The organism is Virgibacillus subterraneus, from assembly GCF_900110695.1.
In the GTDB taxonomy this organism is placed as follows: Bacteria; Bacillota; Bacilli; order Bacillales; family Amphibacillaceae; genus Lentibacillus; species Lentibacillus subterraneus.
In genome coordinates this window covers 1-57671 of record NZ_FOEH01000009.1, presented here as the reverse complement: position 1 = coordinate 57671, position 57671 = coordinate 1, and the positions used below count along the sequence as shown (strand labels likewise).

Here is a 57671-nt window from a genome sequence, read left to right as displayed (position 1 = left end):
TCATAGGGAGACTCCTTTCTTTTTTTCATTATTACCTATATTGATGATTTCAAACTTAGCGGGGTGTTTGGATTTGGATGATGTAATATATATGCGTGATGCAATAAATCAAGCGATAAAAGCAAGAGAAATTGGTGAGGTTCCAATAGGAGCTGTAATTGTATTCAAGGGTGAAATTATTGCGGCAGGATACAATTTACGTGAAACTTCACAGGAAACTTTATCCCATGCTGAGCTGATTGCTATAAAAAAAGCGAACGAAAAAATCGGCAGTTGGAGGCTTGAGGACTGTACGTTATATGTGACGCTCGAACCTTGTCCAATGTGTGCTGGTGCAATTGTGCAATCACGAATTAAGCGTGTCGTATTTGGAGCAATTGATCAAAAGGCAGGCTGTGCAGGCACGTTGATGAATTTATTGGATGATGAACGTTTTAATCATCAGGTTGAAGTTACAAGTGGTATTTTGGAAGAGGAATGCGGAAATCTGCTGACTGATTTTTTTAAGGTTTTGCGAAAAAGGAAAAAGGAATAACTTCCAAATAATCTCATCAATTTCTGATTGCATTATTACTGTAAAATCGTTATAATTGTTATTGCCGTGCTAAGTGGGGAGGTAGCGGTGCCCTGTACTCGCAATCCGCTATAGCGAGGCTGAATTCCCATTCGAGGTAAGACGACTTTAGGGTCTGCCTTAAGGGATTGGTGTTGACGCCGAGGTCCTGCGCAACAGAGACCCATGAATTCTGTCAGATCCGGAAGGAAGCAGCAGTAAGTGGTTATCTCAGTGTGCCGCGGGGAAGCCTAGGCCGAGCCATGAACTTGAGTAACGCTTAGGGGCGCCTTATCGACAATGGGTGCACGGTATACATATTTAAAGGCTGTATCAATATCCACTGTGATGTTTGATACAGCCTTTTTTAGTCGTAACATGTTTATCAATGAAGATGAACGATTTAGCACTTTATTATTACCAAATAAAATGAATTATACGTTAAGGTTCACATTCACCCCCATAATCGAGTATAATTTAGATAGAATTCACAAAGGGGAACGTTCATTATGAGCTATCAAGCTTTATATCGTGTATGGCGTCCGAGAAACTTCCAGGATGTTGTGGGACAATCACATATTACTAGAACTTTGCAAAATGCTATAGTACAGGAGAAGTTCTCGCATGCGTATATATTTTCCGGACCACGTGGAACGGGGAAAACAAGTGCTGCTAAGATTTTCGCAAAAACGATAAACTGTGAAAATGCCCCTGTGAAAGAACCATGTAATGAATGTGCTTCATGCCGTGGAATTCAGGATGGTTCCATTTCTGATATAATTGAGATGGATGCTGCATCACATACAAGTGTTGAAGATATTCGTGATATTCGTGATAAGGTTAGATATGCATCAAGCTCGGTGCCTTACAAGGTATACATTATTGATGAGGTTCATATGATCTCGACGAATGCATTTAATGCATTGCTGAAGACATTGGAGGAACCTCCAAAGCATGTTGTCTTTATTTTGGCAACAACCGAACCGCATAAAATACCACTGACAATTGTTTCGAGGTGCCAGCGCTTTGATTTTAAACCGATTTCGAGTCAGTCGATTGTCGAACGAATGCAGTCAATTATTGAGGCAGAGGGGATAACAGTATCACCGGAAGCTTTAGAAACGATTGCGTTAGCTGCAGAGGGTGGCATGCGTGATGCTTTAAGTATTCTCGATCAGGCAATCTCCTATAGTGAGGAAGGGGTTGAGCTGGAAGATGTCCTTGCAGTTACTGGTGGCGTCTCGCAGGAAATATTAACGGATATTGTTAAAGCAATGCATGAAAAAGATGTACAAGGTGCTTTATCATTACTGGATGAGTTAATTCAACACGGAAAAGACCCAGCACGATTTGTATATGACCTCATTTATTTTTCACGCGATTTATTGCTTTACAAAAGTGCGCCAAACTTAGAAGGTATTCTGGAACGGGCGATCATCGATGATAGTTTTAAACAACTTGCCGAGAATGTTTCAATTGAATGGATTCAAGATGCAATCATGCAGCTCAATCAATGTCAGCAGGAAATAAAATGGACAAACAGCCCGAAAGTATTTATCGAAATTGCTTTACTTACGATTACGAATAAAGGCTATAGGGAAAATGAATCAAATAACGCTGCTGATTCCGATGCCATTACAAAACTATTAAGCAGGCTGGAGCATTTAGAAAAAGAACTGACAACATTAAAAGAATCCCCTGCAAATACAGGTCGTCAAGCCCCATCAAACGAGCCAAGGCGATCACAGCCAAGAACAACAAAGAATAGTTTTAAAGTTCCATATGAAAAAATCCGACATGTACTTCAGGAAGCGCAAAAACCAGCGTTAAAAGAAGTGCAATCACAATGGGCTTCATTTTTAAATAAACTGAAGACCACTAGTGCCCCTGCACATGCAACTATACAGGATAGTAAGCCTGCAGCAGCATCAGATCAGGCACTTGTAGTTCAATTTAAGTACGAAATTCATTGTTCTTTATTTATGGATAATCGTGAAACAATTGAATCTGTGCTGACTAGTGCTACGGGTAAAAAATTAACAATTATTCCAATCCCAGCTAATAATTGGCAGGAATTACGCAATGAATATATAAGTAAGCAAGAACAAGCAGCAACCACTGAGGAAGGCCAGCAAGAGGACCCGTTAGTTGAAGAAGCAAGGAAACTTGTTGGTGATGACTTATTGGAAGTTCACGATTAATAAATTTTGAGGAGGCGATTTCCATGAAAGGTGGAAATATGGGTAACATGATGAAGCAAATGCAAAAAATGCAAAAGAAAATGATGGCGGCACAGGAAGAATTACATGAAATGAGTTTTGAGTCATCTGCAGGTGGCGGTATGGTTACTGTAGTTGCAAACGGAAAAAAAGAAATTACTGATGTTCAAATCAAGGAAGATGTGGTCGATCCAGATGATGTGGAAATGTTACAAGACCTGATTCTTACAGCAACAAATGATGTTATAAAGCAAATTGATGATAAAACAAATGAAACTATGGGACAATTCACACAAGGAATGAATATGCCTGGAATGTTCTAGGAGGCACTTTGATGTATTATCCAGAACCGATTTCCAAATTGATTGACAGTTTTACAAAATTGCCAGGTATCGGACCTAAAACAGCTGTTCGTCTGGCGTTTTTTGTGTTAAATATGAAAGATGATGATGTACTGGATTTCGCAAAATCACTAGTTAATGCAAAGCGTGAACTAACACATTGTTCGACTTGTGGTCATATAACGGATCAGGATCCATGTTCCATTTGCCAGGATACTTCAAGAGACCAGTCGATTATTTGTGTTGTTCAAGATCCTAAAGATGTTATTGCAATGGAAAAAATGAAAGAATTTCATGGCAAATATCATGTACTTCATGGTGCAATATCACCGATGGATGGTATCGGGCCAGAAGATATAAATGTGCCTGATTTGATTAATAGGTTAAAGGATGAAGAAGTGGAAGAAATAATTCTCGCAACAAATCCGAACATCGAAGGGGAAGCAACAGCAATGTATATTTCAAGGCTTGTTAAACCATCAGGAATCAAGACAAGCCGAATAGCACACGGGTTGCCTGTCGGTGGAGATTTAGAATATGCTGATGAAGTAACCTTATCAAAAGCATTAGAAGGAAGAAGAGATTTGTAGCACTATCAGCTATAAAATTCCAACAAGCAGAAAGAGAACGAGACTTTCGCCAAACCAGGTGATAAGTCAAGTTTTCTAAAAGTTAGGTGACAACATGGCTAAAAAAAGCAAAAAGCTGAAGCGCACAGTTGATGAGCAATTATTAGGTTCTATTTTCACACTAGAGCGAGAATGGAAACAAATCCAGTCGCTTGTCGAAAAAAGTATTGAGCCAACAGTAGATGGTTATTATAGGGAAAATATTTCACAGGTAAAGTACTTGTTTTTATTACGTGAAGCACGACGAAGAAAAATTAGTGCAATTCGATATAATAAATAGTTTTAAGTTCTTTTTCTTGATTCCTTTTCATATGTAAGTAGAAAGGGACAAGTAAAAGGAGTGTTTTGACTTGGGTTCAACAATAGTTATATCGATTATGGTTGCTTTAATAGTAATCCTATTATTCGTAGGTGCTCCTGTGAAACCAATGCGCTTTATTGGAAGCAGTACCATTAAATTGGGAATTGGCATTTTGTTTTTATTTTTCTTTAATGTATTTGGAGGGGCTATCGGGTTGCATATTCCTATCAATCTATTTACCGTAGTTATATCTGGGTTTTTAGGCTTGTTTGGTGTAACCTCTCTCGCCGCTATTCATCTATTTGTTATATAACCAATAAGCGTTAAATGCATGTGGAATCTATATGAATCCACATGCGTTTTTAATTGTTTAGGAAACTATAAAATTTAAGTGCTGTGTATAACTGGACTCCCGAATCAGCCACGTCCAGCTCCGACGTACAGGACGTACTAGTGCCGGTGACGCCACAGGACGGGCGTTCTCACCGGCCAGTGCCTAGTGGACTTCCCTCCCCGTGTCTACGATAAGAAATAAAGGATGTTCGACTAAAACCACCACATCCTGCGGCAACGTCGACCTACCCGCAGCGCTGAGCACAGTCCATACGGCACTGAACAGGCGCTTGCGCCTTTGTTCTTTGTGGTCTGTATTTTACTAAAGGATTGTTGTTGTTTCAGTATGGGATCTTGTATCATTTCATAACGGCTAAAAAGATATAAACTGCGAATTAAAGGTGAAAGAAAAATGTAAGAAATATTTTCTGAAATGTGGAAACATACAGGCTAACAGCACATATAGTTATGAATAAGAAGTTTCGTTGTTTCAAAGATTTTATGTATATATTTCGTTAGATTAGGAGATACTAAGCTAACGGAGGTGGGGAGATGAAACAAGTAATTTTAAACGAACGCTGTGGCATTTGTGAAGAGGAGAAAGAAAGAGGAATTCATTTATACAAACTATTTATCTGTTGTGAATGCGAAAGAAATATGATTCACACGGAGCCAAGAGAAGAAAAATATCATTATTATCTACAAAAATTAAAAAATATGAATCAACCAACATTATATTCATAAATAGTAAGGTCTTTGCAGTTATACTTGCAGAGGCCTTTTTTGTTAGGATAGAAGAAGATGAAAAAAGAGGATGGAATGTCATATGAAACAAAAAGCAACACCGTTATTTGATGCACTTCAACAGTTTTCTGAGATGAACCCTATTTCCTTCCATGTGCCAGGTCATAAGAACGGAGAAATCTTCCCGGAAAATGTCCAAACCTATTTCAGTTCTATTTTAAAGCTGGACATGACTGAACTTTCAGGCCTTGATGATTTACATTCCCCACATGGCACAATAGCGGAAGCACAGAGTCTTGCCGCTGAATATTTCGGGGCCGATGCCACTTATTTTCTTGTAGGTGGAAGCACTGCTGGAAATCTTGCAATGATTTTAGCAACATGTTCGACTAATGAAAAAGTAATTGTACAGCGCAATAGTCATAAATCAATATTCAATGGATTGGAATTAAGTGGAGCGAGACCCATTTTTATTACACCTGAATTTGATAATTCAGTAGATCGATATACGGCTCCAAACATCAAAACGCTAAAAGGTGCGCTAGAACAGCATCCCGATGCAAAAGCTGTTGTATTGACCTATCCGGATTATTTCGGCAAAACATTTCCGATTAAAGAATCGATTGAACTTGCACATGAATATAATATACCAGTACTTGTTGATGAGGCTCATGGTGTACATTTTTCAATTGATAAAGCTTTTCCGCAGTCAGCACTCGATCTAGGAGCAGATGTAGTAATCCACTCCGCACATAAAATGGCACCAGCAATGACAATGGGTTCTTTTTTACATTTTCGTTCAAGGCTTGTATCAAAAGATAAAATTACGCATTATTTGCAGTTAATTCAATCGAGCAGCCCATCCTATCCGTTAATGGCATCATTGGATATTGCTCGTTCGTTTCTGGCAACAATGAAAGCAGAAGATATAGATAACATTATGGAAAGTGTTGCAATGGTTCGAGATATACTTGAGGTTCCGGAGTTATGGGATATACTTCCAGCGAACGATCCATTAAAAATAACCCTACAGTTGAAAGATGGGGTTTCTGCAAAGGGTGTAGCAAGTCTTCTTGAAAATCAGCATGTTTATCCGGAACTTGTTACGCATAATCAGGTATTATTAATTCATGGTCTCGCACCATTTGAAAACATCAATCATCTAAAAAAAGCAGTAAAACGAATAAAGGAACAATTAAAAATTTGCCCAAATCATGCTACAATAGAGATAGACAATCTATTTACAGATATTCATGAGCTTACTGTTTCCTATCAAACATTACAGCAACGAGATACATTAAAAGTTCCACTTAATAAATCATCCGGATATGTTGCAGCAGAAGCGATTATCCCATATCCACCTGGAATACCGCTTATTTTAAAGGGTGAACGGATTACAGATAAACATATTAATATAATTAGACATCTAACAGAACAAGGCGTTGAGATACAGCATCGTGATAAAATGAATGGAATTAGCGTTCTTAATACAAAGGAGCAAATTACGTGAGCGGATATTTTATAACAGTTGAGGGTGGCGAGGGTGCAGGCAAGTCATCTATTCTCCAAACTCTAGGAAAAAAACTAACAGCTATGGGCTATGATGTTCTAACTACACGTGAACCTGGTGGAATTGATATAGCGGAGAAGATACGAAAAATAATTCTTGATCCAACACATACAACTATGGACGGAAGAACCGAAGCTCTACTCTATGCAGCCGCACGCCGACAACATTTGGCTGAAAAGGTATTACCAGCCTTAGAAAGTGGGAGAATCGTATTATGTGACCGTTTTATTGATAGCAGTTTAGCCTATCAAGGTTACGCAAGGGGTCTTGGGATGGATGAAGTTTTTACGATTAACCAATTTGCCATTCAAGATTGTATGCCCGATATGACAATATTTTTTGATATTGAACCAAAAAAAGGGTTAGAGCGAATTTCGGCGAATAAAGATAGAGAGAGAAACCGTTTGGATTTGGAAAATATTCATTTCCATGAACAAGTTTATCAGGCATATCAAAAGCTTGTGCTTAAATTCCCTGAGCGTATCCAAGTCATAAATGCTAATCAGCCTTTCGAACAAGTTGAAGCAGATGCAATGAATCTTATAGTTTCCCGTTTAACAAATAAAGCGTAAGGGAGGTAAGAATAATGAAGTTAATTATTGCTGTTATTCAGGATAAAGATACTAACCGTCTTACTGATGCTTTAGGCGGGGAAAACTTCAAGACAACAAAGCTTGCAACAACTGGAGGGTTTTTAAAAGAAGGCAATACCACTTTAATGATTGGCTGTGAGGATGAATATGTCGATGAAGCCTTAAATATAATCCGGGATAATTGCTCTCAACGCGAACAGATGGTTGCACCTATTTCTCCAATGGGTGGGAATGCAGATTCGTATATTCCAAAGCCTGTAAAAGTTGAAGTCGGTGGTGCAACAGTATTTATCCTGCCAATTGAATCATTTATGCAGTTCTAACATTTGGCTCTTATAGTAAAGATTGTTGCTTTGAGAGAATAGATATAAACTATGAAGATGAAAAAGCACCAATGCGTACTGAAAACAGCCTGAAATCTATAGTAACTCAATAAACAGAAAGGGGCTGATCCTGTGAAAATTAATCAGGAACTTCCATCACAAATGGACACGACAACTAAAAACCAGAAAGCTGCTGCCGATGGTCGCCCATCCTTTAATGGAATGGTTCAGTCCCAAACACATAAATTAAAGCAGCAAGAAGTTCAGCAATTAATGAAGAACATTACGATTCAAGGAGATAAGCTTGCTCGTTTTCGTTCTTTTAGGGATTTGGTAAAGTTTAAACGGATGGTCAAAGGATTTTTACAAGAAACAGTCTATAATGGACTCGATTTACAGAAGTCACATAGTTTTAGTATGGAAGGTAACAACAGCAAACTGGCAATCGTTAAGGAAGTCGACGATAAGTTAATTGAATTAACCGAAGATATAATGAATCAGGAAAAAAAGACAGTAGATCTGCTTGGCCTTATTGGAGAGATAAAGGGTTTACTGGTTAATTTATATACGTAAAGGATCGATCTAAAGTAAGGGCGGGGAATTATGAAAACGTGGTCTGAAGTAGCAGAAATCCAGCCATTAGCGAGTAAGATAATCACCAATAGCATTAAAAAAGACCGCATATCGCATGCCTACTTAATTCAAGGCGAACGAGGAACAGGAAAAGAATCAATTGGTTTATTATTAGCAAAGGTTCTGTTTTGTACCCATAGGACTGATGTGGAACCTTGCCAGGAATGTAATGAGTGTAAACGAATAGATTCAGGGAATCATCCAGATTTGCATTGGATCGAACCTGACGGACAATCGATTAAAAAAGAACAAATTGAACATCTGCAAAAAGAATTTACGTATTCAGGACTAGAATCCAGTCAGAAAGTATATGTGATCAAAGGTGCTGATACGTTAACAACAAATGCAGCGAATCGTATATTAAAGTTTTTGGAAGAACCCAGCAAGAAGACTACTGCAATTATGATGACTGAGAATAGCCAGTCAATTATTTCCACTATTCGTTCACGCTGTCAGGTAATTGATTTACAGCCGTTAAATCCGCAAGCTTTTCAAAAGCAACTACTAGATTCTGGTATGTCTGAGAGAAATTCAATTCTAATGAGCGCTATGACGAATAATTTGGATGATGCAATCGCCTTGAATGGAGATGAGTGGTTTGCGCAGTCGCGAAAATTAATGGTACAATTAATAGAAATGTTTTCAAAGAATCCAGATGAGGTTTTTTTATTTATTCATAATCACTGGATGCCACATTTTAAGGATAGAAAACAACAAGAACAAGGGCTGGATTTATTAATGCTAGCTTTTAAGGATATTCTTTATTTTCATATCGGTAGAGAAGAAGCGATGGTAGTCTTCGCGAAGGATGATGAAAAAGTAGAAGGGCTTGTGATGTTCTTTTCACAGGAAAAATTACTAGCCATCTTAAATAAGCTTCTTGATGCTAAACGCAAATTGAAGCAGAATGTTAACCCAACACTGGTAATGGAACAACTTACCGTTCAAATACAGAGGTGATTTAATGATTGAAGTTATAGGAGTCCGTTTTAAAAAAGCGGGTAAAATATATTATTTTGACCCAGGAGATAGCAACATAGAAGTAGATAGTTATGTTGTTGTGGAAACGGTTCGCGGAATTGAATTTGGAAAAGTTGTTATCAAGAACAAGCAAGTCGATGAGGAGGATGTTGTTCTCCCTTTGAAGAAAGTTATTCGAATAGCTGATGAGAAAGATAAACGTACCGTTGTTGAAAATCAAGAGCTTGCTGATAAAGCTTTAAAAACTGGTACGGAAAAAATCATCGAGCATAATCTAGATATGAATCTAGTGGAAGTAGAGTTTACGTTTGATCGTAATAAGATAATTTTCTATTTTACGGCTGACGGTCGAGTTGACTTCCGTAACTTAGTAAAAGATCTTGCTGCGCAGTTCAAAACCCGAATTGAACTTAGACAGATTGGTGTGCGTGACGAGGCAAAAATGTTAGGTGGTATTGGACCGTGTGGCAGAATGCTTTGTTGCTCCACGTTTTTAGGGGACTTTGAGCCAGTATCTATTAAAATGGCTAAAGATCAAAACCTTTCATTAAACCCTGCAAAGATTTCTGGGTTATGTGGGCGGCTTATGTGCTGTTTGAAGTATGAAAATGATGATTATGAAACAGCAAAGCGTGATTTACCTGATATTGGGCAGGCTATTACCACACCATATGGTACTGGTAAAGTAGTTGGCCTAAACATCTTAGAACGAATCGTTCACATAGAAATGCCTGAAGCGGAACGTGTCATTGAATATACATTAGATGAACTAATTGATGAAGGAATAATTGCGCAAGCCACAGACTAGTGGGGTGAAGAGGCGTGAAGAAACGGGAAATTTTTGATCAGGTATCTGATATGGAAAAGCAGATAGGTGAGTTATACGAACAGCTAGGAGATTTAAAAGGCAGGTTGAGTGATCTTTTAGAAGAAAATCATCGTCTTGCAATGGAGAATCATCATTTACGTAATCGTTTAGAAAGTACGGATGAAGATTTTAAAGAAGATGAGATAGTCGATCATTCAAAAGATATTCCTGGTGAGGGCTATGATAACCTGGCGAGACTTTATGAAGAGGGTTTTCATATTTGTAACGTTCATTTTGGAAGTCCGCGTCAGGATGAGGATTGTTTGTTCTGTCTGTTATTTCTGAACAAAACGAAATAGGAAATAGTTGGAATAGCTGTCTCTAGCAATTAGGGGCAGCTATTCTAAGCATTTAAGAAAGTATAAATACTTTCTTACTGCATAAATGAAACTAAGGCATGCACTCCTAAGCATAAGGTTCTATGAAATAAGATTATCTTTAACAATAAGTTTCTAACATAGTAAGGATGGAAATCAAAATGGTACCATTATATGACGATGAACGACATGATTATTTATTAGCGAACGAGAAGATGCATATTATTCAGAGTCCTACTGTGTTTTCCTTTTCACTTGATGCTGTTCTACTTGCGCATTTTGCATACGTACCGATTAAGAAAGGAAATATCTTGGATCTGTGTACAGGGAATGGGGTCATTCCTCTTTTGCTGTCCCAGCGAACAAACGCATCAATAATTGGTGTGGAAATTCAGGAAAGAATAATTGATATGGCAATGCGCAATGTTACTCTAAATGAATTAGGTGAACAAATCTCGATGGTTCAAGGTGATTTAAAGGAAATGCAAGCTGAATTCGGTCATAGTAAATTTGATGTGGTGACATGCAATCCGCCATATTTTCGTACACCAGAAAAAACCGAGCACAATAAAAACGAATTCCTTACGATCGCACGACATGAAGTTTATTGTACATTGGAAGATGTAGTCAAGGCTTGCAAGTTACATGTACGCCCTGGCGGGAAAGTCGCAATGGTACATCGGCCAGGAAGGCTAGTGGATATTATTGCTTTATTCCGTAAATACAGGCTGGAGCCAAAACGCATTCAATTTGTTTCTCCTAAACAGGGGCGCGATGCGAATATGCTTTTAATTGAGGGCACACGAGATGGGAAAGCAGACTTAACTATTCTGCCTCCATTATTTATTTATCATGATGACAATACGTATACGAAGGAAGCAGAGGATATTATTTATGGACGTCAATGAACATACAGTTTATATTTTAAAATGTAAAGATAAAACACTATATACTGGCTACACAAATGATTTGGAGCACAGAGTAGCGATGCATGAACAAGGTAAAGGTGCTAAATACACACGTGGTCGCGGACCTTTTCAAGTGGTTTTTGTGGAAAGATTTTCGACAAAAGAGGAAGCTTTACAAAAGGAATATCAGGTTAAACAGCTTTCACGTAAGGAAAAATTTCAACTAATTCGGGACAAGCTGAAAGAAGTGATTCAATATGAAAATACAGAAAAGCTTTAATAACCAGGTTGAAGGTGCTGTTTACGTAGTTCCAACCCCAATTGGAAATTTAGAAGACATTACCTTTCGGGCATTAAAAATATTGAAAAGTGCTGCTGTAATTGCAGCAGAAGATACAAGAAATACGAGAAAATTGCTCAGCCATTTTGAAATATCAACTCCGCTTGTCAGCTATCATGAACATAATAAAGAAAATCGTGAAAAAGAGTTGCTTGATCGTATTGAAAATGGCGAGTTGGTTGCGGTTGTAAGTGACGCTGGTATGCCGGCTATTTCAGATCCAGGATATGAATTGATTCAAGCAGCGATTAAGGCGGATCAATCAGTTATAGTATTACCTGGAGCGAACGCAGCTTTGTGCGCGCTGGTTGGATCAGGATTACCTTCGGCTGAATTTCATTTTTATGGTTTTTTACCACGGAAAAAGAAAGATAAGGCAACTGAGCTGGAACGGTTAAATTCCTTACAGGCAACGTTACTTTTTTATGAATCTCCATATCGATTAAAGGATACCCTGAAAGTAATGCATGAGCAGCTCGGTAACAGGCAAATAGTTGTAGCACGTGAACTTACCAAAAAGTTTGAAGAATATGCACGAGGAACAGTGGAGGAACTCCTGTTATGGGCTGAAGAGAAAGAGCTTAAAGGTGAGTTCTGTCTGGTTGTAGAGGGAACAAGTGAGGTATCTATCGTTGAAAATGAACTTTGGTGGAGTCACCTTTCCATTACTGATCATGTAACACATTATATAGACGAAGAAGGCCTATCAAGTAAGGATGCAATTAAACGAGCAGCGGTAGACAGGAATATGGCAAAACGTGATGTATATCAAGCTTTTCATGTTGATAATAATTAATAAGGCTGCTTTCTAAAAGGATTGTTTCCTTTTCCAAGCAAAGAATCTTAACGTAGTTAAAATAAACTGTGACGTAATGTTGAAAAATAATTTAAGCGCTATGAGACTGCTCCGGAAATACACTTCGCTCTCCGCAGGCTTGCGCTGAACCTCTTTGCAAAGAACGCTGCGTGGTCAGAGAGTCAAACTACTTACTCGAATCGGTTGCCCTTAGTCAGTGTCGCAGTTTATTTATAATTGCAACAAACCTTTAAAAAACAGCATTAAAAAAGTGGCTGACGATTTGATTCGCGTCAGCCACTTTTGTCACATATTATTTATTTAGTCGTGATTGAATTTCATTAATAAGGTCTTGTGCTCCTTCAGGACTAAGAACGACTTTACCATTTGCTAATGATAAATTCTCATCGGAAGTGTCTCCAGTTACTTGGCAAGTCATATTCGGCTTGTATTTTTGTAATACAATTTTGTCGTTGTCAACATAAATTTCCAGAGCGTCTTTTACATGAATATCGAGTGTGCGGCGCAATTCAATAGGAATAACTACTCGTCCTAATTCGTCAACCTTTCGTACAATTCCTGTGGACTTCAAATTCCATTCTCCCCCTCTAACGGATAGAAAAACGTGACACACCACCTATTTATAGGGATGCTGCTTAGCTTTTCTACTACTAACATTAATAAATTTTTTTCGGCATGTTTCGACATGTATATTAAATATATAGTACCAACCATTGCCAGTAGTGTCAACTGATTTTTAGTCTAAATTAAAACAAATGAGAAAATTTCGTTAACTGTGTAATTAGTTAATAATTTAGTCAACTATCGTTTATCGAAAATAATTCAATTGGCAATACTAATTAGATATGAAACGTTTATGTCACGTGAGTGGAAAACTTATGATAAAATCGCTACAATAGAATTAGTGATTGAGGAGGTAAGAGAACAATGCCAAATGAGCAAAATACATTTTATATAACCACACCAATTTATTATCCAAGTGGCAATTTACATATTGGACATGCTTATTCAACTGTGGCGGGAGATGCGATTGCCCGTTATAAACGATTACGCGGCTATGATGTTATGTACTTGACAGGAACTGATGAGCACGGACAAAAAATCCAGCGTAAAGCTAAAGAAAAAAATATGGAGCCACAAGCATACGTGGATGAAATTGTAAGTGGTATTCAGGATCTTTGGAAAAAATTAAAAATAACAAATGATGATTTCATCCGTACTACCGAGGAGCGTCATAAAAAAGTTGTAGCACAAATATTTGATCAGCTTTTAAAACAAGGTGATATTTATTTGGATGAATATGAAGGCTGGTATTGTACATCTTGTGAGTCATTCTTTACTGAGCGTCAATTGGATGATGGTCATTGTCCAGATTGTGGCGGTCCTGTCGAAAAAGTAAAAGAGGAATCATACTTTTTCAAGATGAGTAAGTATGTTGACCGACTTCTTGCATTTTATGAAGAAAATCCGCAATTCATTCAGCCGGAGAGCCGCAAAAATGAAATGCTGAATAACTTTATTAAGCCGGGGTTAGAGGATCTGGCGGTATCCAGAACTACTTTTGATTGGGGCATAAAAGTTCCCGGTGATCCGAAGCACGTTATTTATGTATGGATTGATGCACTTACAAATTATATCACGGCACTTGGCTATGGCACGGATGATGATGGTTTATATCAGAAATTCTGGCCTGCCGATGTTCACCTGATGAGTAAGGAAATTGTTCGTTTCCATACGATCTATTGGCCTATTATGTTAATGGCATTGGATCTGCCATTACCGACAAAAGTTTTTTCCCACGGTTGGATTTTAATGAAAGATGGTAAGATGTCCAAGTCAAAAGGGAACGTTGTTGATCCGATTAAATTAACGGATCGTTATGGCCTCGATGCATTACGTTATTATTTACTTCGTGAAGTTCCATTTGGATCTGATGGTGTGTTTACACCTGAAGGGTTTGTGGATCGCACAAATTATGATTTAGCAAATGATCTTGGTAATTTACTAAATCGCACGGTAGCAATGATTGAGAAATATTTCAATGGGGAAATCCCTGCATACAAGGCATCGGAGACAGATATTGAACAATCACTTGAAGAGTTACAGAAAGACACAATTGAAAAAGTGGAAGATTCAATGGAAAATATGCAGTTCTCAGTTGCGTTAGCTTCCTTGTGGCAGCTTATAAGCCGTACGAATAAATATATTGATGAAACTGAACCATGGATATTAGCTAAAGATCAATCGAAACAAGAACGTTTAGGAAATGTTATGGCCCACCTTACTGAGTCATTACGTAAAGTGGCAATTATGCTTCAGCCATTCTTGACAGAAGCCCCTACAGAAATTTTCAAACAGCTAGGTGTAACAGATGATTCGCTGAAAGAGTGGGACAGTGTTCATTTAAATGGAGAAATTAGAACAGGAACACTTGTCAAAAAAGGGGAACCTATCTTTCCTCGCTTAGAAGTAGAAAAAGAAGTAGAAACGATTAAGGCAATGATGCAAAAACCGGCCCAAGAAGAAAAGAAGGCTGTAAAACAAGCACCAGAGCAAAAAGAGGAAATTGCTTTTGATGAATTTATGAAGCTTGATATGCGTGTTGCTGAAGTTCTTAAAGCGGATACGATAAAAAAGGCCGATAAACTATTAAAGCTACAGCTGGATATAGGAACTGAAAAACGTCAAGTAGTATCTGGAATTGCAGAGCATTATAAACCTGAAGATCTAGTTGGGAAAAAAGTAATCTGTGTAACGAACCTGAAAGCCGTTAAACTGCGTGGAGAAATGTCAGAAGGTATGATTCTCTGTGGTGAAGATAATGCAGGGAAATTAGTACTTGCTTCTGTAGAACAAACGCTGCCGAATGGTTCTGTAGTGAAGTAAAGCTTAGGAAAAGGTCAGCTCAATGAGTATGGCCTTTTCTACTATTTGCAGTTAAGAAATTATAAATCCTTTCTTACTGCTTAAAAGCAACTAAGGCTTGGCGATAAGCCAAGTTTTCTAAATGAAGGAGTGATTAATGTGCTATTTGATACACATGTCCATGTGAATGCAGCACAGTTTTCAGAGGATCGTGATGAAACTATCCAGCGTGCATTTGATGCTGGGGTAAAATATATGGTAGTGGTCGGGTTTGATCGTGAAACAATTCCGCCAGCGATTAAAATAGCTGAACAATACGAAACAATCTATGCAGCAGTCGGCTGGCACCCAGTGGATGCAGTTGATATGACAGATGAAGACTTGGCCTGGATTGAAGAATTATCTGCACATCCAAAAGTAGTTGCTATAGGCGAGATGGGCTTAGACTATCATTGGGACAAGTCTCCGAAAAAAGTTCAAAAAGACGTCTTTCGCAAGCAAATTCAACTAGCTAAAAAATTAAATATGCCGATTATTATTCATAACCGTGAAGCAACCGAAGATATTATCGAAATTTTACAGGAAGAAAATGCAAAAGAGATCGGTGGGATAATGCATTGCTATAATGATTCAGTTGATTATGTACAAGCATGCCTGGATATGAATTTCCATATATCGCTTGGAGGTCCTGTAACATTTAAAAATGCGACAATGCCAAAAGAGGTGGCTGTAGAAGTACCTTCAGACCGGCTATTGATAGAAACAGATGCACCATTCCTCGCTCCGCATCCAAACAGAGGGAAACGAAACGAACCATCATATGTTAAATTGGTGGCGGAGAAAATAGCTGAACTAAGGGAAGTTCCTTTTGATGAACTTAGTCAAATAACGACAGAAAACGCCTTTTCTTTGTTTAAAATTGGAAAAAATACATGAAATTTGATGAAATATAAATGTAATAATTGAATATGAAAATGGATATTCTTTTGAGACTAGCACGAATGTTAGTCTCTTTTTTTTAGTGAAAAAAGCAAGTCATACCAAGGTTTGGGGGTTGATTGTTATACAGTGGTAATTATTTGTAACTTGAATGTAAACAAACCGTAAACGGATTATCGTTGAAATTGCATACAAGTATTAATATAATCAAAGTCGCGGTAGAAGGAGGCAAAAAGCATGAAGATTTTTTCAAAGCTGTTGCCGGCGTCTAAAATGAAGCTGGTTATTTCTGTTGTTGGTGTATTGGCACTGCTTGTATTTTCTGGAGTTACACTATTCGAAGCAACGAAGGCAGAAGTGGTAATAACAGAAAATGGTGAAAAACAAAAGGTCAAGACACACGCAAATACAGTTGATGAACTATTGGCTGAATTAGGGATTACGTTTAGTAAACATGACAAACTATCACATGATATGGATGCAAAAATAGACGATGAAATGAACATTACATACAAAGAAGCTAATAAAATAACGGTAACAATAGATGGCAAAGAACACATATATCATACAACGGTAGATACAGTCGGAGAATTCCTAAAGGAAAATAATATGACATTATCGGAACATGATGAAGTTTCACATGGTAAGTCAGACGCTGTTAGTGAAGGACTTGAGCTTTCCATTGATAAAGCTTTTCAAATCACCATTAATGATGGTGGAAAGAATAAGAAAGTTTGGACTAACGGCGGAACAGTCGATCAAGTATTAGAGGAAAGCGAGATTTCCTACGATAAGTCAGATAAGATTAAAGTAAACACAGATGGTAAGGTCACCGAAAACACCACTATTAAGGTAGTCCGTGTTGATAAAGAAACTGTTGAAGTAAAGGAAAAAATTGATTATAAAACAGAAAAACGCGAAGATAATAACCTTGAAAAAGGGAAAAAACGCGTTATTGAAGAAGGTAATGAAGGCTTACTAGTTAAAACGTTTGAAGTTATTAAAGAAAATGGAGAAGAAGTTGAACGCAAACTTATTAGTGAAGAGATAAAGCAGGAAAGTGAAAACCGTGTTGTTGCTTTTGGAACGAAAGAAGAAAAGGAATTGGTAACAGTTTCAAGCAGTAATGATTCTGGTGGAAAAGTATATTCGATGCGGGTAACTGCATACAGTGCTGATTGTGTCGGATGTTCAGGTTATACTGCTACAGGAATTAATTTAAATGCTAATCCAAACAAAAAGGTCATTTCTGTTGACCCAAGTGTTATTCCGTTAGGGACAAAAGTATGGGTAGAAGGATATGGAAATGCAATCGCTGCAGATACTGGTGGTGGCATTAATGGTAATCATATTGATATCCATTTGCCGACAAGAGCTGATGCATTCGCCTATGGAACAAGAAGTAATGTCAAAGTTAAAGTTTTAGATTAATACATGATATAATGCTCTTACCATGGTAAAGTGGTAGGAGCATTATTTATTATTGAAACGAGGATATTACGTTGAATATTAAGGAAATTATCGTTGTTGAGGGTCGTGATGATACAGCTAAGATCCGTCAAGCTGTTGAGGCAGATACGATCGAGACAAATGGATCAGCTATTGATAACATAATTATAAAACAAATACAGCATGCTAAGGCTAAACGAGGCGTTATAATTTTTACCGATCCGGATTATCCAGGTGAAAGAATTCGTCAAATCATTGATAAGGCTGTTCCCGGCTGTAAACATGCTTTTTTAACACGTGATAAAGCACGTGCAAAACAATCTAATAAAAGTCTTGGAATTGAACATGCATCTATTGCAGCAATCCGACAGTCATTACAAGACGTTTATGAACTAAAGGATTTGGAAGAAAGTGAAATAACGAGAGAGGATCTAATTACATATGGATTAATTGGGAGTCCTCAAGCTAGTTACAGAAGAGACCGTCTTGGTGAATTACTTCAAATTGGACATACGAATGGAAAACAGCTGCTTAAGCGTCTTACCATGTTTCAAATAACGAAAGACCAATTTGAGCAATCGATAAACCAAGTACTGCAGGAGGAAAAGGATGACAACTAAAAAGATTGCTACCCCTAAACGAACACAGGAAATACTGAAAAAATATGGATTTTCCTTTAAAAAGAGCTTGGGACAAAATTTTCTGATTGATGTAAATATCCTTGAAAATATTATTAAAGAGGTTGGTATCGATAAATCCACTCTAGCGATTGAAATAGGCCCAGGCATTGGAGCGTTGACAGAGCAGTTGGCACTTCACGCGGACCAAGTTATTGCATATGAAATTGATCAGCGTTTATTGCCAATTTTGGAAGATACATTAAAGGAATATGAAAATGTCCAGGTTGTTCATCAGGATATATTGGATGCAAATGTTGATGAAATAATTAAGAATCATCTTAAACCAGATCAACCGGTTCATGTTGTAGCAAATTTGCCGTATTATATTACAACTCCCATTTTAACGAAATTGTTACGCGACAAACTACCTGTAACAAGTTTTACAGTAATGATTCAAAAAGAAGTTGCCGAACGAATGGCTGCGAAACCAAACAATAAAAGCTATGGATCATTAACTATTGCTGTTCAATATTATACAAATGCTGAAGTGTTGATGAATGTCCCAAAAAGTGTTTTTATGCCACAGCCAAATGTTGATTCAAGTGTCCTAAGACTGACAACCAGGGATGAGCCTCCTGTCCAAGTAAATGACGAAGATTATTTTTTTTCAATTGTACAGGCTTGTTTTGCGCAAAGGCGGAAAACATTACGGAACAACCTGGTGCGTTATTTTAATGATACATATGACAAAGAAATGATTTCTGTGATACTGGAACGCATTGGTATTGATGGAACAAGGCGTGGAGAATCATTGAATATGCAGGAATTCGCATTACTAGCTAATGCTTTTCATCAAGCTGCAGAAAAATAGTCAAAGCTATTGCTCTTTATTGCAATAGCTTTTTTATGCAGTAAAAAAGAATTTTATTATTGCATAAGATCAATTAAGGATTGCACTCAAAGTATAAGGGGTACTGGTTCAAAGAAAGTAAAATACACTTACATAAGAATTCCTTTAACGAATGAGAAGTTTTCTAAAATGGCACAGAAGAGCCCTTATTTTCATAGTCTATGATAGGAATGCTTTCATCCGAATGAAGGCTGTGAGGTGGCTTTATGAGCTTTTCAATAGGGGAATTAGTAACACGTATATCACATAAACATGATTTGTTATTTCGAATTGCATCGTTGTCAGAGGAAACTGCGGTTGTTCATGGCGAAGATATTCGCCTTATTGCAGATGCTTCTTTGGACGATTTAACGCATGTCCAGGAAAGAGATCTACAAAAAAGGAAGCAGAAAGAAAAGGAACAGGAGGAATTTTCCTACCGACTATTTAGGCAGGACTATCAGTTAATGAAAGAAAAACGTGATTATCAATCAAGTGATGGGTATCAGAACACATCCAGTTTTTTTCAATTACCTGCAAAAGTACTGCATATAGATGGAGATCGAACCTATTTAAGAAAGTGTATCGATTTATATAACCGGATGGGTTTACAGGTTCACGGAGTTTACGTTAATGAAAAAGAGATGCCATTTGAAATTGGGGGATTAGTGGAAAAAATTCAGCCCAATATCATTGTCATTACAGGTCATGATGCCTTTTCCAAGAATAAAGGACTAAAAAACGACCTTCGCGCCTATCGTCATTCAAAATATTTTGCCGAAACGGTTCGTGCGGCACGGCAGAAAACACCACATTTAGATCAGCTTGTTATATTCGCAGGTGCTTGCCAATCCCACTTTGAATCACTGATTAGAGCGGGAGCAAACTTTGCAAGTTCCCCATCACGTATAAATATTCATGCCTTGGATCCAGTCTATATTGCAGCGAAAATTGCTTATACCCCATTTATGGAAAAAGTGAGTGTATGGGATGCGTTGCGCAACACATTAACTGGTGAAAAAGGTATGGGTGGAGTGGAAACTAGAGGACTCCTCAGAACGGGAATGCCTTATATTGCGAACGATGAATCCGAAGAATGAAGCTGATGGAGGAGACCTCAGCTTCATTCTTGGCAGTATGTATAAATACTCTTTCTTGCTCATAAGTACAACTAGGGATTTCATTCTAAAGTATAAGGGTTCGATACGTTTTCATAAGAATTCCGCTACTTCAAGCTATGATATGTAACAAAATTTAATACATAATTTGTTAACATTTTGAAATAATAGGTTAAGAAGCTGAATTTACTTGTTGACATAGAAAATAACATACTGTTATAATGTTATGTTTTATTTGACGATTATACAAGCTTGTGATATTATAACAATAGTGAGGTGGAGTATAGTGGCTAAAACATTAATAGAAATTAAGCAAGGTCTTGAATGCCAAATTGGTAAGCGATTAAAACTCAAAGCCAATGGTGGTAGAAGAAAAACAATTGAACGATGCGGCATTTTGGCGGAAACATATCCTTCTGTTTTCATTGTTGAATTAGACCAAGATGAAAATTCATTCGAACGTGTTTCATACAGCTATGCAGACGTGTTAACAGAAACAGTAGAATTAAACTTTAATGAAGAGAGAGCGTTAATGGTAGAGCAGTAAACCCAAGTTTACTGCTTATATTTTTATCCAAAAAGGGGGAGCATAGATGGAATCATTGGAAAAGTCACCGGTTAAAGAGGTCTGGGACTTGATTGATCAGCTGTTGCAAGCCAACAAAGCTCCTTATGAAGATGTGAATGCAGTTTATCAGTTTCATTTAATAGATGAGGAAGATGGGCATTACCAATTAGAATTTAAAAACGGAGTAGCAATGATTTATTATACAAATGAAAAAGACCCGGACTGTATCTTGAAGATGAAAGTAAAACATTTCAAAAAATTTTTGCTCGGCAATTTAAATAGCACGACAGCTTTCATGACCGGAAAACTTAAAATTGATGGTAATATAAGTTTGGCATTAAAATTAGAAGCTATACTGAAGCAATACCAATTAGAAAGCTAAAATATTTCCTTTTTTGTATACATATAACGGGAGTATGTTGCAGATATATACATAAGCTACAAATGTCGTAGGAAGGAACTCTTATACGAAAGGGGATGTTCTTTCATGGCTAGACGTGGTGGAATGATGTCGGACCAATTGAAAGAAGAAATTGCCAAAGAGTTAGGCTTTTACGACACAGTAAAACAAGAAGGATGGGGCGGCATAAAGTCAAGAGATGCCGGGAATATGGTGAAACGTGCATTGGAAATGGCCGAGCAAAATATGAATCAAAATGGCAGACCCTAAAAGGGGTTTGCCATTTTTGTACACTAGTATTGAACGCATTCCATACCTCACAGTACAGTCTTCTCGTGTTTTTGTATCCAGGCTGGCTCCTTGGGTTCGAGATAGAAGCAAATAGACACTTCGAACGCAAAACCATCTGTTCTACGGTTTTTTTGCTTATGCATGTCACCCAAACCAGTCGCCTTCGCTTTTAATTTTATGATACAATTTGGTTAATTTTATAAAGTGGGTGACGGAGATGGTTTTATTTGAAAGAGCGCCAGCCAAAATAAATTTATCGCTTGACGTCCTTGGCAAACGTGACGATGGTTACCATGAGGTTGAAATGATAATGACAGCTGTAGATTTAGCTGATCGTGTTGAATTATATTCCGTTTACGGGGATATGATTGAGGTATCCGCTGATAATCAGTATGTTCCAAATGATGAGCGGAATCTTGCTTATAAAGCAGCACTTGCTTTTAAAAATAAATACCAGATAAATTACGGCGTTAGAATTGAAATAGAAAAGAATATTCCCGTTTCGGCTGGTCTTGGTGGTGGGAGCAGTGACGCTGCTGCTGTACTGCGTGGACTGAATCGTATGTGGTCTGTTGGTGCATCTTTAGAAGAATTAGCGGAGCTAGGAGCAAGTATCGGGTCTGATGTACCATTTTGTATTTATAGTACTACTGCACTTGGTACCGGTCATGGTGAAAAAATTCGTGAATTAGCCGCACCACCGCCTTGTTTCGTTATACTAGCAAAGCCGAATATTGGAATTTCCACGCGGAGTATCTTTCAAAAAATAAATATAGATGAAATTATGCATCCAGATACAAATGAAATCATTCGTGCTTTGGAAGAAAAAAACTTCTCCAATTTATGTGCGAATATTGGTAATGCATTGGAAACTGTGACATTTTCGTTATGTCCGAATGTACAACATATTAAGGAAAGAATGGTACAGGCCGGAGCATCTGGCGTCTTGATGAGCGGAAGTGGTCCAACTGTTGCTGGGCTTGTCGAGCACTATAGTAAAGCAAAACGTATCTATAACGGCTTAAGGGGATTTTGTGATGAGGTCTATATTGTTCAACTTCTTGATCGTCGTTAAGACTTGATTAAATACGTATAATAATGATATATTTAATAATAATTATTCGGTTTTAGAGGTGTGTTTATGAAAAGAAGTGATCGATTAGTCTCATTAACAAATTATTTTTTTGAAAATCCTAAGAAACATACGTCATTACCCTTTTTTTCTACTAAATATAATGCAGCCAAATCATCAATAAGTGAGGATTTGGTAATTGTTGACCGTGTGATGCGGGAGGAAGGAATAGGTCATTTGCAAACTCTTCCTGGTGCCTCAGGTGGTGTCAGGTATATTCCAAACCTTTCAAGGGAAAACAGCAAGCAATTTATACAGGATCTCTGTAATACGTTGGAGGACCCTGGGAGAATACTTCCTGGTGGCTACTTATATATGAGTGATATTTTAGGTGATCCAAACATGGTTAAGCAAATAGGGCGAGTTCTCGCTTCAGCCTTCTCAGACATGGAAATTAATGTTGTGGTAACAGTTGCAACGAAAGGAATTCCGCTTGCGTATGCAGTAGCATCTTTTCTGAATGTACCTGTTGTAATTGTCAGAAGGGATCCAAAAGTAACAGAAGGGTCTTCTGTAAGCATTAATTATGTTTCCGGATCATCCCGCAAGATTCAGACGATGGTGCTCCCTAAGCGAAGTTTACAGGATAATGCCAATGTTTGTATTATTGACGACTTTATGAAAGCCGGTGGCACAATTACAGGGATGACAAGCCTATTAGATGAATTTAATGCAAATGTAAAAGCTATTGGTGTTCTGGCAGAAGCGGATGATGAAGAAGATGAACGAGTAGTAGAAAATTATACTTCATTAGTTAAAATCACCAATGTAGATATTAAACAGAAAAATATTGAGGTTTTGCCTGGTAATCTGCATGCCTGAATCAAAAAAATCTTTCAATTTATGAAAGATTTTTTTTTGCAGTTTAAAAAGTATAAAAAATTTCCTACTGCATAAGTGCAACTAAGGCATTTTGCCTAAAGGATTGAACTCCAAAGTATAAGGGATTCTGAGAAAGCAACAATACGCTTTCATAAGAATTCCTTTAACGTATGCCAAGTTTTCTTAAGCTTTTTTAAGCTTTTTTAGTCTTTTTAAATTTTTTTTAAAAATAAGCAGGAATTCTCATTGTTTTGTTGAATTATTGATAATAAGTTCAAAAGGGAAAAGGTGGTGAAACATCATGGAAGTAACTGACGTAAGATTACGCCGCGTTAACACAGAGGGAAGAATGCGAGCAATTGCATCGATTACTTTGGATCAGGAGTTTGTTGTCCATGATATCCGTGTCATCGATGGGAATAATGGATTATTTGTAGCTATGCCATCCAAACGTACTCCTGACGGTGAATTCAGGGATATTGCGCATCCCATTAATTCCAATACTCGTGCAAAAATACAGGATGCGGTACTAGAAGAATACCGTCGTGCTGGTGAAGAAGAAGTGCGATATGAAGAAGCTGGCGCTTCCTAATAACATGATCAACGAGAGGTCTAATCTGCAACCAGGTTAGCCTTCTTTTTTTGTAATTAAATATGACGGAGTGTATTTCTAAGGCTCTTTTCGTAAATTTAACCCTTGCAGATGATATAAACTGCTTCACGGTGAAAAATTTCATTAATGTTGTTTTCTCTTATTCTAATGATAGTTGAGTTCTTTGAATCGTTCAGTCAGAATACTTCGTTCTCACCGCTTCGGTATCATTGCGACATCTGTCGCGTATTTTTCCATACCTAGAATAAAAAAGAACTGCGAGTTTCTTGGCAGTTAAGAAAGCATAAATCCTCTCTGAAGATTTAAATGTCTTATTTTAATCCATCACAATATACATTTGTTAACTTCCAGGATATAGTGTACGTAATCCAGCGTAGGAGATACACGGAGACTCCTGTGGGGCACCGGCTAAAAAAGGTCACGTCCTGTGACCAACGCCGGTACTAGAACGTCCTGTTGGTCGCAGCAACAGCTGAAGATCCCGCAGGAAGTGGTTTTTGCTTCCGAGGAAGCTGAAGCGTTGCCCTAAGGTGCGCGAAGTGTATTTCCGAAGCGGTGTCGTAGCACTCAAGTATTTTTTTACAGTGCTTTTTCCAAAAATTATTAATCTCCATCCGCTTGTATCTGTTGAAATCATCTCTTTTTTGAGATATATTCATAATGGATAATTAGAATGGAGGATTCTTCATGGTGAACCGTTATGCTATCATTCTTGCAGCTGGACAAGGCACAAGAATGAAGTCAAAACTATATAAAGTACTTCATCCTGTATTAGGCCGTCCAATGCTGCAGCATGTAATAGGACAATTAAATGCTGTACAGCTGGATGAAATGGTTACGATTGTGGGTCATGGTGCTGAAGAGGTGTCTGATCATATTGGAGACCAAAGCAAGTTTGTCATTCAGGAAGAACAATTAGGAACTGGACATGCAGTATTACAGGCAGAGGAATTATTAAAAGATAAAGAGGGAACAACTATTGTAGTGTGTGGAGATACTCCATTAATTACAAGCACAACATACCGGGCGCTCTTTGATCACCATGAACGAGAAGGTGCTAAGGCGACAATTTTAACAACAAAAGTTCTAAACCCTACAGGTTACGGTAGGGTTATTCGTAATGAAAATAATGAAGTAGAGCGGATTGTTGAACACAAAGATGCAGATGATCAGGAACTGTTAGTTGATGAAATCAATACGGGTACATACTGTTTTGATAACAAGGCACTATTTCAGGCTCTGCAAAAAGTTTCAAATGATAATGTGCAAGGTGAATATTATTTGCCGGATGTAATTGAAATTTTGCGAAGTCAGGACGAGAAGGTTAGTGCTTCAATCACACCAGATTTTGAAGAAACACTTGGTGTTAATGACCGTGTAGCATTAGCTAAGGCCGAAGCAACAATGAAGAAGCGTATCAATGAAAAACATATGCGAAATGGGGTTACAATTTTAGACCCTGATAACACATATATAAGTCCAGATGTTACAATTGAACAGGATGTCTTGATACATCCTGGATCGCTTATAAAGGGTAAATCGATTATAAGAACCGATGCTGAAATAGGTCCGCATAGTGAAATTATCGATTGTTCTGTTGGTGAAGCAAGTATTGTCAAACAAAGCGTTGCCAAAGATAGTAAAATAGGTAGTCGTGTACAAATTGGACCATATGCTCATATCCGACCAGAAGCATCAATCGGTGATGACGCAAAAATCGGGAACTTTGTTGAAGTGAAAAAGACAGTCATCGGAGATAAAAGTAAAGTTTCCCACTTAAGTTACATTGGTGACGCAGAAGTTGGAAGTAATGTAAATATCGGTTGTGGAACGATTACGGTTAACTATGATGGGAAAAATAAATATTTAACCACAATTGAAGATGATTCCTTTATTGGCTGCAATTCCAATCTTATTGCCCCAGTTACAGTAGGGAAAGGTTCTTATGTTGCTGCAGGATCAACGATTACGAAGGATGTGCCTGAAGATTCATTATCTGTTGCACGTGCAAGACAAACGAATAAAGAAGGCTATGCATCAAGGATAAAAAACAGAAATAAAAACTAACGGAGGGTTATCTCATGGCATCTAGCTACAAGGATCGGTCTTTGAAAGTCTTTTCACTGAATTCAAATCGTCAATTAGCTGAGGACATCGCTAGCCATATTGGTACAACATTAGGTGAGTGTACGGTTTCTGCTTTTAGCGATGGTGAAATTCAAATTAATATTGAGGAAAGTATTCGCGGGTGTGATGTGTATGTCGTTCAATCAACTTGTGCTCCAGTTAACACACACATTATGGAGCTATTAATTATGATTGATGCACTAAAACGAGCTTCAGCAAGATCAATTAATATTGTTATGCCATACTACGGTTATGCTAGACAAGACCGTAAAGCAAGGTCAAGAGAACCAATTGCTGCTAAGCTTGTAGCTGATTTGCTTGAGACAGCTGGCGCTAGTCGTGTAATTACACTTGATTTACATGCACCACAAATTCAGGGTTTCTTTAATGTTCCGATCGATCACTTGCAAGGTGTGCCAATTTTATCTAATTACTTTGAAACGAAAAGTTTTGAGGACTTAGTTATCGTCTCACCCGATCATGGTGGTGTAACACGTGCACGAAAAATGGCCGATCGCTTAAAAGCACCAATTGGTATAATCGATAAACGGCGTCCTCGTCCAAATGTTGCAGAAGTTATGAATATCGTTGGTAATATTGAAGGCAAGACAGCTATTCTTATAGATGATATTATCGATACTGCAGGTACAATTACATTGGCAGCAAATGCATTAATTGAAAATGGTGCTAAAGAAGTTTACGCCTGCTGTACACATCCTGTTTTATCAGGCCCAGCGATTGAGCGAATTGATAATTCGAAAATAAAGGAACTGATTATTACGAACTCAATTCCACTTCCTGAAGATAAACAAAGTGAAAAAATTACCGAATTGTCGGTTGCACCGTTAATTGGTGAAGCAATTATTCGTATACATGAATTGCAATCAGTAAGTATTCTATTCGATTAAACGTTTAAGATGATAAAAATACGGGAATAAAAAATGCGTAGAAATTTTGTCTATTACTAAAATTATGTTTTAATAGTAAGAGATGATTAGCAAACTTGGGCTTATCACTACCTAATGGTAAGCTTTAGTTGCTAGGAAAGATTTTTGCCATATAAACTTGGTCAAGTACCAAGTTTTTAAATAATGGAGGGTGATAAACATGGCAGTAAAACTAAAAGCAACAAAACGGGAAGATCATTCAAAATCTGCAACAAAACAAATCCGTGAAAGTGGAGATGTTCCATCTGTTGTATACGGGAAAGATAAGGAAGCTAAAGCGATTGCTGTAAATAGCATTGACTTAGTAAAAACTGTTCGTGACGAAGGCAGAAACGCAATAATTTCACTTGAAATTGAGGGTGATAAAGCCGAAGATGTAATGCTGCACGAATATCAAATGGATTCAATTAAAGATGAATTAATTCATGCTGATTTCTATATCGTGAATATGGCTGAAGAAATGGACGTAGAAGTACCATTAAATCTCGAGGGCGAGGCATATGGCGCTAAAGAAGGCGGTGTCCTGCAGCAGCCATTGTTTGAATTACAGGTAAGAGCGAAACCAGCAGATATTCCAGAGCAAATCTCTGTTGATGTTTCAGAACTTGGAATCGGTGATACGATTGCAATTGCCGATTTACCAAAAGCAAGTAAATATGAATTTCTAGAAGATGCAGATACCACTGTTGCAACGGTAGTACCACCAGATACACTGGATGAAACTGAAGAGGAAGCAGATGAAAATGCTGAACCTGAACTAGTTGGTGCGAAGGACGATGAAGAAGAGTAAATAATTTTGACTATAAGCATATGAACCCTCCTATTCTGTATAGGAGGGTTTTGCTTTATTTTCTGACATAAAGACAGTACAATATAAAAAGTTAGATAAACTAGTCCATAAAGGAAGTAGCAAAATGAAATGTATCGTTGGGTTAGGAAATCCAGGAAGAAAATTTAAAAAAACACGCCATAATATTGGATTTATGGTAATTGATGAATTAGTGGATCGCCACAATTGGAAACTAAAGAAGGACAAGTTCAATGGAAAATCAACGGTTGAGTTTCTTGGAAATGAAAAAGTTATTCTCCTGCAGCCACAAACATATATGAACCTCTCGGGTGGATCTATTCGTCCGTTAATTGACTTTTATAATATTGCTGTTGATGATGTTCTTGTGATTTATGATGACCTCGACCTTCCAACAGGTAAAATCCGGTTACGTCAAAAAGGCAGTCACGGCGGTCATAATGGAATTCGTTCCACTATTGAACATTTAGGTACCAAAGAATTTAAACGGCTTAGAATTGGTATTGGACGTCCTTCAGGTCAAATGCAAGTAGTTGATTATGTACTTGGATCATTTCCAAAAGAAAAACATGAAGCGGTTGATTCCGGTATTCAAAAAGCAGCAGACGCATGTGAAGCATGGTTAGAAAAGTCGTTTTCTGAAGTAATGAATGAATTTAATAATTAAAACCACATATAGTATAAAAAGATGCTTTTCGGATAAACTTTATTGTACCCCATGTTTATTCGAGGAGGTTTTTTGTATGTCTATTGTCTATAAATGCAGACATTGTGGACATGAAATTGGTAAATTAAATCAGCAAGTAATAGATACGTCGATGCTGGGATGGAATAAATTATCAACTGAGGATAAACAAGAAATGATTCACTATCAGAATAATGGTGATGTTCATATTCAAACCATTTGTGAAAACTGTGAAGAATCGCTTGGCAGCCATCCACAGTATCATGAGTTAGACTATTTCATACAATAACATACGCAAGATAGCTTTGGTTATTTCATAAACGTTAGTGATCGCTTAGCAATGTAAGTACAGGAAAGAAATACTACTAGTTGCTATGCGATACAACTCAACGCTAGCCAAGGCATTTTTGCACTTAAGCAGGTGGGGAAAAATGAAAGGGATTAATGATTATCTACGTTCAAAAGAAGATGTTGAATCAATAATTAACGGAATTTCTGGAGGGATGAAAGAACAGCTTGTTGCGGGGTTGTCAGGTTCTGCAAGAAGTTTACTTGTATCTATTATTAATGAATCATTACATAAACCAGTCTTACTTATCACACATCAACTTGTACAAGCGCAGCAGTTGTATGATGATTTGGCAGAGTTTATGGGTGATGAACAAATACATTTGTATCCTGTCAATGAATTGATTGCATCAGAGATTGCTGTTGCCAGTCCTGAATTAAGAAGCCAGCGAATAGATGCGTTGACTGAGTGGTCACAGAAAAAATCAGGTATTTTAATTGCTCCGGTAGCTGCCTTAAAACGTATTTTGCCGCCAGCAAGTTATTGGCGTGATTATCAGTTACGTTTTACCTTTGGCGAGGATATTGATGTTGAAAAATACCTATCATCTTTGGTAGATATGGGATATGAACGGACAACTATGGTCACAGCACCTGGAGAATTCAGTCGCCGAGGCGGTATTATAGATATATATCCTGTAACGGAATTGAACCCAGTCCGTATTGAGTTATTTGACGACGAAATAGACTCCATACGTTTTTTTGATGTGGACTCACAGCGGTCCTTGGAAAAAAAGAAGGAAATAACAATTGGCCCCGCTACTGAGCTTCTGTTAAGTGAACAAGATATGGTAACGGGAGCACAACGTGTAGAAAGGGCGCTATCGGAATCGCTGAAGAAATTAAAAAAACCGGAAGCGAAAGAAACCCTGATTGAAGTAATGGAACACGATATTGAACGATTAAAGAATCTTGAACGATTCCAGGAAATGTATAAATATATTGGCTTTCTGTATAATAATCCTGCTAGTTTGTTAGATTATTTACCTGCAGACGGTATGGTAATTATGGATGAAATGAGCAGAATCCAAGAAACAGCAACACATTTGGATTCAGAGGAAGCAGAATGGTACAGCAACCTATTAGAGACGAACAAAATGGTGCGAGGTAGTAGGTTTTCCTTTGACTGGCATACGGTATGGGAAAACATGACGCAACAGCGTCTTTATATGTCGGTTTTTTTACGGCATATACCGAATACACAACCGCAAAATATTATAAATTTGTCCTCTCGAGCTATGCAGGAGTTTCATGGGCAAATGAATTTGTTTCAGAATGAATTAAAACGTTGGGAAAAAGGTGATTTTTCTGTTGTCGTTTTGGCGCCAAACGAAAAAAGGGCTGAAAAAATTCATTCCATTTTTTTAGACTATGATATTGATTCAGTTGTTTCAAGTAAGCTGGAGCTTCCTGTTACTAAACCAACGATAGCTGTTGGTAATATCAGCAGTGGTATTGAAATGCCGATGCACAAATTGGTGTTAATTACGGAAAATGAATTATTTAAAAAGAAAATGAAACGTACACGTAAGAAGCAAAAGATCTCTAATGCTGAACGTATTAAGGACTATCAGGAGTTGAAAGTTGGAGACTATGTTGTTCATGCTAACCATGGAATTGGAAAGTATTTAGGTATCGAAACACTTGAGGTTAGTGACATGCATAAGGATTATATGCTGATTAAATACTCTGGTGATGATAAACTCTTCGTTCCGATTGATCAGATAGATTTAGTACAGAAATTCGTTGGCTCAGAAGGTAAGGAACCGAGATTATATAAACTAGGTGGAAGTGAATGGACGAAAGTAAAACGTAAAGTACAATCGTCCGTGGAAGATATCGCTGATGACCTAATTAAGCTATATGCTGAACGTGAAGCACGAAAGGGTTATTCATTCAGTGAAGATACAGAAATGCAACGAGAATTTGAAGCTTCCTTTGCATACCAGGAAACCGAAGATCAGATAAGGTGTATTGAAGAAATCAAGCATGATATGGAAAGAGAACGTCCAATGGATCGGCTGCTTTGTGGTGATGTTGGTTATGGGAAAACGGAAGTAGCCATTCGTGCAGCCTTCAAAGCGGTGGCGGATGGAAAACAAGTGGCTATCTTAGTTCCAACGACAATATTGGCGCAGCAACATTTTGAAACCATTAGTGAGCGGTTCTTAGATCATGCGGTAAATATCGGTATATTAAGTAGATTTCGAACGAAAAAACAACAGAAGGAAACAATGGACGGGCTTCGAAAAGGGTTAGTCGACATTGTAATCGGAACACACCGATTACTATCAAAAGATGTACAATTTCGTGAGTTAGGACTGCTCGTTGTTGATGAAGAACAGCGCTTTGGTGTAAAACATAAAGAAAAAATTAAAGAACTTAAAACAAATGTTGATGTACTTACATTAACAGCAACACCGATTCCAAGAACACTTCACATGTCGATGCTTGGAGTCCGTGATTTATCTGTAATTGAAACACCACCGGAAAATCGTTTTCCGATCCAGACGTATGTAATGGAATATAATCCAATTTTCATTCGAGAGGCAATTGAACGGGAAATGTCACGAGGCGGACAAGTATTTTTCCTCTATAATCGTGTCGAAAATATTGATAGTGTAGCGCGTGACCTTGGTATGCTTGTTGATGATGCAAGAATAGCTGTTGCTCATGGCCAAATGAATGAGACAGAGTTGGAAAATGTTATATTTGCTTTTTTGGAAGGCGAGTATGATGTACTTGTTAGTACTACAATTATTGAGACAGGTGTTGATATTCCAAATGTTAATACATTAATTGTTAATGATGCTGATCGAATGGGCTTGAGCCAATTGTATCAGCTTAGAGGACGTGTAGGCAGGTCAAACCGAGTAGCATATGCATATTTCACCTACCAGAAGGATAAGGTACTTACTGAAATTGCTGAAAAACGTTTGCAAGCGATTAAAGAGTTTACGGAGCTTGGTTCTGGATTTAAAATCGCCATGCGTGATTTGTCAATACGTGGTGCTGGGAACTTATTAGGGTCACAACAACACGGCTTTATTGATTCGGTAGGATTTGATATGTATTCCCAAATGCTGAAAGATGCAATTGACGCACGTAAGTATGGAAAAGAACTCGATGATATTAAGGCATTTGAACCAGAATTAACACTTAATCTTGACGCTTATATTCCTGATACCTATATCAAGGATGAAAAACAAAAAATTGAAATGTATAAACAATTTCAAACAATCGATTCATCGGATGACATTGAAGATTTACGAGATGAATTAATCGATCGATTTGGTGATTATCCAGAAGAAGTGGAGCATTTATTCGTAGTATCATCGTTAAAAAGGTTAGCGAAGCAACAACGAGTCGAAACGATAAGTGAAAAGAATAAAAAAATTGAATTGCTTGTAGATGATGACCGCAGTCAGCAGATTGATGGATCGAAATTATTCGAGCTTGCCAATAGTTTCGGTCGCGACGTCCAGCTTGGGACGGAAGGAAGTAAATTAAAGGTGATATTCAAATGGACACGTGATACACATCACCAACGTTATGAATTAGTCGAAAACTTTATCACACAATTATCTGAGGTCAATAGGGAAGATTAGAAAATCCCACTGTATGATGTATAGTTCTTAGAAGTTGATTTATACTATAGGCACAACTGGTGTTTTTTTCACATTGAGGTAAACATTGAAATTACATACACCAGAGACAATCATCATAGGAAAGTGAGGCTTCATAATGAAGGCAACAGGAATTGTACGTCGAATTGATGATTTAGGCAGAGTAGTTATCCCAAAAGAAATCAGACGAACATTGCGTATTCGTGAAGGAGATCCATTAGAAATATTTGTTGATCGTGAAGGTGAAGTAATTTTAAAGAAATATTCACCTATTAATGAACTGGGGAGTTTTGCAAAGGAATACGCAGAAGCATTATTTGACTCATTGCACTATCCTGTTTTAATTTGTGATCGCGATGAAGTTATAGCTGTAGCTGGTGAATCAAAAAAAGATTACTTAAATAAAAGTATAGGGAAACAACTCGAAAAGACGATGGAAGATCGGTTACTCGTATTTGAAACAGAACAAGCTACACTAGAAATCACCCAAGGAAAAGATGAAGAAATTGATTCGTATTGCATTAGCCCTATTATAGCAAATGGTGACCCGATTGGCTGTGTCATGATGTTTTCAAGAGATGGCAAAAAGCTTAGTAATGTCGAACAAAAAAGTACTGAAACGGCTTCAAGCTTTTTGGCCAAGCAAATGGAATAGTTGTAGGTAAGAACAAAGGCCAGTTAGCAAAATTACTGGTTTTTGTTCTTTTTTTACGGCTGTTTTTTGTTGTAATTGTATAAACTGCATCACAGTAGAAATTTTCCCTTGTGCTAATTTCCATTGTTCTAATTATGGTTGAGTGCTCAACAGTCACTCATCAAGCTTATGAGAACGCGAATGCTTTTCAAAAAGCGGGAACCGTGTCTTCATCAGGGTTATGAGAACCGGAATGCTGTTCAAATAGCGTATAATGGTCACTCTCAGGGATGAGATTCACTACTTGGAAATACAACAATGTATTTGAAGCTAATAGGTCCCCTCCACCTACTATCGTTTGTGAATGAACAAAAAGTGGCATTGTTAGATAAAAAATATTTTTTGCAGGTGCCACTTTTCACACGCGAGGCTCGATTGTACTAGTAAGAATGGTAGGATAGCTGGTATGCTATAATAGTTTAAAAATGGTTAGAAAACTTGGCTTATCGCCTAGTCTTTATATAGATAAGCCTTAGTTGTACTTATGCAGTAAGAAAGTATTTATACTTTCTTAACTGCCATAGAAAGGCGTTTTTCATGGACGGGAATGAGACCAACAAATTAGTAAAAGGTGCATTGCTTCTTACATTGGCAGGATTAATAAGTAAGGTACTGAGTGCCGGCTATCGGATTCCACTGCAGAATCTGACAGGGGATATGGGTTTTTATATCTATCAACAAGTTTATCCGTTCCTTGGTATTGCTTTTATTTTGTCATTATACGGATTTCCTTCAGCTATATCGAAAATTACTGTGGATTTAAAAGCACAGGGGATGGGGCCGTCGTTTGCCCGTTTTTATGTACCCATATTTTTGCTTTTATTTTCCATTAGCAGTGGTATTTTTTTATTCCTATTTTTTAATGCACAGGAAATTGCTGTGTGGGTGGGCGATGCAAATTTAAAAGATACATATGAATTAGCTGCTTTTGCCTTCTTGCTCATTCCTTTTTCAGCTCTGTTACGAGGTGTGTTTCAAGGAATGAAGCAAATGAAGCCCACAGCATATTCGCAGGTTGGCGAACAATTCATTCGTGTATTTCTAATTATTTTAGCAGCGGTATTCATTTTTATTAAATCAGGTGATATATATAGCATTGGACAAGCTGCAGCAATTGCTTCATTGTTTGGAGCATTAGCTGCAATTTTCATACTTGGTTTCTTTTTTATAAGAATGAAGCCTACAGTGAATCAGCATTTTGATATTCCATGGAATTACTATATCAGTACATTATTAATCTTTGGCATGATAGCTGCGTTAAACCACATGCTATTAATTATTATTCAATTTGCCGATACGTTTACGCTTGTTCCTGGTCTTATGGAGCATGGATTGTCAGATGTTGATGCAATGGAGGCAAAAGGAGTGTTTGATCGAGGCCAGCCTTTGATACAGCTTGGAACTGTTTTAGGATCTTCATTTGCTCTAGCATTGATACCAACGATTTCCAGGCGTAAGCTTGATAGTGATCCCAAAGCATTTCACGCATATATTGAAAGTGCACTAGTCGTAAGTTTTTACTTAGCTATTGGTGCGACAATTGGGTTAATTATTATTTTTCCAGAAGCGAATACACTGTTATTTCAGAACGGAAAGGGTACGGCAAGTTTACAGATTCTAGTCATTTCTATTTTTTTAAGTTCAATCGCAATTACTGCTGCATCTATTCTTCAAGGATTAGGGTATATTAAAAGGACAGCGGGATTTATACTTGTTGCCTTTTTCATAAAATGGATTACCAATCAGGCTCTTGTGCCATTGTTTGGAATAATGGGCAGTGCCATTGCTACGGTGTTCAGTCTGACAATACTTGCTGTACTTATGCTGTTGGCATTGAAAAGAAAGCTGCCAAATCTGAAGGTAGAAAAGCATATCAATTGGCGTGCATTTACCATAGCTGCAACAGGAATGATTATCTATATATTTTTAATAGATAATCTCTTGCCTGGCAGTTCATCACGTTTTGGTTTACTGCTATATGTATTATTTGTCGTAATAACTGGAGCGCTTCTCTACATTATTTTGTTATTAAGGTTTAGGGCGTTTACTAACCAAGAAATATCGATGCTCCCATTAGTACCGATATTGACCAGAATCCATAGAGGGAGGGAAACTTAGTGGGAAATACAATTGAAATTATCGGCCTTGGGTCAGGAGACCTTGACCAGATGCCGCTTGGAATTTATAAAAAATTATCGAATACAAGCAATTCTATTTTTGCGCGAACTATCAATCACCCGGTGATAAATACCTTGCAGGATGAGGGGGTAAAATTTACATCGTTTGATGAAATCTATCAAACAACGGAACAATTCGATGAAGTATATCGTCGTATTGTGGATTCATTAATTGAAGAGTCCCACCAATCACCCGTTATCTACGCAGTGCCCGGCCATCCTATGCTTGCTGAAAAAACTGTTCAACTGTTGCTGGATCAGGATGAAGTATTGGTGGAAGTCATTGGTGGACAAAGCTATCTGGATGATTTGTTTACATCATTACGAATTGATCCAATCGAAGGATTTCAGTTTATTGATGGAACAGGGTTTAACCGCAGCCAGTTAAATTACCGGCAGCATATCATTTTTTGTCAGGTCTATGATCAGTTTATCGCGTCAAATGTAAAATTGGAGTTGCTTGAGGATTTGCCTGCAAGCTATCAAGTAACGATAGTTGAAGCGGCTGGCAGTAACCAGGAAAAAATTACGAAAGTCCCTTTAGAGGAACTTGATTATTCATTGAAAGTTAATAATTTAACTTCCGTTTATATCCCTCCAGCCCCTGCATATATGCTTAACCATACGTTTTCAAGATTGCGGGAAGTAATTGCTGTATTGCGTGGACCTAATGGATGCCCATGGGATAAAAAACAAACACATGAAACACTACGTGAGTATGCAATCGAGGAAGTATACGAAGTAATAGAAGCAATTGATAATCAGGATGATGAAGGCATTGTGGAAGAGTTAGGTGATCTTCTATTGCAAGTATTGCTTCATAGTCAAATTGGCGAGGATGACGGATATTTTACAGTTGATGACGTTATTCGTTCGATTACGGATAAAATGATTCATCGCCATCCACATATTTTTGCTGACAAAACAGTCGAATCTATTGAGGATGTATACAAGACATGGGATGCAATAAAGCAGGAAGAAAAAGGAGACTATCGTAAATCGGTGCTGGATGGTATTCCCGCTGGTTTACCAGCATTAGCAAGAGCATTCAAACTTCAGAAAAAAGCAGCTAAAACAGGGTTTGATTGGGTTGATATAAAGGATATATGGAAGAAGCTACAGGAAGAGCTGGATGAGGTTGATGAAGCCATTGTAAGCCAAGACAAATCAGAAATAGAAAAAGAACTAGGCGATGTTCTATTTGTACTTGCAAACATATCAAGGTATTATAAAGTAAATCCGGAAATTGCTTTAAATCTAACGAACCAGAAGTTTCATTCACGATTCTCCTACATTGAGGAACAATTGGAGAGCCAGGGGAAAGACCTTTATGAAACAACCTTGGAAGAAATGGACTACTACTGGAACCAAGCAAAAAGAAGAGAGTGATAGAATTGCGTTTAGACAAATTTTTAAAGGTTACAAGACTAATTAAACGCCGTACAATGGCAAAAGAAGTAGCTGATCAAGGCCGGATTACCATTAACGGTAACAAGGCTAAGGCATCATCAATTGTATCTGTTGGCGATGAACTGGTCATTAAGTTCGGGCAAAAGTTGGTAACACTCGAAGTGAATGCCTTAAAAGAGGCTGTGAAAAAAGACGAAGCAGAAATGCTCTATAAAGTAATTAAGGAAGAGAAAGTTAATTAGAATAGTTCTACACTTGTCCTTCTAATCATACAGTAATAATGATAAGGAGGGCGATATGTATGAATTACTATGAAAAAGATAGTGTTACACGTGTCCAGCAGGAACATGTTGTGAAAGTTAATAATCGAAAAGAATTGGAAATAACCGGTGTTAAAGAAGTTGATAGTTTTGATAATGAAGAGTTTTTATTAGAAACTGTTTTGGGGTACTTGATTGTTCGAGGACAGAATTTACAATTGAAAAATCTGGACGTTGGGGAAGGTTTAGTCTCAATCAAAGGTAAAATATATGAGCTTTCCTATGTGGATGAACATCAGCAGGAGAAAGCTAAAGGATTCTTTAGCAAGCTATTCAAATGACACTTAGCGTTCAATTCCTGACCATGCTTTCTATGGTTTTAGGTGGCTTCTATTTGGGTATAATAAACGATACCTATCGCAGGTTTTCAATCCACTGGAAGCAAAATAAAATTCTTTCTTATTTCATGGAAATTAGTTTCTGGCTAACTCAGACTATGTTATTATACTACCTGTTATTCCGAGTAAATAGTGGAGAGCTACGCTTTTATGTGTTTATTGCCTGTTTACTCGGCTTTTCTGTCTACCAGGTGACAACTGCAGGTGCGTATAAGCAACTGCTGGAACATATAATTCGAATTGGGTTGAAGATTTATCAATTTATTGAAAAATTGGTACAAGTACTCTTTATTACGCCAATAAAGTTTATTGTTCACTTGCTGATAGTATCTCTTTTGTTCATCGGAAATGTGCTATTCACCATCATTCGATATACGTTTAAGTTGATTTATATTCCATTATCTTGGGTATTTCAGACTCTTTTCCGTTTGCTGCCAAAAAATATCCAAAATAATTTACACAAAATTGCAGGGTTTTATAGTACAATAGAGAATATATTTAAGAAATGGATGAAAAATATTTTGTTTAAGAGGAGGTAGTTGCCTATGCCTACAAAAAAGAAAACAGTAACAAGATTGGATTCGAATTACGTTGAACAGTACGATGCATACATAGAAAGACAAAAGAGAAAAAAACAGCGTCTTATTCGCCGTCTAGTATTATTTTCTGTTGTCGTATTAGTTGTGATTGGAAGCATGGCAACATACCACTTTAAACAAGTTTCGCTTCAGGAAAAAAAAGAAGAACAATATAATCAAATGGAAGAGAAATTAGCTACTATGGAAAATGAGGAAGAAAACCTTCGTGAAGAAATTAAGTTGCTGAATAATGAAGAGTATATACTAGAGATTGCTCGAACGAACTATTTCCTATCAAAAGAAGGGGAATTAATATTTAAAATTCCTGATGAGGAGCCATCTTATTGACACACTTTTACAAGCTTAGCTATAATATATAAGAACTATATTTTTTAAACTTTTAAGGAGGAGCATTTTTTTTATGTCAATCGAAGTAGGCAGCAAGCTGCAGGGAAAGGTAACTGGTATTACTAATTTTGGGGCTTTTGTTGAACTTGGTGAAGGTAAAACTGGCCTAGTCCATATTAGTGAGGTTGCCGACAACTATGTTAAAGACATTAATGAACATTTAACTGTTGGTGATGAGGTAACAGTGAAGGTTATTAATGTTGAAAAGGATGGTAAAATTGGCTTATCCATTAAGAAAGCAAAGGATAAACCAGTGCGCCCAAAAAATAATCGTGATCGCGGTGAAAACTTTGAATCTAAAATGAATAAATTTCTTAAGGATTCAGAAGACCGTTTAGCCTCTTTGAAAAAGCACACAGAATCCAAACGTGGAGGTCGAGGTGCTAAAAGAGGATAGCAACTGCTGTCTATGATAATGCTCTATGATATAAATGAACTGAACAGGAATCGCTTTTAGAAGCGGTTCCTGTTTTTTTGCAGTTAAGAAAGCATAAATCCTTACAACGGTACGTATTTGATATAACTTCGAACTAACTGTTGGAATAATCTCTATAAACTCTCGCCCGCCGTCCGGGGTCGCTACGGGCGGATGCGCACCTTAGGGCACGGCCTTAGCCTCCGTTGCGAAAACCACTCTGCGGGGTCTTCGGACACGTGCTATTCCCGCAGGAGTCACCGCCCTCCGCTCACCCGGACTAGTGTAGTGCTGTTACACATTTATACTATAGCGATTCATACTCGAGTCAACAGCGGAGGAAATACACGTAGACTCCTGTGGGAGCTGAGGCCTAGATGAGACTACGCAGCGACGTAGGAGCAAGGAGGCTCATCAGCCGCCCTAGGTGCGCGAAGTGTATTTCCGGAGCGGTATAATAGCACTCAAACTTTTTAAAAAGTACTTCGCAGTTTATATTTTTATGTGTACAAACTTTTATCAATGTTGTCAAGGCAACAATTAAAAATGGTCTGGGATTATCAAGATAGCTGTTTGAGCTTATTCTATAGATGTGAAAGAAATTCAACTCAAGTAGTGTATCTTCAGCCTTTCTTATTCCTTCAAGGTTTTTGCGTTCAATTTATGTTGCGAAATTTGAAAGAGTTAATATAAGCTTCATTGCCTGAAAATTCAACAATAATTTACGAAACGAGCCTAACAAATAAAGACCTGCAGTTAAGTGTTTTTAACACTTCTGCAGGTCTTTATTATTAAGGATAGCGGCGGAGGGGATCGAACCCACGACCTCACGGGTATGAACCGTACGCTCTCGCCAGCTGAGCTACGCCGCCAAAATGAATCACAAGTGATATAATACAACAGGGTTATATATGTGTCAATGAGTAATTTTGGAAAAAGGGAGGAGTTTGTCGTTTTTTATTAAGAATTATTAAGTAAATACGTGATAAGGTGATTTTATTGAGAAACGACACGAGATACTGTTAAACCAACTGGAAACATATAGACAAAGGATCTTATATTTTATGGACAGTTAATAAAGTATAAATACTTTCTTCGTGCATATGTGCAACTAAGGCTTGGCGATAAGCTAAGTTTTCTAATCTTTAGACAATAGTAAACAGAATACGGAAGGTTATGTAGAATACCGCTTGTCCATATAGAATACAGTCGAACGATTTTTTAAACTTGCTCTCTTATTTTGACAAAAAAACAATGCATAGTGTGATTTAATGTTTGAAAGAGGGAGTGGTATTCTATGATGGATTCAATTCCAAGGTTGGAATCCGACGCAATCGGCGTAAATAAAAACCTGCTACAAAGGTTTCGTAAGTGGATGTCTTCGCATGCTACATCATTATTATTCGAAAAAGGATGGCTGTTCTATATAGTTGGTTTTTTATTGGGACGAGCTATCATATTATCAGTTGTCTCACCATTTGCTGTTGCTTTTTTGGCAACCATTTGGTTTATACATAAGGACAAGGCAGCGAAAGTAATGCTTGCAGTCCTGGCTGGATCATTAAGCTTTTCACTTGTTCATGGGGTTTTTATTGCGTTAGCAATGATTGTTTTTATTTTTTTGGCAGCATTATTTAAACATGCCAAAAAACAGCAAGTCTATATTCCGCTATTTGTGTTCTTCTCCACTTTAGGTCCAAGGCTTTTTGTGTATTCTGCTACAGATCAGCTTTCATCGTATGAATGGATGCTCATAGTTGTTGAAGGAGTACTTGGAGCTGTCCTTGTACTAATCTTTATGCAGAGTATTCCATTATTATCACCAAATAGATATAAACCTGCGTTAAAAAATGAAGAAATTGTTTGCATGATTATCTTGCTTGCATCGATATTGACAGGAACAATAGGATGGTCATTTTATGACGCCTCAGTTGAGCAAATATTTTCCCGTTACTTTGTATTGTTACTCGCATTTGTTGGAGGTGCGGCAATTGGGTCAACAGTAGGGGTAGTAGCTGGGCTTATCTTGTCGCTGGCAAATGTAGCAAATCTCTACCAAATGAGCTTGCTTGCCTTTTCAGGGTTGTTAGGCGGATTATTGAAAGAAGGAAATAAGATTGGGGTAAGCATTGGACTTTTAGTTGGGACATTTCTAGTGGGCATTTATGTAGATGTTGGGACAATAGTACCTTCTCTTATCGAAACATCCATTGCAATTTTATTCTTTATTTTGACACCGGCAAGCTGGTTTAAGAAACTATCACGTTATATTCCGGGAACTGAAGAACATACAAATGAACAAGAACAATACTTGCAAAAAGTTCGTAATGTTACCGCTAAGCGGGTTGAGCAATTCTCTGATGTATTTGAAGCGCTTTCAAAAAGTTTTACCTCATCTGAGGAATTTAAGGAAGAAGATATTCAAGACAAGCGTGAGACAGATTATTTTTTAAGTCAGGTTACCGAGAAAACGTGTCAGTCCTGCTTTATGAAAGATCGCTGCTGGGAGAAGCAGTTTGATAAGACTTACTCTCTAATGGAAAATCTGAAGGATGATCTTGCAGAAGGTAAAGAACCAAGTCATAAATCAACTCGGGAATTTGAAAACCATTGTGTAAAATCAAAAAAAGTAATTGACGTAATGAAAGAAGAAATATCATCGTTTGAAGCAAATAAAAAATTAAAGAAACAGGTGATTGAAAGCAAGCGCTTTGTCGCTGACCAGCTTCAAGGGGTTTCGGAAGTCATGGAGGATTTTGCTAACGAAATCCTTAAGGAACGTCAGCATCATGAAAAACAGGAAATGCAAATCATCCATACGCTCAAGCATATGGGTATTGATTTAGAGAAGCTGGATATTTATCAGTTGGATAAAGGAAATGTAGATATTGAAATGACGCTATCTTTTTATGATTATCATGGTGAAGGGGCAAAAATAATTGCGCCTGTATTATCCGATATATTAAACGAAATGATTATTGTTAAGCAAGAAGAGGTTTCACCATTCCCAAATGGCTACTGCTATCTGGCATTTGGATCTGCCAAAGAATATGTAATTGATACTGGCATTGCCAATGCTGCCAAAGGTGGAGGGCTTATTTCAGGAGATAGCTATACAACTATAGAACTTGGTGCCGGAAAATATGCAATGGCTATTAGCGATGGTATGGGTAATGGCCAACGTGCAAGTGAAGAAAGTAAAGAAACGTTACGGCTCCTCCAGCAAATTTTACAAACTGGAATTCCGGAAAAAGTTGCGATCAAATCAATCAACTCAATCCTTGCACTGCGAACTACCGATGAGATGTTTGCAACATTAGATTTGGCTGTTATAAATATGCACAATGCATTTGTTCGTTTCTTAAAAATTGGCTCGACTCCAAGTTTTATCAAACGTGGGGAAGAAATGATCAAGGTGGAAGCGAGTAATCTGCCAATGGGGATTATACAGGAATTTGACGTTGATATCGTTGGTGAGCAATTAAAATCTGAAGATATTTTAATTATGATGAGCGACGGTATATTTGATGGGCCAAAACATATTGAAAATACGGATGTTTGGTTGAAGCGGAAAATTCGTGAAATGAAGACGGATGATCCTCAGGAAATAGCAGATTTACTACTTGAGGAGGTTGTCCGAACAAGGTCGGGAGCAATTGAAGATGATATGACGGTGGTTGCTGCTAAAATAGTTAAAAATACACCACAATGGGCTTCGATACCAACTTACACCGAAAAAGCGCAATAACGGATGCTAAAAAAACTGGTACTCTAATGGAGTATCAGTTTTTTAGCAGTTAAGAAGGTAGCATGTTTGCAAAGTGCATTGCGAAATACAAATAAAAGTCAGCAATGTGAATCCTCGTTCCACTAAACGGCAGATTTAGTGTTCTAAGGGGGGTGAAACGGATCCTCATTCCGCTAATAGCGAAAAATCAACGAAATATAAGGTTAAAAAGACAAATAACGGAATGAGGATCCTAAAACATGCCCTAAATGAGGGATTTGTAATGAATAACGGAATGAGGATCCGCCTGGTCAGCAGTATCCCCATTTCAAGGAGTAAACGTATATTTTTAAACGATGTTGGCGATGATGGTAGTGGATTAGCTAGGAGGTATGTTAAGTGAAAAAAGGAACACTAAAACAGATTCTATTGATAACGGATGGTTGCTCTAATAAGGGTGAGGATCCAGCCGCAACTGCTGCACTGGCACATCAGCAAGGTGTGACGGTTAATGTGATTGGTATTTTAGATGATGATCAGACTGAGCAGCCAGAAGGATTGGAGGAAGTTGAAGATATTGCGCTTTCTGGTGGCGGTGTAAGTCAACTCGTCTATAAACAGTCACTATCACAGACAGTACAAATGGTTACAAAACAAGCAATGACACAAACTTTACAAGGATTTGTTAATCAGGAATTAAAGCAAATTTTAGGTCCAAATCAGAATCTCGAGGATATCGAACCGGAAAAACGCGGGGAGATTATGGAGGTTGTGGAGGATATGGGTGAAACGTGTGATTTGGAAGTTCTCGTGTTAGTTGATACAAGTGCGAGCATGCATGATAAGCTTCCAACAGTAAAAGAGGCTCTAATTGACCTTTCGATAAGTTTAAATGCACGAATTGGAAGGAATCGATTCTGTATTTTTAGTTTTCCAGGCAAACGAAAGGATATTCAAAAAGTATTCGACTGGTCGCCAAAGCTTGATTCAATATCGACAGTATTTCCAAAGCTAAGCAGTGGAGGAATTACGCCTACTGGACCTGCTATACGTGAAGCGATGTATCAGTTTGGAAAGAAAGGATTGCTAAGGAGCTTGAGGGATGAAGATGAACCAGGCATGGAAGAAGCATGGAATTGATATTAAGCCAGGAACAATTATAAGTGGAAAGTGGCATAAGCATCGTTATGTAATTAAAAAGAAGCTTGGTCAAGGTGCAGTTGGATCAGTTTATCTCTGTGATAGGAATGGTAAGCAAGTTGCATTGAAAATAAGTGATAAAAGCACATCAATGACAATGGAAGTAAACGTTTTGAAATCGTTGAAGAAGGTCCAAGGGAATCGTCTTGGGCCTTGTTTATTGGATGTGGATGATTGGGAGTTTGCGCAAAATACAAAGTATGCTTTTTATGTTATGGAATATTTACATGGAGAAACCCTGTCAAGCTTTATTAACCGTAATGGCGATGAATGGATCGGTGTGTTTATGCTGCAATTACTAGACGATTTAGAGCGCCTGCATCAGGCAGGATGGGTATTTGGGGATTTTAAAACAGAGAATCTTATTGTCCTATCATCGCCGCCAAAGGTTCGCTGGATTGATGTTGGCGGCACAACACAAATCGGCAGAGCGATTAAGGAATATACAGAGTTTTATGACCGGGGTTACTGGGGGTTTGGTTCAAGACGTGCGGAACCAAGCTATGATTTATTTGCTTTTGTTATGGTATTTTTAAACATATACTATCCCAAAAGATTTGATAAGGGCTCACAGCCAAAATCAACACTTTTTAAAAGGCTAGATGATGTAAAGCAGTTACGTATGTATCGAAATTGTCTTAAAGATGCACTACTTGGCAAATACAAGACAAGCGGACAGATGAAGAACGAAATAACAAAGACATTACAGGCTATAAAAAGCTCAAGAAAATCTAAAAGAAGAGCGGGTAAATCAGTATCTAAAGGCACCTCTTTCGTAGAAGCTGGTGGAATTTTTCTAATTGCATTATTTTATTACCTTTCATCGATACTATTACTTTGAGGTACGTAGTATTGCTCTTTGTTAGGATGCGTTTTTATGGTAGGATAAAAGGGGTATTAAATTAGTTTATTCATGGAGATGGGCAAGCAATGATTAGTAAAGTTAATGCATTTATAAAAAAAAATCAATTGCTTAAAAATAATTCGACCGTCCTGCTTGGTGTTTCCGGTGGCCCTGACTCGATGGCACTTCTACACTATTTTCAGTCAATCCAGGAAAAATGGAATTTGAAACTTATTGTATTGTCTGTTGATCATCAGCTAAGAGGCGACGAATCGAGAGATGACCTTGATTTTGTTAAACATATTTGTGAAAAATGGGGCGTACAATTTATTGGGGCTTCTTTGAATGTTCCGTTGTATAAACTGGAGAAACAGGTTGGAACTCAGGTTGCCGCTCGGGAGGTACGATATGAATTCTTTGCGAAACAAATGAGTGAGTTTAATGCTGATTACTTAGCACTGGGGCACCACGGTGATGATCAAGTTGAAACGATGCTGATGGGATTAGTACGGTCAGCCACTACAAAGTCATTGGCAGGTATTCCGTTAAACCGGTCATTTGTGACAGGTGAGATTATTCGCCCTTTCTTGTGTGTTACGAAAGATGAAATTGAAGACTACTGTAGCAAAAACAGGATTGACCCACGTAGAGATCCATCTAACGAACAAACAGCCTATACTAGGAATTATTTCAGAAAAGAATTGCTCCCAATACTAAAAGAGAAAAACAGTAATATACATACAACAACACAGTACCTAAGTCAGTCACTTCAAGAGGATGAACAATTTCTGGCAGGTGAAGCAGCCAAATTGGTCAATGATCTTGTTGTGTTTACGGATTCGGATAAAGAGGCATCCTTTACTATTGACTCATTTAAAACAAGCCCGCGTTCTTTACAAAGGCGAGCCTTTCATCTAATATTAAACTATCTATATAAAGAATTGCCTAAAAATTTATCATATGTGCACGAGGAACAATTTTTTGCGTTGTTGGAAAGTGATAGTGGTAATGTCCAGATTGATTTTCCCGACAGTTTAAAGCTCAGGAAAATATATCAAAAAGCGGTATTTTGCTTCTCAAATGACCAATCCCATCCTGTTTCTTATCATAAAATTGTAGATATTCCAGGTGAAGTAAAGTTACCAAATGGTATAACGGTAACTGCCAATTATACGGGTTGCCCCGATTCGAATAGCGACACTGAATACATATGTAATAAAGCTAGTGTCGCATTGCCCTTACATATAAGGACACGTCAAAATGGTGATCGAATGAGCTGGAGAGGGTTAGAAGGAAGTAAAAAGGTTAAAGATATTTTTATTGATGCTAAAATCCCGCTTGGTAAACGAGATACATGGCCAGTGTTAACTGATGATGATGGAGAAATATTATGGCTGATTGGCTTAAAAAAAGGACAACCACCAATACAAGCAAAAGAAGGCACATATATTCAATTAAATTACGATACAGGTAATGTGTAGGAGGGGCAACATGCATAACGATATTGAAAAAGTATTGATTACAGAAGAAGAAATCTCGGTAAAATGCGCAGAACTTGGTAAACAGCTTACTGAAGAATATGACGGTAAGTTTCCGTTAGCCATCGGCGTTTTAAAAGGTGCTATGCCATTTATGTCAGATATTCTGCGCCGTACAGAAACACACCTGGAAATGGACTTTATGGATGTATCAAGCTATGGTGGCAAAATGCGTTCATCCGGTGAGGTGAAAATTGAAAAAGATTTAAATACGAAGGTAGAAGGTCGGGATTTATTAATTATAGAAGATATTATCGATAGTGGCCTTACACTAAGTTATTTAGTCGATTTATTTAAATATCGTAAAGCTAAATCAATTAAAATTGTCACTTTACTTGATAAGCCTTCTGGTAGAACCGCACATATTAAAGCAGATATTATTGGATTTGAAGTACCAAATGAATTTGTAGTAGGCTATGGATTGGATTATGAAGAGAAATATCGCAACTTACCGTATATTGGGGTGTTAAAACCGAAAATATATGGAGGAGAAGAATCATAAAAATAATGCCAGGCACAATAGGGATATATTCTTCACAAAAATGTAATAAATTCCGTATATGCTACACGGTATGGAATATGGAAGAAGCAGGCTTAAATTAATATTAAAACGTAAGTGGAATTAGTTGTATTAGCACTTTTTCCTATGGTAATATTGTTTGTAGTTTTTCCCGCTTGGGAGGAGGTAAGTAATGAATCGGATATTTCGTAATGTGATCTTTTATTTACTCATATTCTTAGTCGTTATAGGCGTTATAGGGGTATTTAATGGACAAAATGATGAAGCAACAGAATATGATGTGCAAGAATTTACAAATGTATTAAATAGTGGTGACATCGAAGAAATGACGATGCAGCCATCAAATGGAATAATACGCATTACTGGTGAATTGGGTGGAGGAGAACAGTTTGTCGCTCAAATTCCTGATAATACGGAAATTGTCTCGAATATTACACAACAAGCCACTGAGCAAAGTGTACTTAATGTGAAAGAAGAGGAACAGCCAAGCGGATGGGTAACTTTTCTAACGACGATGATTCCATTTCTAATATTAGGGTTATTTTTCTTCTTTATTCTAAGCCAGGCTCAAGGTGGCGGCGGTGGACGCGTCATGAACTTTGGTAAGAGTAAAGCGAAAATGTATACTGAAGATAAGAAAAAAGTCCGCTTTAAAGACGTAGCCGGTGCAGATGAAGAAAAGCAAGAACTTGTTGAAGTTGTTGACTTTCTGAAGGATCCGCGTAAATTTACAGCTGTCGGTGCACGTATTCCTAAAGGTGTACTACTGGTAGGACCTCCAGGTACAGGTAAAACATTACTTGCACGTGCAGTTGCGGGTGAAGCGGGGACACCATTCTTCTCAATCAGTGGTTCTGATTTCGTTGAGATGTTTGTAGGTGTAGGTGCTTCACGTGTACGTGACTTGTTTGAAAATGCGAAGAAAAATGCACCATGTATTATATTTATCGATGAGATTGATGCAGTTGGACGTCAGCGTGGTGCTGGTCTTGGTGGTGGACACGATGAACGTGAACAAACCTTGAACCAGTTATTAGTTGAAATGGATGGTTTTGGAGCAAATGAAGGAATTATCATGATTGCTGCAACAAACCGCCCAGACATTCTTGACCCGGCATTGTTACGTCCGGGACGATTTGACCGTCAAATAACGGTAGACCGCCCAGATGTTAAAGGCCGTGAAGAAGTGTTAGAAGTACACGCTAAAGATAAACCATTGGATAGTACGGTGGATCTTAAAACAATTGCAATGCGCACACCAGGATTTTCTGGTGCTGATTTGGAAAATCTATTAAACGAAGCTGCATTAGTTGCAGCTCGTCATGACCAAACTAAAATTGACATGTTGGCTGTTGATGAAGCTATCGACCGTGTTATTGCCGGTCCAGCTAAGAAGAGCAGAGTTATTTCACCTAAAGAGCGAAATATTGTTGCTTACCATGAGAGTGGACACACAATAATCGGAATGGTATTAGACGATGCAGACTTGGTACACAAGGTTACGATAGTACCACGTGGGCAAGCTGGCGGATACGCAGTTATGCTGCCAAAAGAGGATCGTTACTTTATGACGAAGCCGGAGTTATTTGATAAGATTACCGGCCTCTTAGGTGGTCGTGTATCAGAAGAAATTATCTTTGGTGAGGTAAGTACTGGTGCGTCAAATGACTTCCAGCGTGCAACAGCTATTGCTCGTAAAATGATTACTGAATATGGTATGAGTGATAAAATTGGTCCACTTCAATTTACAAGTGGCGGTGGTGAAGTATTCCTTGGCCGTGATATTCAAAACGATCAGAATTATAGTGATGCGATCGCACATGAAATCGACCAGGAAATGCAAAACTTTATCAATTATTGCTATGACCGTGCAAAAACAATTCTAACTGAAAATAAAGATAAGCTTGAGCTAGTTGCTAAAACACTTCTTGATGTAGAAACCCTGGATGCAAAACAAATCAAAGGACTATTTGAAGATGGTGTACTTCCTGAACCTGAAGAGGATGACAATGAAGCTAAGACAGTTGAAGTTAAAGAAGCAGATGAAACAAAGTCCCCAGAAGAAGATAGCGATATGAAAGTAAATATCCAATCTAAAAACGATGACGATGTAACACCAGAGACTTTTGAAGAAGCTAAACAAAAAGCAGAAGAAAAGAAAAAAAGTGAACGCGAAGAAGAAAAAGAAGATAATGATACAAATACTTCTTCGGATGATAAAAAACAATAAGTTCTCTATCATACAGCCTCTCATGAAAATGAGAGGCTGTTTTTTGCAGTTAACAAGTATAAAATCTTTCTTACTGCATAAGTGCAACTAAGGCTTGGCGATATGCCCAAGTTTTCTAAGCTGTTTAGCATACTGAAAAAGGTGGATGAAGATTGAATAGGTTAGGCGGTAACTGAATTAGTCCAATCACATCCTGCCAATGTTTTGAATATAAGTTCGTAGGCTTTTTATTGCATTACAGAATTATGGTATATTAATAAGATAGAAAATAACTGCAGCGGGAAGGTTTGGTTGGAAATGCTTTTTGTGCTCGACGTAGGAAACACAAACACTGTTTTAGGTGTCTTTGAGAACGATAAATTAATACACGAGTGGCGTATCAAGACAGATCGTTATAAGACGGAAGATGAGTTTGGTATGCTTATTAAATCTTTACTGGAACACGAAAGTATTTCATTAACAGATGTAGATGGAGTAATCATTTCTTCTGTTGTACCCCCAATTATGTTCGCGCTTGAAAAAATGTGTAAAAAGTATTTTAAGCTGCAGCCATTAGTGCTCGGAAAAGAATCGGTACACACAGTTTTAGATATGGCTTACCCAAACCCTGAAGAAATTGGCGCAGATCGAATTGTAAATGCGGTAGGTGCAATCCAAGAATACGGTTCACCATTAGTAATAATCGATTTCGGTACAGCAACGACGTATTGTTATATCAATGAAGATAAAGCGTATCAGGGTGGTTTGATTGCACCAGGTATACATATATCAATGGAGGCATTATACAGCAAGGCGTCGAAGCTCCCTAAAATTGAAATTCAGGCCCCGCATAATGTGGTCGGAAGCTCGACTGTTGAAGCTATGCAATCAGGTGTCTTTTATGGATATGTTTCACAGGTTGATGGCATAGTAAATCGTATGAAGCAAGAGAATAAAGCAGAGCCAAAGGTGATTGCTACAGGAGGATTGGCCACTTTGATTTCAGATGCATCTGAGACAATCGATTACGTTGATAAGCATTTGACATTAAAAGGCTTGTATTTAATTTATAAGAGAAATATCCAAAAGGAAAATTCCTAAAAGGAGACTGAATACAACATGAAGGACTATTTAGTGAAAGCGACAACTTACAATGGAATGGTGCGCGCGTACGCAGTAACCTCAACCAATACGGTGGAGGAAGCGCGCAGACGACAGGATACATGGGCTACTGCATCTGCGGCGTTAGGGCGTACTATTACTGTTACTGCAATGATGAGTGCAATGCTGAAAGGTGATGATTCAATTACGGTAAAAGTCGAGGGAGATGGACCGCTTGGGGTCATGGTTGCTGATGGTAATGCGAATGGAGATGTCCGTGGATATGTCACAAATCCCCATGTTGACTTTGATTTAAATGAACAAGGTAAACTGGATGTTGCGCGCGCTGTTGGAATACAAGGGAACATAAGTGTTGTAAAAGATTTAGGGTTGAAAGATAATTTTACCGGGCAAGTTCCTATTATTTCTGGTGAGATTAGTGAAGACTTCACTTATTATTTCGCAAACTCTGAACAAGTTCCTTCTGCTGTAGGGGCAGGTGTATTAGTAAATCCAGACCATACAATATTAGCTTCAGGTGGTTTCATCATTCAGGTTATGCCAGGAGCTGATGAAGAAATGATTACTCGGCTTGAGGAAAAAATTCAGACATTCCCAGATATCTCGAAGTTGATTAGGGAAGGAAATTCTCCAGAGCAAATTTTGGAGCGTCTTTTTGATGATCAAGAAGTCAAGGTTCATGAGCAACTTCCAATCTCGTTTCAATGTAAATGTTCAAAGGATCGCGTGCAACGGGCTATTATTGGATTAGGAAGTGAAGAAATCCAAAATATGATTGATGAAGATCAAGGTGCAGAAGCGACATGTCATTTCTGTAATGAAGTTTATCAATTTTCAGAGCAGGAATTAGAAACACTTAAACAATCAACAAAGATATAGTTGAAAGGAGTTACCGATGAAGAAAAAATTTCTACTGGCAGTAATAGTGGTATTGCTCATCACAAATGTTGCTACTTTGCTTATTTGGAATAATGATGAGAATGTGATCCTCGACAATAATGATACAAAAATAGACCAAAAAAAACCTGTTGCTACTGTTAATGGTGAGGAAATTCCATACGAACAATGGATGAAATCCTTGCGAGGAAATTATGGGGAAGAACAACTAAAGGGAATGATTAATCAAGCGGTTGTAAAACAGCTAGCTGATGAAAAAAATATTAAAATAAATGATAAAGTTATTGCCAGGGAAATAGCACTGCTTACATCTATGCAAAGTCCCATGTCTGCTGAGGAAATGAAACAGAAAGAAGACGAGTGGCGTGAGGATATCTTATATCGTTATCAATTAGGTGCACTTTTAACAGCTGATTCTTCAATACCAGAAGAAGAGATTAAAGCACACTTTGACGAGTACGGTGATCAATATAATTTTCAAGCTTCACTGCAAATTTCTCATATTATAGTGCCGAATTTTGAAACGGCTGAAAAGGTTAAAAAGGAACTTGATAACGGTGCATCATTTGATCTACTGGCCCAAGAATATTCAACGGATGAAGAAACTAAAGCTAGCGGAGGATATTTAGGACTATTCGTGAATGAAAGCAAGTTCTTACCTGGGGGCTACTTGGAAGCAGCCTCTTCAATGGATGAGCAGACATATAGTGATCCTTTTCAGAGTGATACAGGTGTAGCTATTATTTATCTTCATCAAAAACTGCCATCTATAACATTTGAATACGATGAAATAAAACCATATATTAAACGCGAGCTTGCTTTAGGAGAATCTAATCAAACGCTGACTGCCGATCCGCTTTGGGATAAATTAGACATTGATTGGGTATATGAAGAATAAGCTAAATTAGATGTAGGTATTTTACCGATTTCCTTACGTTTCAGTTGACATTTTTTTGATTTAAACGTACATTATAATTAAATCCTACAAAAACACTAGGAATTAGGAGGAATTGTAATGAGAGTGGCTGACAATATAACTGGCTTGATTGGGGAAACCCCGATAGTAAAATTGAATCGTACCGTAGATGATAATAGTGCAGATGTGTATTTAAAATTGGAATTTATGAATCCAGGAAGTTCTGTAAAAGACCGTATTGCTTTATCAATGGTTGAAGCAGCAGAAAAAGAAGGCGTTTTAAAAGAAGGCGACACAATCATTGAGCCAACGAGCGGAAATACAGGAATTGGTTTAGCAATGGTGGCTGCTGCAAAAGGATATAAATCTGTACTTGTAATGCCCGATACAATGAGTAAAGAGCGTCGTAACTTATTAAGAGCTTATGGGGCGGAGCTAGTTTTAACACCTGGGGCCGATGGTATGAAAGGTGCTATTAAAAAAGCTGAAGAATTAAAAGACGCAAATGGCTATTTCATGCCTCAACAATTTAACAATGAAGCAAATACAGAGGTCCACGAACGAACAACTGGTAAAGAAATTGTAAGCCAGATGAGTGAGGGTCTCGATGCATTTGTGTCTGGTATTGGTACAGGTGGGACAATTACTGGTGCTGGTAAAGTATTAAAGGAAAACTTTAATGACGTAAAAGTTTATGCAGTTGAACCAGATGATTCCGCTATTCTATCTGGTGGATCTCCGGGTCCGCATAAAATCCAAGGTCTTGGAGCCGGCTTTGTACCTAAGATCCTAAATACTGAAATATACGATGAAGTTATACGAATCTCAAATGATGAGGCTTTTGCTACATCACGAGAAGTCGCAAAACGTGAGGGTATTTTAGGTGGCATTTCAGCTGGTGCAGCAGTTGCAGCGGCAAAAAGGGTTGCTAAACAACTAGGTAAAGGCAAAAAAGTACTTGCGGTAATTCCTGATAATGGTGAACGTTATCTATCAACACCATTGTACCAATACGATACAGAAGATGAATAATTTTTCGTGATTTAGAAGAAAGGGTTAGCATCCGTAAATAGGTGCTAGTCCTTTTTTCTATTTAGCAGTATAAATACTTTCTTACTGCATAAGTGCGACTAAGGCTGTCGACATCAAGGGTCGGCGAAAAGCCAAGTTTTAAACATTCTTAACATTTTATTAAGGGAATTTAATGCCCTGCACCTAATCGAACAGACACTTGCGCTTTTGTTCTGCTATGATACGATAGTAACCGAAATAATCAGATGTGAAAGAAGGTTGTGCTTTGAATTTAAAAACGAACTTAATAACATATGATTTAGCTAATCGCACACATGTTATGGGGATACTGAATGTAACTCCTGATTCTTTTTCAGATGGTGGAAGTTATACATCTATAGACCGGGCAGTCGAACAAGCTGTTGCAATGGAGAAGCAAGGTGCAGATATTATAGATATAGGTGGGGAATCCACACGCCCAAACCATCAACCGGTATCAGCCGATGAAGAACTTGAACGTGTCTTGCCGGTTATTCGTAAGGTAAAAGAAGTGGTAAGTATTCCGATTTCAATTGACACATATAAGGCAGAAACAGCAAGACAAGCAGTTAAGGCAGGTGCAGATATTATAAACGATGTTTGGGGAGCTAAAAGAGAGCCTGAAATAGCTGGAGTTGCAGCAGAATACAATGTCCCAATTATTTTGATGCACAATAGAATAAACAAGGATTATACGTCACTTATTGATGATATGAAGCAGGACTTACAAGAGAGCATCGATATTGCTTTAAAAGCTGGCGTCACAAATGAAAATATTATTCTTGATCCGGGAGTCGGATTTGCTAAAACTGCAGCAGATAATTTGGTCGTTATGAACAATCTGGAGAAATTTGCTGTTCTAGGATATCCGATATTATTGGGAACATCACGTAAAACATTTATTGGTGAAATTTTAGATGTACCACCAGAAGAACGTGATAATGGTACAGGAGCAACAACGTGCCTTGGCATCACCAAAGGTACCCAGATTATCCGAGTTCACAATGTAAAACTGCATGTTGAACTTGCTAAGATGATGGATGCAATGCTCGGAAAAGGGGGGACGGAAACCCTTGGATAAAATTTTAATTAATCAAATGGCTTTCTATGGCTATCACGGCCTTTTTCCGGAAGAAAATAAACTTGGTCAAAGATTTTATGTTGATGTGCAACTAATGCTTAACCTGAAAAAATCAAGTAAATCTGATGATATGAATGACTCAATCAATTATGGAGATGTATATGAACTTGTAAAAGGAATAATGGAAGGGAAGCCTAAAAATCTGATTGAAGCTGTTGCTGAAGATATTGCCAAGGATTTATTTCATGAATTTAATTTACTTAAAGCTTGCACAGTGAAAGTTACTAAGCCTGACCCTCCTATACCAGGTCATTATCAATCAGTAGCAGTAGAAATCACTCGGGAGCGAGCGGAATGAAGACTGCATACATTGCCTTGGGGACAAATATTGAACCTAGGGAAGAATATCTAACATCAGCGCTAGAAATACTGCGAAAAGACAATAAAATTCATATTAATCAACAATCATCTATATATGAAACGGCACCAGTTGGTTATGCTGACCAAGCTGATTTTTTGAATATGGTGATTGAATTGGAGACATTTTTATCAGCTTTCGATCTGCTGGAACTTTGTCAAACCATTGAAAGGCAATTAGGGAGAAAAAAGCTAATACGCTTCGGACCCCGAACAATTGACCTTGACATTTTAGTCTATAATCAAGAAAATAGAAAAACAGACGTTTTAACAATTCCGCACCCTAGAATGCATGAACGCGCATTCGTGCTTATTCCGTTACATGAGATAGCACCTGGATTGTTGTTGTACAAAGGTGGTAAGACAGTGTCGGATTATATAAAAGCACTCTCGGAAAGCGACATAAAGGATGTAACGCGATGGACAAACAAAGGCTTGGCAGAAGAATAAAAGCATTTCGCAAATTAAAAGGATATACACAAGTGGAGTTAGCTTATAAATTAGATCTCCCTATTATTACACTAGGTAGCATTGAGCGAGGTAAGCAAGAGGCTTCGGAGAAATTATTGGATCACATAGCTGATACATTATCTGTAACTAAAAAAGAATTGACTAAAGCGGATGAAACCACCAAGGAGGAATAATTCATATTTCAAATTGGTGATATAACGATACCGAATAGAGTTGTCTAAGCTCCCATGGCAGTTTTTTCAAATTATGCCTTCCGTCTGATAGTTAAGGATTTCGGAGCGAGCAAAGCTTTTAATATTGGAAGCTTAAAAGCATCTACGAAAGAACTGCCAGTTGCTTGCTGGCGTTTTTTGTTGGTGGTTAATAAAGTAAAATACGCTTTCATGAGAATCCCTTTAAAGAATACTAAGGTTTCTATAGATGAAAGAAATTTTGTTTTTCTATATACTTGTATATAATGTGGGATATTGAGGTCGGTATTCAGTCGATAAAAAATATTGGAGTGATAGTTGTGTCAGAAGAATTAAATGATCATATGAAAGTTCGTCGTGAAAAATTACAGTCCTATAAGGAACAAGGTGTTGACCCTTTTGGTGGGAAATTTGAACGAACAGATTCAGCAGAAGATTTAATTTCGAAGTACGACCAATTTTCTAAAGAAGAGCTAGAAGAAAAGACAGATAAAGTTACAATTGCCGGGCGTGTGATGACAAAACGCGGAAAAGGAAAAGCTGGTTTCGCACACCTTCAGGATTTAAGTGGACAAATCCAAATTTACGTTCGCAAAGATATGATTGGTGAAGAGGCATATGAAGTGTTTAATTCAACCGATATGGGAGATATTGTTGGAGTTACCGGTGTTATGTTTAAAACAAAAGTAGGTGAGATTTCAGTAAAAGCTTCAGAGTTCACCTTACTAACGAAATCCTTACGCCCGCTCCCAGAAAAGTATCATGGGCTAAAGGATATTGAACAACGTTATCGTCAACGTTATCTTGACTTAATAACAAATCCTGATAGCAGAGAAACGTTTGTGTTGCGCAGTAAGATCATCCAATCGATGCGCCATTACTTAGATGGACAAGGATTTCTTGAAGTGGAGACTCCAATGATGCATGGTATCCCAGGTGGCGCTTCTGCTCGTCCATTTGAGACGCACCATAATGCACTGGATATCCCATTATACATGCGTATTGCCATTGAGTTACATCTAAAACGATTAATTGTTGGCGGATTAGAAAAAGTATATGAAGTTGGTCGAGTATTTCGTAACGAAGGAGTTTCTACACGGCACAACCCTGAATTTACGATGATGGAACTTTATGAAGCATATGCAGATTTTCATGATGTCATGTCCTTAACAGAGAATTTAATTGCACATATTACAAAAGAAGTATTAGGTGACACAACTTTAATGTATGGGGACTATGAAGTAAGTCTTGAACCTGAATGGAAAAGACTTCATATGGTTGATGCTGTAAAAGAATATACAGGGGCGGACTTCTGGAAAAACATGAGTGATGAAGACGCAAGGGTATTAGCTAAAGAACACGGTATTCAAATTAAGGATACCATGACATTCGGCCATATCCTTAATGAATTCTTTGAACAAAAAGTAGAAGAGGAGTTAATCCAGCCGACATTTATTTATGGACACCCGGTTGAAATTTCCCCGCTTGCTAAAAGAAATGAGGAAGACGAACGGTTTACTGATCGCTTTGAATTATTCATTGTCGGTCGTGAGCACGCAAATGCCTTTAGTGAATTGAACGACCCTATTGATCAACGGGAAAGATTTGAATCACAAGTTAAAGAAAGAGACGAAGGAAATGATGAAGCACACTTAATGGATGAAGACTTTCTGGAAGCGTTGGAATATGGTATGCCACCAACAGGCGGGCTAGGTATTGGCATTGATCGCCTTGTTATGCTATTAACCAACTCACAATCAATTCGGGATGTACTTCTATTCCCGCAAATGCGTAATAAACAATAAGCTTATTCAGTTGAACAACTTGGCATAACTGTAATTTCTGTGCGAGTTGTTCTTCTTTTTTAATTTTAAATCACTGTTGTGACGGGATTGGATAAAATCCCCAATAATTTTTATGTATTTCCTATTGATTTAGGGTAATAATCATGGTAAATTATTAAACGTTGCTTAAATAACTGCAACAAAAACTTATCACTTTTTAGCGAGTTCTTCTTGCATTTTTCTTAAAAACAAGATTAAAAAATTATTGACTTTTCTATTGGAAGATGGTATATTAATTAAGTCGCCATTTTGAGAGGCGGAAATGAAATTTGCTCCTTGAAAACTGAACAAAACAACCAGTATGTCAAGAAAACAGGTTAAAAGTTAAACTTTTAAACCCTGATTTCAATTTTTAAAGCTAAGACAATAGATGATTGATTGGTGTCAATCATATTCAAACTAACTTTTATGGAGAGTTTGATCTTGGCTCAGGACGAACGCTGGCGGCGTGCCTAATACATGCAAGTCGAGCGCGGGAAGCAGACGGATCCCTTCGGGGTGAAGTTTGTGGAACGAGCGGCGGACGGGTGAGTAACACGTGGGCAACCTACCTGTAAGACTGGGATAACCCCGGGAAACCGGGGCTA

Annotated in this window: 59 protein-coding genes, 1 tRNA gene, 1 rRNA gene, 1 other RNA gene and 1 pseudogene (1 of these 63 running past the window's edge); 60 read left to right on the top strand and 3 right to left on the bottom strand. The window is 37.8% G+C overall.

All coding sequences use genetic code 11. The features are described 5' to 3' along the window. A protein-coding gene (locus tag BMY13_RS18145) for a cysteine hydrolase family protein (protein WP_092490980.1) crosses the window boundary here: on the bottom strand, positions 1 to 4 show its start. 530 nt of this gene lie to the left of the window's left edge; the window shows 4 of its 534 coding nt (coding positions 1-4); the start codon lies at positions 2 to 4; its stop codon lies beyond the left edge, outside the window. A 39-nt stretch (positions 5 to 43) separates the two neighbouring features. Here BMY13_RS18145 and tadA point away from each other — a divergent pair, with 39 nt between their 5' ends. The 18 genes and pseudogenes from tadA (at position 44) to rsmI (ending at position 12449) form a co-directional block, all read left to right on the top strand. Beyond that, entirely contained in the window at positions 44 to 535 is a 492-nt protein-coding gene (tadA, locus tag BMY13_RS18140; RefSeq protein WP_425445169.1) for a tRNA adenosine(34) deaminase TadA, read from the top strand. 64 nt (positions 536 to 599) lie between these two features. Next, positions 600 to 865, top strand: an RNA gene (gene ffs, locus BMY13_RS18135) — signal recognition particle sRNA large type. A gap of 197 nt (positions 866 to 1062) precedes the next feature. After that, positions 1063 to 2754: a DNA polymerase III subunit gamma/tau gene (gene dnaX / locus BMY13_RS18130; protein ID WP_092506337.1), complete on the top strand. Its 1692-nt coding sequence runs from the start codon at positions 1063 to 1065 to the stop codon at positions 2752 to 2754. Positions 2755 to 2777: 23 nt separating this feature from the next. After that, the gene (locus BMY13_RS18125; protein WP_092490976.1) at positions 2778 to 3095 is read left to right on the top strand and encodes a YbaB/EbfC family nucleoid-associated protein; all 318 of its coding nucleotides are present in this window, start codon (positions 2778 to 2780) and stop codon (positions 3093 to 3095) included. Between the two features lie 11 nt (positions 3096 to 3106). After that, a complete protein-coding gene (gene recR / locus BMY13_RS18120) occupies positions 3107 to 3703 on the top strand; it encodes a recombination mediator RecR (protein WP_092490975.1) in 597 nt (198 codons plus the stop codon). Positions 3704 to 3797: 94 nt separating this feature from the next. After that, positions 3798 to 4022 (top strand): YaaL family protein, encoded by a 225-nt coding sequence (locus BMY13_RS18115; protein ID WP_092490974.1) that lies wholly within the window; start codon positions 3798 to 3800, stop codon positions 4020 to 4022. Positions 4023 to 4092: 70 nt separating this feature from the next. Then, entirely contained in the window at positions 4093 to 4356 is a 264-nt protein-coding gene (locus tag BMY13_RS18110) for a pro-sigmaK processing inhibitor BofA family protein (RefSeq protein WP_092490973.1), read from the top strand. 572 nt (positions 4357 to 4928) lie between these two features. Beyond that, a complete protein-coding gene (locus BMY13_RS18105) occupies positions 4929 to 5120 on the top strand; it encodes a sigma factor G inhibitor Gin (RefSeq protein WP_092490972.1) in 192 nt (63 codons plus the stop codon). A gap of 82 nt (positions 5121 to 5202) precedes the next feature. After that, positions 5203 to 6630: an aminotransferase class I/II-fold pyridoxal phosphate-dependent enzyme gene (locus tag BMY13_RS18100; protein WP_092506335.1), complete on the top strand. Its 1428-nt coding sequence runs from the start codon at positions 5203 to 5205 to the stop codon at positions 6628 to 6630. Beyond that, positions 6627 to 7308, top strand: a pseudogene (gene tmk, locus BMY13_RS18095) (dTMP kinase). Before BMY13_RS18100 ends, tmk begins: the two are co-directional and overlap by 4 nt. Continuing rightward, entirely contained in the window at positions 7277 to 7606 is a 330-nt protein-coding gene (locus tag BMY13_RS18090; protein WP_092490969.1) for a cyclic-di-AMP receptor, read from the top strand. The pseudogene tmk and the gene BMY13_RS18090 overlap by 32 nt, the downstream one beginning before the upstream one ends. A gap of 132 nt (positions 7607 to 7738) precedes the next feature. Then, on the top strand, positions 7739 to 8179 hold the full coding sequence (locus BMY13_RS18085) for a YaaR family protein (RefSeq protein ID WP_245736156.1): 441 nt from the start codon (positions 7739 to 7741) through the stop codon (positions 8177 to 8179). A 30-nt stretch (positions 8180 to 8209) separates the two neighbouring features. After that, a complete protein-coding gene (holB, locus tag BMY13_RS18080) occupies positions 8210 to 9199 on the top strand; it encodes a DNA polymerase III subunit delta' (RefSeq protein WP_092490968.1) in 990 nt (329 codons plus the stop codon). 4 nt (positions 9200 to 9203) lie between these two features. After that, complete coding sequence (locus BMY13_RS18075; protein ID WP_092490967.1) at positions 9204 to 10028, top strand: PSP1 domain-containing protein; 825 nt, start codon at positions 9204 to 9206, stop codon at positions 10026 to 10028. Between the two features lie 50 nt (positions 10029 to 10078). Further along, positions 10079 to 10387, top strand: coding sequence for a DNA replication initiation control protein YabA (yabA, locus tag BMY13_RS18070; protein WP_245251766.1), 309 nt, complete (start codon positions 10079 to 10081; stop codon positions 10385 to 10387). 179 nt (positions 10388 to 10566) lie between these two features. Further along, positions 10567 to 11313 (top strand): tRNA1(Val) (adenine(37)-N6)-methyltransferase, encoded by a 747-nt coding sequence (locus tag BMY13_RS18065; protein WP_092506330.1) that lies wholly within the window; start codon positions 10567 to 10569, stop codon positions 11311 to 11313. Further along, a complete protein-coding gene (locus tag BMY13_RS18060; RefSeq protein WP_092490964.1) occupies positions 11300 to 11593 on the top strand; it encodes a GIY-YIG nuclease family protein in 294 nt (97 codons plus the stop codon). The genes BMY13_RS18065 and BMY13_RS18060 overlap by 14 nt, the downstream gene beginning before the upstream one ends. Further along, the gene (rsmI, locus tag BMY13_RS18055; protein ID WP_092506328.1) at positions 11571 to 12449 is read left to right on the top strand and encodes a 16S rRNA (cytidine(1402)-2'-O)-methyltransferase; all 879 of its coding nucleotides are present in this window, start codon (positions 11571 to 11573) and stop codon (positions 12447 to 12449) included. Before BMY13_RS18060 ends, rsmI begins: the two co-directional genes overlap by 23 nt. 313 nt (positions 12450 to 12762) lie before the next feature. On the opposite strand, the gene BMY13_RS18050 is transcribed toward rsmI, so the two are convergent. After that, positions 12763 to 13041 carry a transition state genes transcriptional regulator AbrB gene (locus tag BMY13_RS18050; RefSeq protein WP_092490962.1) on the bottom strand — a complete coding sequence of 93 codons (279 nt, stop codon included), beginning with the start codon at positions 13039 to 13041 and terminating at the stop codon, positions 12763 to 12765. Positions 13042 to 13397: 356 nt separating this feature from the next. Here BMY13_RS18050 and metG point away from each other — a divergent pair, with 356 nt between their 5' ends. From metG to BMY13_RS17920, 26 genes are all read left to right on the top strand, one after another. Then, the gene (gene metG, locus BMY13_RS18045; protein WP_092506326.1) at positions 13398 to 15356 is read left to right on the top strand and encodes a methionine--tRNA ligase; all 1959 of its coding nucleotides are present in this window, start codon (positions 13398 to 13400) and stop codon (positions 15354 to 15356) included. A 138-nt stretch (positions 15357 to 15494) separates the two neighbouring features. After that, positions 15495 to 16271 (top strand): TatD family hydrolase, encoded by a 777-nt coding sequence (locus BMY13_RS18040; RefSeq protein ID WP_092490960.1) that lies wholly within the window; start codon positions 15495 to 15497, stop codon positions 16269 to 16271. 240 nt (positions 16272 to 16511) lie between these two features. Further along, entirely contained in the window at positions 16512 to 17705 is a 1194-nt protein-coding gene (locus tag BMY13_RS18035; RefSeq protein ID WP_092506324.1) for a resuscitation-promoting factor, read from the top strand. 71 nt (positions 17706 to 17776) lie between these two features. Then, complete coding sequence (rnmV, locus tag BMY13_RS18030; protein WP_092506322.1) at positions 17777 to 18343, top strand: ribonuclease M5; 567 nt, start codon at positions 17777 to 17779, stop codon at positions 18341 to 18343. Then, a complete protein-coding gene (gene rsmA, locus BMY13_RS18025) occupies positions 18333 to 19214 on the top strand; it encodes a 16S rRNA (adenine(1518)-N(6)/adenine(1519)-N(6))-dimethyltransferase RsmA (RefSeq protein WP_092490957.1) in 882 nt (293 codons plus the stop codon). The genes rnmV and rsmA overlap by 11 nt, the downstream gene beginning before the upstream one ends. Before the next feature lie 245 nt (positions 19215 to 19459). Beyond that, a complete protein-coding gene (gene yabG / locus BMY13_RS18020) occupies positions 19460 to 20332 on the top strand; it encodes a sporulation peptidase YabG (RefSeq protein ID WP_092506319.1) in 873 nt (290 codons plus the stop codon). Positions 20333 to 20636: 304 nt separating this feature from the next. Then, complete coding sequence (gene veg, locus BMY13_RS18015) at positions 20637 to 20897, top strand: biofilm formation stimulator Veg (RefSeq protein ID WP_092490955.1); 261 nt, start codon at positions 20637 to 20639, stop codon at positions 20895 to 20897. 46 nt (positions 20898 to 20943) lie between these two features. Continuing rightward, positions 20944 to 21300, top strand: a complete 357-nt coding sequence (locus BMY13_RS18010) for an SCP2 sterol-binding domain-containing protein (protein WP_092506317.1) — start codon at positions 20944 to 20946, stop codon at positions 21298 to 21300. 105 nt (positions 21301 to 21405) lie between these two features. Next, the gene (locus BMY13_RS18005) at positions 21406 to 21588 is read left to right on the top strand and encodes a small, acid-soluble spore protein, alpha/beta type (protein ID WP_092506314.1); all 183 of its coding nucleotides are present in this window, start codon (positions 21406 to 21408) and stop codon (positions 21586 to 21588) included. 238 nt (positions 21589 to 21826) lie between these two features. Further along, a complete protein-coding gene (gene ispE, locus BMY13_RS18000; protein ID WP_092506312.1) occupies positions 21827 to 22684 on the top strand; it encodes a 4-(cytidine 5'-diphospho)-2-C-methyl-D-erythritol kinase in 858 nt (285 codons plus the stop codon). A gap of 66 nt (positions 22685 to 22750) precedes the next feature. Continuing rightward, complete coding sequence (gene purR, locus BMY13_RS17995) at positions 22751 to 23563, top strand: pur operon repressor (protein WP_092490951.1); 813 nt, start codon at positions 22751 to 22753, stop codon at positions 23561 to 23563. A gap of 301 nt (positions 23564 to 23864) precedes the next feature. Next, positions 23865 to 24155, top strand: a complete 291-nt coding sequence (spoVG, locus tag BMY13_RS17990) for a septation regulator SpoVG (protein WP_092506310.1) — start codon at positions 23865 to 23867, stop codon at positions 24153 to 24155. A 708-nt stretch (positions 24156 to 24863) separates the two neighbouring features. After that, positions 24864 to 26243 carry a bifunctional UDP-N-acetylglucosamine diphosphorylase/glucosamine-1-phosphate N-acetyltransferase GlmU gene (gene glmU / locus BMY13_RS17985; RefSeq protein ID WP_092506308.1) on the top strand — a complete coding sequence of 460 codons (1380 nt, stop codon included), beginning with the start codon at positions 24864 to 24866 and terminating at the stop codon, positions 26241 to 26243. Between the two features lie 14 nt (positions 26244 to 26257). Beyond that, entirely contained in the window at positions 26258 to 27211 is a 954-nt protein-coding gene (locus tag BMY13_RS17980) for a ribose-phosphate diphosphokinase (protein ID WP_092490948.1), read from the top strand. Between the two features lie 199 nt (positions 27212 to 27410). Then, a complete protein-coding gene (locus BMY13_RS17975; protein WP_092506306.1) occupies positions 27411 to 28040 on the top strand; it encodes a 50S ribosomal protein L25/general stress protein Ctc in 630 nt (209 codons plus the stop codon). 124 nt (positions 28041 to 28164) lie between these two features. Next, positions 28165 to 28725, top strand: coding sequence for an aminoacyl-tRNA hydrolase (pth, locus tag BMY13_RS17970; protein WP_092490946.1), 561 nt, complete (start codon positions 28165 to 28167; stop codon positions 28723 to 28725). Between the two features lie 76 nt (positions 28726 to 28801). After that, positions 28802 to 29032 (top strand): anti-sigma-F factor Fin, encoded by a 231-nt coding sequence (fin, locus tag BMY13_RS17965; protein ID WP_092490945.1) that lies wholly within the window; start codon positions 28802 to 28804, stop codon positions 29030 to 29032. Between the two features lie 142 nt (positions 29033 to 29174). Continuing rightward, the gene (gene mfd / locus BMY13_RS17960) at positions 29175 to 32699 is read left to right on the top strand and encodes a transcription-repair coupling factor (RefSeq protein ID WP_092506304.1); all 3525 of its coding nucleotides are present in this window, start codon (positions 29175 to 29177) and stop codon (positions 32697 to 32699) included. 136 nt (positions 32700 to 32835) lie between these two features. Then, on the top strand, positions 32836 to 33372 hold the full coding sequence (gene spoVT / locus BMY13_RS17955) for a stage V sporulation protein T (RefSeq protein WP_092490943.1): 537 nt from the start codon (positions 32836 to 32838) through the stop codon (positions 33370 to 33372). 576 nt (positions 33373 to 33948) lie between these two features. Then, positions 33949 to 35529 carry a putative polysaccharide biosynthesis protein gene (locus BMY13_RS17950; protein ID WP_092506302.1) on the top strand — a complete coding sequence of 527 codons (1581 nt, stop codon included), beginning with the start codon at positions 33949 to 33951 and terminating at the stop codon, positions 35527 to 35529. Then, on the top strand, positions 35529 to 36977 hold the full coding sequence (gene yabN, locus BMY13_RS17945; protein ID WP_092506300.1) for a bifunctional methyltransferase/pyrophosphohydrolase YabN: 1449 nt from the start codon (positions 35529 to 35531) through the stop codon (positions 36975 to 36977). The genes BMY13_RS17950 and yabN overlap by 1 nt, the downstream gene beginning before the upstream one ends. 5 nt (positions 36978 to 36982) lie before the next feature. Beyond that, positions 36983 to 37240 (top strand): RNA-binding S4 domain-containing protein, encoded by a 258-nt coding sequence (locus BMY13_RS17940; protein WP_092490940.1) that lies wholly within the window; start codon positions 36983 to 36985, stop codon positions 37238 to 37240. Positions 37241 to 37299: 59 nt separating this feature from the next. Then, positions 37300 to 37599: a sporulation protein YabP gene (yabP, locus tag BMY13_RS17935; RefSeq protein ID WP_092490939.1), complete on the top strand. Its 300-nt coding sequence runs from the start codon at positions 37300 to 37302 to the stop codon at positions 37597 to 37599. Continuing rightward, on the top strand, positions 37596 to 38195 hold the full coding sequence (gene yabQ, locus BMY13_RS17930) for a spore cortex biosynthesis protein YabQ (protein ID WP_092490938.1): 600 nt from the start codon (positions 37596 to 37598) through the stop codon (positions 38193 to 38195). The genes yabP and yabQ overlap by 4 nt, the downstream gene beginning before the upstream one ends. 6 nt (positions 38196 to 38201) lie before the next feature. Then, positions 38202 to 38582 (top strand): FtsB family cell division protein, encoded by a 381-nt coding sequence (locus tag BMY13_RS17925; RefSeq protein WP_092490937.1) that lies wholly within the window; start codon positions 38202 to 38204, stop codon positions 38580 to 38582. A 73-nt stretch (positions 38583 to 38655) separates the two neighbouring features. Then, positions 38656 to 39039 (top strand): S1 domain-containing RNA-binding protein, encoded by a 384-nt coding sequence (locus BMY13_RS17920; protein ID WP_092490936.1) that lies wholly within the window; start codon positions 38656 to 38658, stop codon positions 39037 to 39039. An 816-nt stretch (positions 39040 to 39855) separates the two neighbouring features. On the opposite strand, the gene BMY13_RS17915 is transcribed toward BMY13_RS17920, so the two are convergent. Continuing rightward, positions 39856 to 39929: transfer RNA gene (locus BMY13_RS17915), tRNA-Met, on the bottom strand. A 425-nt stretch (positions 39930 to 40354) separates the two neighbouring features. On the opposite strand from BMY13_RS17915, the gene spoIIE reads away from it, so the two are divergent. The 16 genes from spoIIE to BMY13_RS17835 all read left to right on the top strand — a co-directional run. Next, positions 40355 to 42805 (top strand): stage II sporulation protein E, encoded by a 2451-nt coding sequence (spoIIE, locus tag BMY13_RS17910; RefSeq protein WP_092490935.1) that lies wholly within the window; start codon positions 40355 to 40357, stop codon positions 42803 to 42805. Positions 42806 to 43183: 378 nt separating this feature from the next. Continuing rightward, positions 43184 to 43924, top strand: coding sequence for a VWA domain-containing protein (locus tag BMY13_RS17905; RefSeq protein WP_092490934.1), 741 nt, complete (start codon positions 43184 to 43186; stop codon positions 43922 to 43924). Then, positions 43887 to 44825, top strand: coding sequence for a protein kinase domain-containing protein (locus BMY13_RS17900; protein ID WP_092490933.1), 939 nt, complete (start codon positions 43887 to 43889; stop codon positions 44823 to 44825). The genes BMY13_RS17905 and BMY13_RS17900 overlap by 38 nt, the downstream gene beginning before the upstream one ends. An 89-nt stretch (positions 44826 to 44914) precedes the next feature. Continuing rightward, on the top strand, positions 44915 to 46309 hold the full coding sequence (gene tilS / locus BMY13_RS17895) for a tRNA lysidine(34) synthetase TilS (protein ID WP_092506298.1): 1395 nt from the start codon (positions 44915 to 44917) through the stop codon (positions 46307 to 46309). Between the two features lie 10 nt (positions 46310 to 46319). Continuing rightward, the gene (gene hpt, locus BMY13_RS17890; protein ID WP_092490931.1) at positions 46320 to 46868 is read left to right on the top strand and encodes a hypoxanthine phosphoribosyltransferase; all 549 of its coding nucleotides are present in this window, start codon (positions 46320 to 46322) and stop codon (positions 46866 to 46868) included. Positions 46869 to 47058: 190 nt separating this feature from the next. Next, a complete protein-coding gene (gene ftsH, locus BMY13_RS17885) occupies positions 47059 to 49116 on the top strand; it encodes an ATP-dependent zinc metalloprotease FtsH (RefSeq protein WP_092490930.1) in 2058 nt (685 codons plus the stop codon). A gap of 297 nt (positions 49117 to 49413) precedes the next feature. Then, on the top strand, positions 49414 to 50196 hold the full coding sequence (locus BMY13_RS17880; protein ID WP_092492183.1) for a type III pantothenate kinase: 783 nt from the start codon (positions 49414 to 49416) through the stop codon (positions 50194 to 50196). Positions 50197 to 50214: 18 nt separating this feature from the next. Then, the gene (gene hslO / locus BMY13_RS17875; protein WP_092490929.1) at positions 50215 to 51096 is read left to right on the top strand and encodes an Hsp33 family molecular chaperone HslO; all 882 of its coding nucleotides are present in this window, start codon (positions 50215 to 50217) and stop codon (positions 51094 to 51096) included. Between the two features lie 16 nt (positions 51097 to 51112). Next, entirely contained in the window at positions 51113 to 52012 is a 900-nt protein-coding gene (locus BMY13_RS17870; RefSeq protein ID WP_092490928.1) for a peptidylprolyl isomerase, read from the top strand. Positions 52013 to 52129: 117 nt separating this feature from the next. Then, positions 52130 to 53062 (top strand): cysteine synthase A, encoded by a 933-nt coding sequence (cysK, locus tag BMY13_RS17865; RefSeq protein ID WP_092506296.1) that lies wholly within the window; start codon positions 52130 to 52132, stop codon positions 53060 to 53062. Positions 53063 to 53327: 265 nt separating this feature from the next. Continuing rightward, a complete protein-coding gene (gene folP, locus BMY13_RS17860) occupies positions 53328 to 54161 on the top strand; it encodes a dihydropteroate synthase (protein WP_245736154.1) in 834 nt (277 codons plus the stop codon). Beyond that, entirely contained in the window at positions 54154 to 54519 is a 366-nt protein-coding gene (gene folB / locus BMY13_RS17855; RefSeq protein ID WP_092490926.1) for a dihydroneopterin aldolase, read from the top strand. The genes folP and folB overlap by 8 nt, the downstream gene beginning before the upstream one ends. Then, positions 54516 to 55028 carry a 2-amino-4-hydroxy-6-hydroxymethyldihydropteridine diphosphokinase gene (gene folK / locus BMY13_RS17850; RefSeq protein ID WP_092506294.1) on the top strand — a complete coding sequence of 171 codons (513 nt, stop codon included), beginning with the start codon at positions 54516 to 54518 and terminating at the stop codon, positions 55026 to 55028. Before folB ends, folK begins: the two co-directional genes overlap by 4 nt. After that, positions 54998 to 55222, top strand: a complete 225-nt coding sequence (locus tag BMY13_RS17845; protein WP_092490924.1) for a helix-turn-helix domain-containing protein — start codon at positions 54998 to 55000, stop codon at positions 55220 to 55222. Before folK ends, BMY13_RS17845 begins: the two co-directional genes overlap by 31 nt. A 338-nt stretch (positions 55223 to 55560) precedes the next feature. After that, positions 55561 to 57045: a lysine--tRNA ligase gene (gene lysS, locus BMY13_RS17840; RefSeq protein ID WP_092490922.1), complete on the top strand. Its 1485-nt coding sequence runs from the start codon at positions 55561 to 55563 to the stop codon at positions 57043 to 57045. A 444-nt stretch (positions 57046 to 57489) separates the two neighbouring features. Further along, positions 57490 to 57671 (top strand): 16S ribosomal RNA (locus tag BMY13_RS17835); the annotation flags it as partial.

Bases quoted from the DNA above. Each gene is read 5' to 3' on its own strand.
- tadA (WP_425445169.1), top strand. From the start codon at position 44: ATGATTTCAAACTTAGCGGGGTGTTTGGATTTGGATGATGTAATATAT.
- dnaX (WP_092506337.1), top strand. From the start codon at position 1,063: ATGAGCTATCAAGCTTTATATCGTGTATGGCGTCCGAGAAACTTCCAG.
- BMY13_RS18125 (WP_092490976.1), top strand. From the start codon at position 2,778: ATGAAAGGTGGAAATATGGGTAACATGATGAAGCAAATGCAAAAAATG.
- recR (WP_092490975.1), top strand. From the start codon at position 3,107: ATGTATTATCCAGAACCGATTTCCAAATTGATTGACAGTTTTACAAAA.
- BMY13_RS18115 (WP_092490974.1), top strand. From the start codon at position 3,798: ATGGCTAAAAAAAGCAAAAAGCTGAAGCGCACAGTTGATGAGCAATTA.
- BMY13_RS18105 (WP_092490972.1), top strand. From the start codon at position 4,929: ATGAAACAAGTAATTTTAAACGAACGCTGTGGCATTTGTGAAGAGGAG.
- BMY13_RS18100 (WP_092506335.1), top strand. From the start codon at position 5,203: ATGAAACAAAAAGCAACACCGTTATTTGATGCACTTCAACAGTTTTCT.
- BMY13_RS18090 (WP_092490969.1), top strand. From the start codon at position 7,277: ATGAAGTTAATTATTGCTGTTATTCAGGATAAAGATACTAACCGTCTT.
- holB (WP_092490968.1), top strand. From the start codon at position 8,210: ATGAAAACGTGGTCTGAAGTAGCAGAAATCCAGCCATTAGCGAGTAAG.
- BMY13_RS18075 (WP_092490967.1), top strand. From the start codon at position 9,204: ATGATTGAAGTTATAGGAGTCCGTTTTAAAAAAGCGGGTAAAATATAT.
- yabA (WP_245251766.1), top strand. From the start codon at position 10,079: ATGGAAAAGCAGATAGGTGAGTTATACGAACAGCTAGGAGATTTAAAA.
- BMY13_RS18065 (WP_092506330.1), top strand. From the start codon at position 10,567: ATGGTACCATTATATGACGATGAACGACATGATTATTTATTAGCGAAC.
- BMY13_RS18060 (WP_092490964.1), top strand. From the start codon at position 11,300: ATGGACGTCAATGAACATACAGTTTATATTTTAAAATGTAAAGATAAA.
- rsmI (WP_092506328.1), top strand. From the start codon at position 11,571: ATGAAAATACAGAAAAGCTTTAATAACCAGGTTGAAGGTGCTGTTTAC.
- metG (WP_092506326.1), top strand. From the start codon at position 13,398: ATGCCAAATGAGCAAAATACATTTTATATAACCACACCAATTTATTAT.
- BMY13_RS18035 (WP_092506324.1), top strand. From the start codon at position 16,512: ATGAAGATTTTTTCAAAGCTGTTGCCGGCGTCTAAAATGAAGCTGGTT.
- rsmA (WP_092490957.1), top strand. From the start codon at position 18,333: ATGACAACTAAAAAGATTGCTACCCCTAAACGAACACAGGAAATACTG.
- yabG (WP_092506319.1), top strand. From the start codon at position 19,460: ATGAGCTTTTCAATAGGGGAATTAGTAACACGTATATCACATAAACAT.
- BMY13_RS18010 (WP_092506317.1), top strand. From the start codon at position 20,944: ATGGAATCATTGGAAAAGTCACCGGTTAAAGAGGTCTGGGACTTGATT.
- BMY13_RS18005 (WP_092506314.1), top strand. From the start codon at position 21,406: ATGGCTAGACGTGGTGGAATGATGTCGGACCAATTGAAAGAAGAAATT.
- ispE (WP_092506312.1), top strand. From the start codon at position 21,827: ATGGTTTTATTTGAAAGAGCGCCAGCCAAAATAAATTTATCGCTTGAC.
- purR (WP_092490951.1), top strand. From the start codon at position 22,751: ATGAAAAGAAGTGATCGATTAGTCTCATTAACAAATTATTTTTTTGAA.
- spoVG (WP_092506310.1), top strand. From the start codon at position 23,865: ATGGAAGTAACTGACGTAAGATTACGCCGCGTTAACACAGAGGGAAGA.
- glmU (WP_092506308.1), top strand. From the start codon at position 24,864: ATGGTGAACCGTTATGCTATCATTCTTGCAGCTGGACAAGGCACAAGA.
- BMY13_RS17980 (WP_092490948.1), top strand. From the start codon at position 26,258: ATGGCATCTAGCTACAAGGATCGGTCTTTGAAAGTCTTTTCACTGAAT.
- BMY13_RS17975 (WP_092506306.1), top strand. From the start codon at position 27,411: ATGGCAGTAAAACTAAAAGCAACAAAACGGGAAGATCATTCAAAATCT.
- pth (WP_092490946.1), top strand. From the start codon at position 28,165: ATGAAATGTATCGTTGGGTTAGGAAATCCAGGAAGAAAATTTAAAAAA.
- fin (WP_092490945.1), top strand. From the start codon at position 28,802: ATGTCTATTGTCTATAAATGCAGACATTGTGGACATGAAATTGGTAAA.
- mfd (WP_092506304.1), top strand. From the start codon at position 29,175: ATGAAAGGGATTAATGATTATCTACGTTCAAAAGAAGATGTTGAATCA.
- spoVT (WP_092490943.1), top strand. From the start codon at position 32,836: ATGAAGGCAACAGGAATTGTACGTCGAATTGATGATTTAGGCAGAGTA.
- BMY13_RS17950 (WP_092506302.1), top strand. From the start codon at position 33,949: ATGGACGGGAATGAGACCAACAAATTAGTAAAAGGTGCATTGCTTCTT.
- yabP (WP_092490939.1), top strand. From the start codon at position 37,300: ATGAATTACTATGAAAAAGATAGTGTTACACGTGTCCAGCAGGAACAT.
- yabQ (WP_092490938.1), top strand. From the start codon at position 37,596: ATGACACTTAGCGTTCAATTCCTGACCATGCTTTCTATGGTTTTAGGT.
- BMY13_RS17925 (WP_092490937.1), top strand. From the start codon at position 38,202: ATGCCTACAAAAAAGAAAACAGTAACAAGATTGGATTCGAATTACGTT.
- BMY13_RS17920 (WP_092490936.1), top strand. From the start codon at position 38,656: ATGTCAATCGAAGTAGGCAGCAAGCTGCAGGGAAAGGTAACTGGTATT.
- spoIIE (WP_092490935.1), top strand. From the start codon at position 40,355: ATGATGGATTCAATTCCAAGGTTGGAATCCGACGCAATCGGCGTAAAT.
- BMY13_RS17900 (WP_092490933.1), top strand. From the start codon at position 43,887: ATGAAGATGAACCAGGCATGGAAGAAGCATGGAATTGATATTAAGCCA.
- tilS (WP_092506298.1), top strand. From the start codon at position 44,915: ATGATTAGTAAAGTTAATGCATTTATAAAAAAAAATCAATTGCTTAAA.
- hpt (WP_092490931.1), top strand. From the start codon at position 46,320: ATGCATAACGATATTGAAAAAGTATTGATTACAGAAGAAGAAATCTCG.
- ftsH (WP_092490930.1), top strand. From the start codon at position 47,059: ATGAATCGGATATTTCGTAATGTGATCTTTTATTTACTCATATTCTTA.
- BMY13_RS17880 (WP_092492183.1), top strand. From the start codon at position 49,414: ATGCTTTTTGTGCTCGACGTAGGAAACACAAACACTGTTTTAGGTGTC.
- hslO (WP_092490929.1), top strand. From the start codon at position 50,215: ATGAAGGACTATTTAGTGAAAGCGACAACTTACAATGGAATGGTGCGC.
- BMY13_RS17870 (WP_092490928.1), top strand. From the start codon at position 51,113: ATGAAGAAAAAATTTCTACTGGCAGTAATAGTGGTATTGCTCATCACA.
- cysK (WP_092506296.1), top strand. From the start codon at position 52,130: ATGAGAGTGGCTGACAATATAACTGGCTTGATTGGGGAAACCCCGATA.
- folK (WP_092506294.1), top strand. From the start codon at position 54,516: ATGAAGACTGCATACATTGCCTTGGGGACAAATATTGAACCTAGGGAA.
- BMY13_RS17845 (WP_092490924.1), top strand. From the start codon at position 54,998: ATGGACAAACAAAGGCTTGGCAGAAGAATAAAAGCATTTCGCAAATTA.